Origin of the sequence: Pseudomonas algeriensis, assembly GCF_048847255.1 — a bacterium.
GTDB lineage: Bacteria > Pseudomonadota > Gammaproteobacteria > Pseudomonadales > Pseudomonadaceae > Aquipseudomonas.
Genome location: NZ_JBKKRK010000003.1, coordinates 168,772 through 224,622, shown reverse-complemented (window position 1 = coordinate 224,622; position 55,851 = coordinate 168,772). Strand labels below are relative to the sequence as shown.

Below are 55,851 nucleotides of genomic sequence, written 5' to 3'. Positions count from 1 at the left end.
ACATCGCGCAAAAGCTGGATGCACAGGATGTGGATGAGACCCGCTTCTATATCCAGCGTGCCCTCGATAATCGCATCACAGCCACGAAAAACTACATCACCAGCTACGCCTACTGGACCACTGCCTACGAGCACCTAAGCGGCGAGGTCGATGTGCAGTGGGCCTATGCCGACCAGAACATGGGCAAGACCCTGTTCACCAACGATGAACTAGAAGGTGTGTTTGTCATTGACCGTGAGCGCACCAAATATGCCGTGGTGCGGGGCCAGCAGGTCCAGGCAGACGCGGCGGCGTTCATGAATATGCCGCTGAAGGACCTCGTGGATGAGCTCCAGGCACAACCTGACCTGACCAGGCCGATGATCCGCTACACCTTGTTCGAAGGCTGGCCGGCCGTCGTCACGGCTTCGGTGATTGTGCCCAACGACGAACGTCCCCAGGTCAACGCCAGGGAGACGTCGATCCTCCTGTTCGTCGACCAACTGACGCCGGTGAAACTGCGCAAGGTGGGCATGGGTTACGGCCTGACCGACCTGAACCTGGTGAAAGACACCACATTGGAGCCCGGCCAGCCCGCGGTGCCGTTGGACAGTACCGGCTACAGCTTGATATCGCAGCTGCAGCGGCCGGGCCAGCATTTGCTGTGGTCACTGGCTCCGCCGTTGGGAGGCGCATTGCTGATCCTGGCGTTGCTCACTGCCTATTTTTTCCGGTATGCCATGCGCACGGCTCGACAGGTGGACGCCAGCTACGACAGCCTTGAAAAATCGAAACAAGCGCTCGAGGCCAGCGAAGAACGTTTTCGCGCCGTGGCCGAGGCGGCGTCCGACTGGATATGGGAGATCGACAGCCAGCAACGCATCACCTATCTATCGGCTCGCTTTAATGTCGTCACGGGTTTTTCCGACCAGCAGTGGCTGGGCCAGGAGATCGAGCAGTTGCTGTTCTGCGACACCCTGCCCATTGCTTCCTGGCTGGGCAACCTGGTCGAAGAACAGAACGCCAGCAACCTGCGCTGCTCTTACCGCGATCATTCCGGGCAATTGCGATTCTGTCGGGTCTCGGCGCGACCGATCCAGGACAAGGCAACCGTGACGGGCTATCGCGGCACGGCCAGCGACATCACCGATGAGGTGGCCGCCCACGCTCAAGTCCAGCATCTGTCGCTGCATGATGCGCTGACCGGACTGCCGAATCGCAACAAGTTGGCGCGACACCTGGACGACGCGTTGATCGCCAAGGAGCATTCCGCGCCGTTGGCCCTGCTGATGGTGGACCTGGACAACTTCAAGCCGATCAACGATTCCCTGGGCCATGCGGCGGGCGATGCTGTGTTGCTGGAAGTCGCCCAGCGCCTGCGCGACAGCACGCGTGAGCAGGACCTGGTGGCGCGCCTGGGAGGGGATGAGTTCGTGATAGTGCTCAGTGGCGTGGAGCACTCCACTGAAATCGACCGATTCTGTACGCGGCTCATCGACAGCCTGCAGCAACCGATCCACTACGAGTCCCATTCCCTGCACATTGGTGCGAGCATCGGCGTTGCCGTGAGCCGACGCCAAGGCTACGTACCAGGCGAGTTGATCCGCTGCGCCGACATAGCCCTGTACCAGGCCAAGTCCGAGGGTAAAAAGACCTGGTGCTATTTCGCCTCGCACATGAACGATCAGATCCAGCATCGTCGTCAGTTGGAAAACGACCTGCGCCAAGCGGTGAAGAACAACGAATTCATCCTGCATTTCCAGCCTCGCTACACGGTCGACGGCCAGGAGATCGTCGCGGTGGAATCGCTGGTGCGCTGGCAACATCCAACCCAGGGTCTGTTGAGCCCCGATGCCTTCATTCCGCTGGCCGAGCAAACCGACCTGATCGTCCCGCTGTCGCGCTGGGTACTGCGCGAGGCGTGCGAAACCGCGCTCACCTGGCCGGGATCGCTGATGGTTTCGGTCAACCTGTCACCGGCGCAATTCGAACGCAGCGATGTGGTCGAGGATGTCCGCCAGGTATTGATCGAAACCCACTTCCCGGCGAGTCGCCTGGAGCTCGAGATCACCGAAAACGTCATGCTGAACGACGTGGATGGCGCGCTCCAGGTGATGAATGCGCTCAAGGAATTGGGGGTGCGCTTGAACATGGACGATTTTGGTACTGGCTACTCATCCCTCGGCTACCTGCGAACCTACCCGTTCGACGGCATCAAGATCGACAAGCGCTTTATTGCCTCGATGAGCAACAGCAGCAACGACCGCGCCGTGGTCCAGGCGATTATCAACCTGGGCAAGGCGATGGGCTTGACCGTCACGGCGGAGGGCGTGGAGACCCTGGCCCAATTGGGTTCATTGGGCACCGATGAATGCCACGAAGTGCAGGGCTATTTCCTTAGCCGGCCAATCGACAAGCAGGCATTTGCTGCCTTGCTTGAAAGCAGCCAGTCCGTGTCAAGAACCGGTTCCTGAGCAACGGTTGCAACCCCCAGGGCCTGTCGCCGGTCACAACTATGTCTTGGCATTCAGGAATTATTCGCCCATGAAGAACCTGCGGATCGCGACATTCAACATCAACGGCATTCGGGCGCGGTTGCCTAACCTGCTGGAATGGCTGGAGCGGGAAAAACCCGATATTGCCTGCCTGCAAGAGCTCAAGGCTGCGGACAAGGACTTTCCCGCCGCCGAGTTGGAGTCGGTGGGATATGGATCGATCTGGCATGGCCAGGCTTCATGGAACGGTGTGGCGATCCTGGCCCGTGATGCGCAACCCCTGGAGAGTAGACGCGGGCTGCCAGGAGGAGAGGAAGACAGTCACAGTCGTTATCTGGAGGCGGCGGTGCATGGAGTGCTGGTGGGCTGCCTCTATTTGCCCAATGGCAATCCCCAGCCCGGTCCGAAGTTCGACTACAAGCTGGCATGGTTCGAGCGCCTGATCGACTATGCGCAGGCACTCCAGGCGAGTGATCATCCGGTGGTGTTGGCTGGGGACTACAACGTGGTGCCAACCGACATGGATATCTACAACCCACGCTCCTGGCTCAAGGACGCGTTGTTGCAGCCCGAAAGCCGGGAGTGCTACCAACGACTGCTGGACCAGGGGTGGACGGACTCCCTGCGTCACCTCTACCCAGAAGAGCGGATCTATACGTTCTGGGACTATTTTCGCCAGCATTGGCAAAAGAACTCCGGGCTGCGCATCGATCACCTGCTGCTCAACCCCGTGGCCAGTGCATACCTGAGCGACGCGGGCGTGGATGCCTGGGTCAGGAACCAGGAGCATCCCAGTGACCATGCGCCTACATGGATTCGCTTGTCTTCGCGCAAGCGACGCTGAAGGGGCGAGCGGATCAGACATTCGTGGGATTTGTCCGTAGGAAGGAAATGCCTTATACCTGCCCAATCGCAGCGCGCTAACCCAAAGCCCTGCCTTGACAGGAAAGGACATCCCCATGAGCCAACCTCGACTGAGCGACACCGGTCGCTATCTACGACGCCTGGGCTTCGACACGGCGCCGCCTCCAACGCTGGAAACGCTGCGTCAGCTTCAAGGGCGCCATACGGCCGAGTTTCCCTTCGAAACCCTCTCGACACTGTTGCGCCAGCCGGTCGCCATCGACCTTGAATCCGTCGAGCGGAAGGTTTTCGAACAGGGCCGTGGCGGTTATTGCTATGAACTCAACCAGTTGTTCCTGGCGCTGTTGCAAACCCTGGGCTTTGATGCCCAGGGCATCACTGGACGCGTTGTGATGAACGCCGCCGAGGGCGCCTGGACAGCGCGCACCCATCGCTTGAGCGTGGTGACGCTCAGTGGCGTGCGCTATATCACCGACGTCGGTTTCGGCGGTATGGTGCCCACCGCGCCGCTTTTGCTGGATAGCCGCGATATCCAGCACACGCCCCATGAGCCGTATCGCATCGACGTCAACCCGGATGGCTACCTGCTGCGCGCCCAGGTCGGCGATGAATGGCGCCCGATGTACCTTTTCGACCTGCAACGCCAGGAGGAAATCGACTATACCGTGGGCAATTGGTACGTCTGCTCCCATCCCGAATCACCGTTCATGGGAAGGCTGATGGTCGCCCGTACCGGTGAGGGACTCCGTAGGACGCTCAACGGCAACAGCTATGCCGTGCACCGGATCGGGCACGAAAGTGAACGACGCACCATCAACGACGCGGATGAGCTGATCACGTTGCTGGAAAATGAATTCAGTCTCACGGTGCCGCCCCGGGAACTGCTGCGACCCGCAATCGAAGGGCTGTTGGTGTGATGCCTTGAGCGTTTTGGTTTAGCAATTGCATTCCCTGTCAGCGACGGATGCGCAACAAGTTGTATACAACTCTATGGACATTTGTCCTGACTTTTGAATACAGTGTGCGCATAACAAAAAACAGGGAACCCCCGAACCATGAAAACGCCCCATGTTTCACTCCCACGGCCCGAGGACGAAAACCTCGGGGTCGGCGCGAATATGGCTTACGGCCTGCAACATGTCCTGACCATGTACGGTGGCATCGTCGCGGTGCCGTTGATCATCGGCCAGGCGGCCGGGTTGTCCCCGGCCGACATCGGTCTGCTGATCGCGGCTTCGTTGTTTGCAGGGGGGCTGGCGACGTTGTTGCAGACCCTGGGCCTGCCGTTTTTTGGTTGCCAACTGCCGCTGGTCCAAGGCGTTTCGTTCTCCGGCGTCGCAACCATGGTTGCAATTGTCGGCACCGGTGGGGAGGGCGGCTTCCAGGCCATCCTCGGCGCGGTGATTGCCGCCTCCTTGATCGGCCTGCTTATCACGCCGGTGTTTTCCCGCATCACGCGTTTTTTCCCACCTCTGGTGACCGGCATCGTCATCACCACCATTGGCCTGACGTTGATGCCGGTGGCGGCACGCTGGGCAATGGGCGGCAACAGCCATGCGCCGGATTTTGGCAGCATGGCCAACATTGGCCTGGCCGCGGTGACCCTGGTATTGGTACTGGTGCTGAGCAAGATGGGCAGCGCGACGATTTCGCGGTTATCGATCCTGCTGGCGATGGTCATCGGTACGGTTATCGCGGTGTTCCTCGGCATGGCCGATTTTTCGTCAGTGGGTGAGGGGCCAATGTTCGGCTTCCCGACACCTTTTCACTTCGGCATGCCGACCTTTCATATCGCCGCGATTCTGTCGATGTGCATCGTGATCATGGTGACGCTGGTGGAAACCTCGGCCGATATCCTGGCAGTGGGCGAGATTATCGACACCAAGGTCGATTCCCGGCGTCTGGGCAACGGCCTGCGAGCAGATATGTTGTCGAGCATGATCGCGCCGATCTTCGGATCGTTCACCCAGAGCGCCTTTGCCCAGAACGTCGGCCTGGTGGCAGTGACTGGAATCAAGAGTCGTTTCGTGGTGGCGACAGGGGGTGTGTTCCTGGTGGTGCTTGGGCTGTTGCCCTTCATGGGCCGGGTAATCGCCGCCGTGCCGACCTCCGTGCTCGGAGGCGCTGGTATCGTGTTGTTCGGTACCGTTGCCGCCAGCGGAATCCGGACGCTGTCGAAGGTCGATTACCGCAACAACGTCAACCTGATCATTGTCGCCACGTCCATTGGCTTCGGCATGATTCCCATCGCCGCACCGAACTTCTACGATCATTTCCCGAGCTGGTTCGCGACGATCTTTCACTCCGGCATCAGCTCATCGGCCATCATGGCCATCATGTTGAACCTGGCCTTCAACCACTTCACCACCGGCAACTCCGATCAACAATCGGTATTCGCCGCCGGCACCGAGCGGGTGCTGCGTTATCAGGACCTGGCGGCGCTACGGGAGGGTGACTATTTCAGCGACGGCAAGTTGCACGACTGCGACGGTAACGAAATCCCCGTCGTAGCCGCACCTGAGCATCCCACTGGGGATCATGGCCCGGTGCGATTGAAAAGCGGTGAGCACGTCTAGCCTTGGCGAAACCCCAGCCCAACAAAAAGCAGCCTGTGATGATCAATCACAGGCTGCTTTTTTTGTTTCGCTTTAGAGGGGCCGTTTACCAGCGCCCGTAGTGCCCACGTGGCGGACCGTAGTAATAGCCCCTCGGTGGCCCGTAATACACCGGGGCCGGGCGATAATAGATCGGCTGCTCGATATACACCGGCTGTGGCTGGTAGTAGACCGGTGGAGGTTGCTGCACGTAGACCGGCTGTGGCTGAACGTAGACGGGCTGTTGTACGTAAACCGGCCGGTCTCGGTTGATGAGCGCGGAGCCGACAATGGCAGAGCCGACGATGGCGCCGAACACTGCGGGCCCCTCCCAACCACCGCGACCATGGGCGGATGCCTGGCCGGTGACCGCGAGTGCCCCCACGAGCAGGGCGATGATAGGGAGTTTGCGTTTCATGGCGTTTCCTCGTTCCGACCCCGGCGCCTGTGGCCTGCTACAGACCCGAATAAGGGCGCGGGGATACTTGCTATGACAGCGATTTTCCCAGGATTTGCGGCGCTGTTGGGTAAAGGTTGTGTAAGGTCTGCGACAGATTTTTTTTACGAACACCGAGTCGGTTCGCTGCGCACGGTGTCTGATCATCGATGAACCGGTCGGGACGACACTCCCGTCCATCCGAAAGTGGCTTGAAGGAGACGCACATGCAGATGAACCCCAACAAAGACACCCAGCTATGCATGTCGCTATCGGGGCGCCCGGGCAATTTCGGCCTGCGTTTTCACAATCACCTGTATGAGCAGTTGGGGCTCAACTTCTACTACAAGGCGTTCACCAGCCAGGACCTGGCCGGGGCCGTGGGCGGTATCCGTGCCTTGGGTATCCGCGGGTGCGGTGTGTCGATGCCATTCAAGGAGGCCTGCATTGCCTTGGTCGATGAGCTGGATCCTTCCGCCGCTGCCATCCAGTCGATCAACACCATCGTCAATACCAATGGTCATTTGAAGGCCTACAACACGGACTACATCGCCATCGCGCAACTGTTGCAAAGCCATGCCGTGCCCAAGGAGTCAACGTTTGCCTTGCGCGGCAGCGGTGGCATGGCCAAGGCAGTCGCCAGCGCCTTGCGCGACGGCGGCTATACAAACGGCTTGATCGTTGCCCGCAACGAAACCACCGGCCGCGCGCTGGCCGACACGCTGGGTTACGAATGGCAAGCCGAGTTGGGTGACCGACGGCCGCAGATGCTCATCAACGTCACGCCGATCGGCATGACCGGCGGGGCGGAAGCGGACCTGTTGGCATTCGAGCCCGCCGCCATCGCTGCCGCCGACACTGTGTTCGATGTCGTGGCGATTCCATCGGAAACGCCGTTGATCGTGCATGCCAGAGCGGAAGGCAAACGGGTGATCACTGGCCTTGAGGTCATTGCGATCCAGGCGTTGGAGCAGTTTGTCCTGTACACCGGCGTTCGGCCCAACCTGGAACAATTCGACAAGGCCGTGGCGTTTGCCCGAGCGGTGTAGGCCCTGTCATTCCAATCGTGCCAGCCGTTCTTCCAGCGCCGCGATTCGCGCTTCTAGCTCTTCGATACGCTCCAGCGATACGCCGCCGGCCGCGCTGCGTTCGGTCGGCTGGTGACGCGCGGCGAGGATCGCCTCGATGTCTGCCGGGTCGCCCATGGCATGCATGTAACGGTCTTCCCGTTGGCCGGCCTGGCGCGGCACCAGCAACGCCAGGCCACGAGCGATCAAGCGCTCCAGCTGATGCACCACCTGCTCGGTGTCCTCGAAATCATGCATACGGCCGCTGCGGGTCAGCAGCTCATTGACGGTTTGCGGGCCGCGCAGGAACAGCAATCCCATCAGGATCACCTGGGCCGGCACCAGTTCCAGCGCCTTGTCGACCCGGTGCTCCCAGCGGTCGGCGCGACTGCCCATCACCAACCGGGTGAAACCACGTCCTTCCAGGGCTCGCAGGCTTTGGCCGACTGGCCCCGGGTTGAGGTTCATCACCGGTTCGCGGCTGGTTTTCTGGTTGCAAGCCAACACCAGCGCGTTGAGGGTGAGGGGGTAAGTCTCGGGATTGGTGGCCTGCTTTTCGATCAGGGCGCCAAGAATGCGGATTTCCGTGCTGTTGAGCCGCGGTTCTTCGGCCGGGCTTTGTTCTTCGATGCTCATCGCGCGTTCCCTATGCTGTGGAAGCCGCCTAGCCTAATCCTTGCGCAATAAAAGACAAGGTGCGCAACAAGCCGTGGCTATAATCGCCCACGTTTGATTCGTTTCCTTCCATTACTCCATGAGATCGCCATGACTATTTCCCTGTACGCTGCCTCCGTCCCGGTTTTCAAGCAAATGCTCAATGCCCTGAGCGATGTTTTGAACAAGGCCGAGGCCCACGCCACCTCCAAGAACATCGATCCGAACGCGCTCTTGCAAGCGCGCCTGTTCCCGGACATGTTCCCGTTGGTACGCCAGGTGCAGATTGCCGTGGACTTCGCCAAGGGCGTGTCCGCGCGCCTGGCCGAGATCGAAGTGCCGAAGTATGACGACAGCGAGACCACCTTCGCTGATCTGCAGGCATTGATCGCCAAGGTGCTGGCTTTCATCGATGGCATCAATGCCCAGCAGATCGACGGCAAGGAAGGCATCGAAATCGTGACCCGTCCGGGCACGCCGAAGGAAAAACGCTTCACTGGCCAGAATTATCTGCTGACCTACGGCTTGCCGCAGTTCTTCTTCCACGTGACCACCGCATATGCATTGTTGCGTCACAATGGCGTGGAAGTAGGCAAGCGCGATTACATGGGCGCGTTCTAACTCCCGCAGGCATGAAAAAGCCCGGGGCGGTGGAGCCGTCCCGGGCTTTTTATGGCTGGCTGTCAGGCCACCAAGCGTTTACGCCGCGCCCCGCGCCCGCTCTTCTTCACCCAGGCAAGCCGCCGCCGTGAACAAGACATCGGTGGACGAATTCAACGCCGTTTCAGCCGAATCCTGCAGCACGCCGATGATGAACCCTACGGCGACCACCTGCATGGCGATTTCGCTGGGAATGCCAAACAGGCTGCACGCCAGGGGAATCAACAACAGCGACCCGCCCGCGACCCCGGAAGCACCGCAAGCGCAGACGGCGGCAACGACACTGAGCAGCACGGCGGTGGGGATATCCACCACGATACCCAGGGTATGCACGGCGGCCAGTGTCAGGACCGTGATGGTAATGGCGGCGCCCGCCATGTTGATGGTCGCACCCAGTGGGATCGAAACCGAGTACGTATCCTCATGCAGGCCGAGGCGTCTGCTCAGCTCCAGGTTCACAGGGATGTTCGCCGCGGAGCTGCGGGTGAAGAACGCGGTGATGCCGCTTTCACGCAGGCAGGTAAACACCAGCGGGTAAGGGTTGCGACGCAGTTTCCAGAACACGATGAGTGGGTTGACCACCAGCGCCACGAACAGCATGCAACCGATCAGTACGATCAGCAGATGCAGGTAGCCGAGCAGGGCGCTGAAGCCAGAAGTGGCGAGCGTCGAGGCCACCAGCCCGAAAATCCCCAGCGGGGCGAAGCGGATGACCAGGCGCACGATCACGGTCACGCCGTTGGACAGGTCTTCGAGCACAGTGCGCGTGGTTTGGCCGGCATGGCGAATGGCGATGCCCATGCCGATGGCCCAGGCCAGGATGCCGATGAAGTTTCCGGTCATCAATGCACGGACCGGGTTGTCAACGACGCTCAACGCCAGGCTTTGCAGCACTTCGCTGATGCCACCCGGTGCGGTGACCGCAACGTCCTGGGTGCTCAGCACAAGGCTGGAGGGAAACAGCGTGCTGGCGATGACCGCGACCACCGCGGCCGCGAAAGTACCCAACAGATAAAGGAACAGGATCGGCCGGATATGGGTCTCCTGGCCGTGCTTATGGTTGGCGATCGAGGCCATGACCAGCACGAACACCAGGATCGGTGCCACCGCCTTGAGCGCGGACACAAAAACCTTGCCGATGAATTCAGTGGATTTCGCCAGGTCCGGCGCCAGCCATGCCAGGACAATACCGGCGATCAGGCCAATAATGATCTGCGTGACCAGGCCAGTGCTTTTGAGGCGGTGCAATGGAGAAGGGGAGACAGCTGTCATAACGGTATCTCTGATTTTTTTATGTGTAACGGTCAGCCGAACGGGGCTATAAGCCGGCAGGCCACATGGACGGGACCGAAAGAAGGTAGAGCGTTTGCAGGTCGCGGACTTTATCACAGCCCGACGAAAAATCTGACGGACCCGTGACGATCCGTCACCCCCATGTTTGAGCACGTTTTTCTGACGGGCACATTCTGGTAGGCTTTGTCCTTCTCACTTTTCAATACCGCCAGCGGGCCTATGGCTATCGCTGGTGTCGTCGTTTTCCCCGGAGTCGCCCATGCTGTTACCCATTTTCCTGTTGTCCGCCGCCGGTTTTACGGTGTTGACCACGGAATTCATCATCGTCGGCCTGCTGCCTTCCATTGCCCGCGACCTGCACGTCACCATTCCCCAGGCGGGGCTGTTAGTGACGTTGTTTGCGTTTACTGTCGCGGCGTTCGGGCCGTTCCTCACCGCCTGGTTCGCCCGGGTTGAACGGCGCAAATTGTTTATCAGCGTGCTGGTGATGTTCGCGTTGGCCAACACCCTGGCGGCGCTGGCGCCCAACATCTGGGTCATGGCAGTTGCCCGATTGATCCCGGCCCTAGGCTTGCCTGTGTTCTGGGCATTGGCCAGCGAAACGGCAGTGGACATAGTCGGGCCGCAGTTCGCCGGGAGGGCCATCGCCCGGATCGGCTTCGGTATCGTCTGCGCCACGGTGTTTGGTATCCCGGTGGGTACACTGATCAGCGATGCATTCGGCTGGCGAAGCGCCTTTGCGATCCTGGCCGTCATTGCGTTCGCCAAGGCGCTGCTGCTGTTCATCTACTTGCCTAGGACAAATCTGCATCAACACCAGGTGAGCTTTCGCTCGCAATTCAAGATCCTGCACAGCCCGTTGATGCAAGGGCATGTGTTGTTGTCGATCCTGGTGTTCAGCGGCATGTTCACCGCCTACACCTACCTCGCGGATATCCTTGAACGCCTGGCCGGCTTCGATGGCACGCTGGTGGGCTGGTGCCTGATGGGTTTCGGCGCGGTAGGCCTGCTCGGCAATTCCCTGGGCGGTCGCGCGGTGGACCGGCATCCCTTGATCGCCTCGATGGTGTTCTGCCTGTTCATGATCGGCGGCATGGTCGCGCTGGTGCCGAGAATCCATTCGACTCTTGGGCTGGCCGCCGCCCTTGGCATATGGGGCGTGACCCAGGCGGCGCTGTTTTTGGTCAGCCATGTCCGGCTGATGAAGGCCGCACCAGAAGCTCCGGCCTTTGCCGCGTCGCTGAATATCGCGGGGGCGAACCTGGGTATAGGCCTGGGCGCGATGGTTGGCGGTCGGGTCATCGATACCCTTGGGCTGGGCAAGGTCGGTTTCGCCGCGGCCGGGTTCATTCTGGTGTCGATCCTGCTGGCGTTGTTGCTGATGACGTTCAAGCCCCGCGCCGCCTGTGTGCAGCACTAAGCGCTGAACAGCTCGCGCCGCGCCCCCTCGGCGATCGCGACGATGCCCGGGTGGCTGACCTTGCGCTCCACGGAGATGGCGTAGAAAGACTCGCTCACCGCATCGGTCTGGCCGATCACCTGTACCCCGTATTGCTGTTGGACTTCTTCAGCGATCACGCTGGGACCGATGAAGATCCCGCTGCCCGATTGCCCAAACGCCTGCATCAATGCGCTGTCATCGAATTCACCGACGATGCGCGGTTGGATCTGCTGTTCAGCGAACCAGCGTTGCAGCCGGCTGCGCACGACTGTCTCCGGCCCGGGGATCAGCAGCGGGGCGTCATGCAGGCCGTGGGGGAAGTCCTGCCCATGATGTTCGGCCAACGCCGGGGTGGCGAAAAAGCTGATTCCGCATTCCCCCAGTTTCTGGCTGTAGCCCTTGATATCCAGATGACTTGGCATCGGACTGTCGGAAATCACCAGATCCAGGCGCTGGATCGCCAGGTCAGCCAATAGCCGTTCGAGCTTGTCTTCCCGGCAGGTAATGCGCAGCGGCTCGCTCAATTCCATGGTAGGTGCCAACAGCCGATAAACGATGGATTTGGGCACGACGTCCGCCACCCCGACCCGGAACAGCGTTTGCTGCTCGTTGGGTTGAGCCCGCAGCATCAGCTCCAGTTCGCCGCCCAGTTGGAACATGTGCTCGGCGTAAGGCAGCGTCTGGCGGCCGGCCTCGGTCAGTTCCAACTGGCGTCCGACTCGGCGGAACAGCTTGATGTTGTAGGTCTGTTCAAACAATGAGATTTGCCCGCTGATGGTTTGCGGCGTCAGGTTCAGTTGCTCGCAGGCCCGCACGATGCTGCCGGTTTTCGCCACGACCCAGAAATAATGCAGCTGTCGATAATTGAGCATGATTCTCGCCGCTTCGCAAAAACCGAAGTATAGCCGCTGAAAATACGAATTTTCCTGAAGTATTTCCCTCTCTAGAATTCCGGGCCATCGGTGAGCCATCTTTCGTGCTCCGTCTATTCTCTGAGAGGCAATGTGCATGACGTATAGAACCCTGGGGCTTGCAGCCTTGCTGGCATTTTCCTCGATGGCCCTGGTGGGCTGCGAACAAGCGGAAAAAAGCGCCCAACAATTGGCCGAGCAGTTGAAGGAGCAAGCTGTCGAAACGGCCAAGCAGGCCATCGACGATACGCACAAGGCCGCCGAGCAAGCCCTCAGTGACGCCACCGGCGGGCTGATCAGCCCCAAGAAAGCGCCGGAGAAGGACGCTGAAGAATCCGAACCCGCTACCCACACCCTCTAACCCGTCAAATCGAGTCAGGACTGACCCATGGATTATCTGTTACAGCTCGCCGCCAGCCCCACCGCCTGGATTGCTCTGGCAACCCTCGTCGTCATGGAAATCGTGCTCGGCATCGATAACCTGATCTTCATTTCGATCCTGACCAACAAGTTGCCCGAGCAACACCGTGCCAAGGCGCGGCGGATTGGCATCGGCATGGCGTTGATCCTGCGCCTGGGTCTGCTGAGCACCATCGCCTTCATCGTGCAATTGACGGAGCCTGTCATCGAGATTCTCGGCCAGGCGTTTTCCTGGAAGGACATGATCCTGATCGCCGGCGGCCTGTTCCTGTTATGGAAGGCGACCACCGAGATCCATCACAGCATGGACCCGGCGCCCAATGATCCGAAGTCGGCCACTTCCGGCGTGACCCTGGGGTTTGCCGCTGCGATCGGTCAGATCCTGATGCTTGACCTGGTGTTCTCCATCGACAGCATCATCACGGCGGTGGGCATGACCGAGCACTTGCCGATCATGATTATTGCCGTCGTGGTCTCGGTATTGGTGATGCTGCTGGCCGCCGAGCCGCTGGCGAAATTCATCAACGACAACCCCACCGTGGTCATGTTGGCTCTGGGCTTCTTGATCATGATCGGCATGACGCTGATCGCGGAAGGCTTCGGTGCCCACGTGCCCAAGGGCTATATCTACGCGGCCATGGCCTTCTCGGCGGCTATCGAGGTGTTGAACATGATGTCCCGTCGCGCCAAGCAGAAGGTCTTGGTCGACGAAGCCTGATCCAAGGCAGACAAAAGCCGCCCGGGTTAACGCCCGGGCGGCTTTTTTCATGGTGACCCTCTAGGCCCTATACGAAACGTATCCGCACTCGCCCGGACTGCGTTGAACGAGGTTCGGAATGCTCATGTACTTCAGGACACTGCGCTTCCTCGCCCCGTTTCGCGTTGTCTGGCCTTCGCGAACACATTTCTGCAGGCCCTAGTGCGCGGTGGCGTGGCGCCTGGAAGATTTAGTGGTCTGCTGCATTTCTCGTCTTGGCGCGGGATGGTGGCGACGGGCGATTCGCAACACCCCCCACAACATGGCTGCCGCTACGCTCAACCAGCCGAAAACCAGCATCAGAATAGTCGTCATCAGGCTCATCTGTGCCTCCTTCTGCCCAGACCGGGCAATGCACTCTTACAATGGACAGTCTAGTCGCTCAAGTGTTACGGGCAGTCGATATCTTGCATGTGCAAAGAATCGGTTGGTTCTATCACGGTGTCGAAACTGTCGCTTATGGCTATACCCGGGCCGGCACGCGTCTTATCATCGTCGGCCCAAGCCCGGCCTTGATGCCGGGGCTGTCTGAATAAGAGAGTCATCATGTTGCCAGTAATTTCATCTTTTCGATCACTGGTATTCGCGACGGCGTGTCTCGCCGCTCTGGCGGGATGCGCGGGAAGTGTGTCGCCGCAAGTAAAGCGACTGCCTGAACGGGTAGAACTCAACAGCGTGCCGTTCTTTCGTGGCGAAATGTTCCAGGGCGCGCCGCAATCCCTGGCGGCCCTATTGACGTTGCAAGGCACAGTGACTACCCCTGGGTTGTTGGAGAAGCCGCTGCACCTGCCCGGCGGCGAGGGCCGTTTACAGCAGAACCTGCAAACCTTGGCACGTGAACATGGGCTGGTGGTGTATCCCCTGGAGGCTGAGCTTGGCGCGTTGCTCGAACAGGTGGCTGCCGGTTATCCGGTGTTGCTGCGCTATACCGACGGCTCGGCGTTCTGGGCTGAGCCGCGCTACGCAATCCTCGTGGGTTATAACCGGCACAAGCGCACGGTACTGCTGCGTTCAGGGATGAATCGGCGCTCCTCGATGAGTTTCGGTGCGTTCGAATCGGCTTTCAAAGGCGCTGGCGGTTGGGCAGTCTTGGTCCAGCAACCGGGGCAGTTGCCGGCCAATGTCGATTCGAAGCGCTGGTTGAAGGCCGCCGATGAGTTGGCCGGAGCAGGGCAGGAACAGGCAGCCGCGCGCGCCACCAAGGCTTTGGGCACCGCCCGCTGAGCGCTGCCCCGTTCGTCACCTGGCGGGCACGACCCGGCGTGCCTCGGGTTCTTACCGTCAAGGCCTGGAGTTTCCAGGCCATGATCCAAGGAGGCAGCAATGGCACAATCGAAAACACCTTCGGGACCGCATTCTTCCGAACATTCGTCCGGTGACGATGACTTGGGATTCGATCCCGACTCTCCGGACCTCGACGATCCCCAGGTCGATCCGATAGGGCCGGCCAAGGCACCCCAGGATGAGGACGACGAGGAACCGCCTTCTTCCCGGCCTTATGATCCGCTGGGTGATTTGAAGCCCTGAATGCAAATAGCCCCGACGAGTCGGGGCTATTCATGTGTGATGTATCGCGCCTTATTTAGACGCTTCCACCACACCGCTCTGGCGACTCTTGAGGTTCTTAGCGGCTTTGTATTGCAAGGCCACAGCCGGGACGCTGGCGCTTTTTCCGGTCTCGACCCAGCTACGGATGCGGCTTGCGTCGGCGAAGTGGGTGTATTTGCCAAACGCATCGAGGATGACCAGTGCCATCGGACGATTGCCCATCTTGGTCACCAATACGAGGCAGTGACCCGCCTGATTGGTGAAGCCGGTCTTGGTCAGTTGAATATCCCAATTGGCCTTGTGCACCAGGTGATCGGTGTTGCGAAAGCCCAAGCTGTAGACCGGTTTGCGGAACGTTACAGTCTTTTCCTTGGTGGTGCTCAGCTCACTCAGCAAGGGGTATTTGCGCGCGGCGATCAGCAGCTTCGTCAGGTCCCGGGCCGTCGACACGTTGTGGATTGACAGGCCGGTGGGTTCAACGTAATGGGTGCTGGTCATGCCCAGGGCCTTGGCTTTGGCGTTCATCGCCGCGATGAACGCCGCATAACCGCCTGGGTAATGATGGGCAAGGCTGGCGGCGGCTCGATTCTCCGACGACATCAATGCGATCAGCAACGTATCCCGGCGGGACAGTTCGCTGTTGAGCTTGACCCTGGAAAACACGCCTTTCATTTCCGGTGTGTTCGCGATGGTCATGGAAATGTATTCATCCAGGTTCTGCTTGGCGTCCAGCACGATCAGGCCGGTCATCAACTTGGTTACCGATGCAATCGGCACCACGACATCCGGACTGCTGGAATACACCACCTTGTCGGTCTGCAAGTCCAACAGGATGGCGCTGCCGGATGCGACTTGCAGTTTGGAAGTGTCCCGTGGAGCAGCGATGGTTTCCTGGGCACTGACGTTGTGCGCGATGAAAGTCCCTGTAAAGGCGAAAAACAGACTGATGATCGAAAGACGGATTTTCACGCGAGTAGACTCGATTGAGTTAAGGGTGCCGTTGAGCGGGGCGTGTTGAAAAAGCGCCGCATTTTATGAGTATGGGCGATGACAGCGCCAGATGCCGCTGCCACCGGGACGCTTGAATAAATAAAGTTTAATGGACGGGGATTCTGGCGAATCGAATCTGAAAAAAATGTAATTCGAGCGTCACGGGTTGGATCGGATGTTGGCAGCTGAAAACACTGTGGGAGCGAGCTTGCTCGCGATAGGTAGGTTTCAGTCAACGGATATGCTGGCTGGTCCACCGCTATCACGAGCGAGCTCGCTCCCACAGGTTGCGTCGAGGCCTTTATCAGCTATGCAGCGTCTCGGCCGCGTACAGCGTGTTTTCCAACAGGCAGGCACGGGTCATCGGGCCGACGCCACCGGGAACCGGTGTGATCCAACCGGCGCGGGGCAGGGCGGTCTCGTAGGTCACATCGCCTACCAGTTTGCCGTCGTCCTGGCGGTTGATGCCCACGTCGATCACGATGGCGCCTTCCTTGATCCATTCGCCTTTGACCAGGCCAGGCTTGCCGGCGGCAACCACCACCAGATCGGCACGGCCGACGTGGCCGGCCAGGTCCTTGGTGAAGCGGTGGGTCACGGTGACGGTGCAGCCAGCCAACAGTAATTCCATCGCCATGGGGCGACCGACGATGTTGGAGGCGCCCACGACCACGGCATCGAGCCCGTAAAGATCCACCCCGGTGCTTTCCAGCAAGGTCATGATGCCCTTGGGCGTGCAGGGGCGCAGCAATGGAATGCGTTGGGCGAGGCGGCCGACGTTATAAGGGTGGAAACCGTCGACGTCTTTGTCCGGACGGATACGTTCCAAAAGCTTGGAGGCGTCCAGGTGTTCAGGCAGCGGCAACTGGAGCAGAACACCGTCGATGTTCGGATCGTCGTTCAGGCGGTCGATCAGATCGGCCAGCGCTTGCTGAGTGGTTTCGGAAGGCAGGTCGTAGGCCTGGGAAAGGAAGCCGACCTCTTCACAGTCTTTACGCTTGTGCGAGACATAAACCTGAGAGGCAGGATCGCTGCCGACCAGGATCACCGCAAGGCCGGGCGTGCGCAGGCCTTGCTGGCGGCGCTCGGTGACTCGTTGGGCGATCTGCTGGCGCAGGCTGGCGGCGATCGATTTGCCGTCGATAAGTTGTGCAGTCATTGCGCGTGGTTAACCATCGAGAGGGGAAAAAAAGAGAGCGCATTCTCGCATGCCGAGGCGTGAGGGCAAAGGCGCTTGGTCTGTAAATTCCCCTAACCCCTTTAATTAAATGAATTTTTTTTAAAAAAGAGTTGACGACCTATCGGGCCGTCTATAACATTCGTCGCACTTGTCGGGCACAGCCTAGCACTGGTTAAGAAGGTGGAGCGGAGTTGGATGTTTCAACTCGGTAAAACTGAAAGCACTTAGTTTGTAATCGTCCAAGAATACAGATTAAAAAGGCGCCCGTAGCTCAGCTGGATAGAGCATCCGCCTTCTAAGCGGATGGTCGCAGGTTCGAGTCCTGCCGGGTGCGCCATTAGGCAGCTTTGGCACAAGTAAGGCAACAAGGCAATATGGTGGGCGTAGCTCAGTTGGTAGAGCACGGGATTGTGACTCCCGTTGTCGTGGGTTCGATCCCCATCGTCCACCCCATATTCTAGAAAGGCGCCAGATTTAACAGTCTGGCGCCTTTGCTTTAAAAGCTTGATACGCGGATGTGGTGGAATTGGTAGACACACTGGATTTAGGTTCCAGCGCCGCAAGGTGTGAGAGTTCGAGTCTCTCCGTCCGCACCATACAAGTCGCTATTTAATTAGCAGAGAACGGCGCAGAACCTGAAAAGGGCTGCGCCGTTTTTGTTTTATTCGCGGACTCATGTCCGGTTTTTTTTCATGCGGGCACAGGGCGATTCGTCGCGATTGTGTTTCGTGATGATGCTTGGCATGTCCGTCGGTCTTTTCGTGGAGGCCTTACGCCAAGTGCTCGAGGGCGGCGCTTCTATATATAGAAGCGCCGTGCAGAGCCCTGGCGAGGATCGACTTTATTTGCAAACCGGGCGGGGCATGACTGATTGCTCCGCTTCTAAACCCGGCGCCTGTTTCCCGCGCGTTTTCAGTAGGGTGACTTCTTGAGTTTGACCTACTAGAATGCATGCCCTTGATTCTGGGGTCGGAAACGCCCGGCCAACGTCTGTGCAACGAGGAATATCCATGCAAGTTTCTGTTGAAAATACTTCTGCTCTTGAGCGCCGCATGAGCATCACCGTGCCAGCTGAGCGTATCGAGACTCAGGTCAACAAGCGTCTGCAGCAGACTGCCCAAAAGGCCAAAATCCCAGGTTTCCGCCCAGGCAAAGTGCCAATGAGCGTGATCCGTCAGCGTTACGAAGCTGATGCGCGCCAGGAAGCCGTGGGCGACGTGATCCAGTCTTCTTTCTACGAAGCAGTGGTCGAGCAGAAGCTGAACCCGGCTGGCGCTCCTTCCGTCGAGCCTAAAGTGCTGGAAAAAGGCAAGGACCTCGAGTTCGTCGCCACGTTCGAAGTGTTCCCTGAGTTCACCGTTGCCGGTTTCGAATCCATTGCCGTTGAGCGCCTGAGCGCCGACGTTTCGGACGCCGACCTGGACAAGATGCTGGATATCCTGCGCAAGCAGAACACCCGCTTCGAAGCGACCGACCGTGCCGCCCAGAACGAAGACCAGCTGAACATCGATTTCGTCGGCAAGGTCGACGGCGAAGTATTCGCTGGCGGTTCCGCCAAGGCTACCCAGCTGGTGCTGGGCTCGGGTCGCATGATCCCAGGCTTCGAAGACGGCCTGGTTGGCGCCAAGGCCGGTGAAGAGCGCGTCCTGAACGTGACCTTCCCCGAGGACTACCAGAACCTGGACCTGGCTGGCAAAGCCGCCGAGTTCACCGTGACCGTCAACAGTGTTTCCGAGCCGAAGCTGCCTGAGCTGAACGAAGAATTCTTCGCTCAATTCGGCATCAAGGAAACCGGCCTGGAAGGTTTCCGCGCCGAAGTTCGCAAGAACATGGAGCGTGAGCTGCGCCAGGCCATCAAGTCCAAGGTCAAGAACCAGGTCATGGACGGTCTGCTGGCTTCCAACCCGATCGAAGTGCCAAAGGCCCTGCTGGACAACGAAGTGAACCGTCTGCGCGTACAGGCCGTTCAACAGTTCGGCGGCAACATCAAGCCAGACCAACTGCCGGCCGAGCTGTTCGAAGAGCAGGCCAAGCGCCGCGTGGTACTGGGCCTGATCGTCGCCGAAGTGGTCAAGCAATTCGAACTCAAGCCTGACGAAGCCCGCGTGCGCGAGCTGATCCAGGAAATGGCCTCGGCCTACCAAGAGCCTGAGCAAGTGGTGTCCTGGTACTACAAGAACGAGCAGCAGCTGAACGAAGTCCGTTCGGTTGTGCTGGAAGAACAAGTTGTGGATACTGTTCTGCAGAAAGCTAGCGTGACCGACAAAGCGGTCTCTTACGAAGAAGCGGTCAAGCCGGTGGAAGCTCCACAAGCCGATTGATGGTTCTGCGGTAAGAAATACACACCATAAGCCAGCCTTCGCGCTGGCTTATGCGTATTCAAGACATAACTATTTGGGAGTGACTGCGAGACATGTCCCGCAATTCTTTTTATCAGCAGAGCTCTGACATCCAGGCCGCAGGCGGCCTGGTCCCTATGGTTATCGAGCAGTCCGCCCGTGGCGAACGTGCCTATGACATCTATTCGCGCCTGCTCAAGGAGCGCGTCATCTTCCTGATCGGCCCCGTCGAAGACTACATGGCCAACCTGGTTGCGGCGCAGTTGCTGTTCCTTGAGGCGGAAAACCCGGACAAGGATATCCATCTGTACATCAACTCTCCCGGCGGTTCGGTGACTGCGGGCATGTCGATCTACGACACCATGCAGTTCATCAAGCCTGACGTGTCCACCATCTGCATCGGCCAAGCCTGCAGCATGGGTGCGTTCCTGCTCGCCGGCGGCGCAGCGGGCAAGCGCCACTGCCTGCCTAACTCGCGCATGATGATCCACCAGCCATTGGGCGGCTTCCAGGGCCAGGCGTCGGACATCGATATCCATGCCAAGGAAATTCTGCATATTCGCTCGCGCCTGAATTCGTTGCTGGCCCATCACACCGGCCAAAGCCTCGAAACCATTGAGCGTGACACCGAGCGTGACAACTTCATGAGCGCTGAGCGTGCGGCCGAATACGGTCTGATCGACTCTGTGATCAACAAGCGTCAAATGCCTGCCTAAGCCGCTCAAAATGCAGGTGGTTGGGATGACCGGCCGCCTGCGGGCTTGAAAAAGCCCGCAATTGCCTTCATCTTGTGTTGCAAGCCTATCGGATTTGGATCGATCGAATGACTGACACCCGCAACGGCGAGGACAACGGCAAACTGCTTTATTGCTCCTTCTGTGGCAAAAGCCAGCATGAAGTACGCAAATTGATTGCCGGTCCCTCGGTCTTCATTTGCGACGAGTGCGTCGACCTGTGCAATGACATCATCCGCGAGGAGGTGCAGGAAGCCCAGGCCGAAAGCAGCGCGCATAAGTTGCCTTCGCCTAAAGAAATCAGCGGCATCCTTGACCAGTATGTTATCGGTCAGGAGCGCGCGAAAAAGGTACTGGCCGTAGCGGTGTACAACCACTACAAGCGCCTGAACCAGCGTGACAAAAAGAATGACGAGGTCGAACTCGGCAAGAGCAACATCCTGCTGATCGGCCCTACGGGCTCGGGTAAGACCCTGCTTGCAGAAACCCTGGCCCGCTTGCTGAACGTTCCGTTCACCATCGCCGACGCAACCACCCTCACCGAGGCGGGTTATGTGGGTGAGGACGTCGAGAACATCATTCAGAAGTTGTTGCAGAAGTGCGACTACGACGTGGAAAAGGCCCAGATGGGCATTGTCTACATCGATGAAATCGACAAGATTTCCCGCAAGTCAGATAACCCGTCCATTACCCGGGATGTTTCCGGCGAGGGCGTGCAACAGGCCTTGCTCAAGTTGATCGAAGGCACGGTCGCTTCCGTACCGCCCCAGGGTGGTCGCAAGCATCCGCAGCAGGAGTTCCTGCAGGTCGACACCCGTAACATCCTGTTCATCTGCGGTGGTGCGTTCTCTGGCCTCGAAAAGGTCATCCAGAACCGTTCGACCCGTGGTGGCATCGGTTTCAACGCCGAAGTCCGCAGCAAGGAAGAGGGCAAGAAGGTCGGTGAATCCCTGCGTGAAGTCGAGCCTGACGATCTGGTCAAGTTCGGCCTGATCCCTGAATTCGTCGGTCGTCTGCCGGTCCTGGCGACCCTGGACGAGTTGGATGAAGCCGCATTGATGCAGATTCTGACCGAGCCGAAAAACGCCCTGACCAAGCAATACGCCAAGCTGTTCGAAATGGAAGGCGTAGACCTTGAGTTCCGTTCGGACGCGCTGAAGTCGGTTGCCAAACGAGCCCTGGAACGCAAGACCGGTGCCCGTGGGTTGCGCTCGATTCTTGAAGGTGTGCTGCTCGATACGATGTATGAAATCCCCTCGCAATCCGAGGTGAGCAAAGTCGTGATCGACGAAAGTGTCATCGAAGGCAAGTCCAAGCCACTGTATATCTACGAAAACAGTGAGCCGGCTGCCAAGGCTGCGCCGGACGCGTGAGTGTCCCGCAGTTGAAATAAAAGAAGGGGCCTTCGGGCCCCTTTGCTATTAGCGCGTTTTAGACGTGTTAGCGCTTGTTTTTTTTGAAGGCTGCCCCCATCTTGGTTTCAAGCTTACTTCCATCTGTTTACGGCCTTATGGCCGCCGTAGAGGCGAAATCATGAAGACAACCATCGAATTGCCTCTCCTGCCATTGCGCGATGTCGTGGTATATCCGCACATGGTTATCCCGCTGTTCGTGGGGCGCGAGAAGTCCATCGAAGCCCTCGAGGCCGCGATGACGGGTGATAAGCAGATTCTTCTGATCGCTCAGAGAAATCCTGCCGACGATGATCCCGGCGAAGACGCACTTTATCGCGTAGGTACGATTGCAACGGTCCTGCAGTTGCTCAAGCTTCCCGATGGCACGGTAAAAGTGCTGGTTGAAGGCGAGCAGCGAGGGGCGGTCGAGCGTTTCAGCGAGGTGGATGGTCACTGCCGTGCCGAAGTCTCGCTCATCGATGAAGTCGATGCACCAGAGCGTGAGTCCGAAGTGTTTGTCCGCAGCCTGCTGTCGCAGTTCGAACAGTACGTTCAGCTGGGCAAGAAGGTGCCTGCCGAGGTGCTGTCGTCGCTTAACAGCATCGACGAGCCAGGACGCCTGGTCGACACGATGGCGGCTCACATGGCCCTCAAGATCGAGCAGAAGCAGGAAATCCTCGAGATCATCGATCTCTCAGCCCGTGTCGAGCATGTATTGGCATTGCTCGATGGCGAGATCGACCTGCTGCAGGTTGAGAAGCGCATTCGTGGTCGCGTCAAGAAACAGATGGAGCGCAGCCAGCGCGAGTACTACCTGAACGAGCAGATGAAGGCCATTCAGAAAGAGCTCGGCGATGGTGACGAAGGTCACAACGAAATCGAAGAGCTGAAGAAGCGCATCGATGCCGCCGGCCTGCCGAAGGATGCCCTTGCCAAGGCCCAGGCCGAACTGAACAAGCTCAAGCAGATGTCGCCGATGTCGGCGGAAGCCACCGTGGTGCGCTCCTACATTGATTGGCTGGTCCAGGTGCCATGGAAAGCCCAGAGCAAGGTACGTCTGGACCTGGCGCGTGCCGAGGATATCCTCGATGCCGACCACTACGGTCTGGAAGAGGTCAAGGAACGCATCCTCGAATACCTCGCTGTGCAAAAGCGCGTGAAGAAGATTCGTGGTCCGGTGTTGTGCCTGGTCGGCCCTCCTGGGGTGGGTAAAACCTCTCTGGCAGAGTCGATCGCCCACGCCACTAACCGTAAGTTCGTACGCATGGCCCTTGGCGGCGTGCGCGACGAGGCGGAAATCCGTGGTCATCGCCGTACCTACATCGGTTCGATGCCAGGAAGATTGATTCAAAAAATGACAAAGGTCGGCGTGCGCAACCCGCTGTTCCTCTTGGACGAAATCGACAAGATGGGCAGCGACATGCGCGGCGACCCAGCTTCTGCGTTGCTGGAGGTCCTCGATCCCGAGCAGAATCACAACTTCAACGATCATTACCTTGAAGTCGACTACGACTTGTCGGACGTGATGTTCCTCTGCACCTCCAACTCCATGAACATCCCGCCAGCGTTGCTGGACCGGATGGAGGTGATCCGTCTGCCGGGCTACACCGAGGACGAGAAGATCAACATCGCCGTCAAATACCTTTCGCCCAAGCAGATCCAGGCCAACGGCCTGAAGAAGGGCGAGCTGGAATTCGACGAAGAAGCAATCCGCGACATCATCCGCTACTACACTCGCGAAGCGGGTGTGCGGGGCCTTGAGCGGCAGATTGCCAAGGTTTGCCGCAAGGCCGTGAAGGAACACGCCCTGGAAAAACGCTTCGCGGTCAAGGTCACTTCGGACCTGCTGGAGCACTTCCTGGGCGTGCGTAAATTCCGCTACGGCCTTGCCGAACAGCAGGACCAGATTGGCCAGGTGACCGGCCTTGCGTGGACGCAGGTGGGTGGCGAATTGCTGACGATCGAAGCCGCCGTGGTGCCCGGAAAAGGCCAGTTGATCAAGACCGGTTCCCTGGGCGATGTGATGGTGGAATCGATCACGGCTGCGCTGACGGTTGTCCGCAGCCGTGCGCGGAGCCTGGGCATCCCGCTGGATTTCCATGAGAAACGCGACACCCACATCCACATGCCGGAGGGGGCAACGCCCAAGGACGGACCGAGTGCCGGCGTGGGCATGTGCACCGCCTTGGTTTCCGCGCTAACCGGCATTCCGGTGCGTGCCGATGTTGCGATGACGGGTGAAATCACCCTGCGCGGTCAGGTCCTGGCAATTGGCGGCTTGAAGGAAAAACTGCTGGCGGCTCACCGGGGTGGGATCAAGATTGTGATCATTCCCGAAGAGAACGTGCGCGATCTGAAGGAAATTCCTGACAACATTAAGCAGGATCTTCAGATCAAACCGGTTAAATGGATTGACGAAGTCCTGCAAATTGCGCTGCAATACGCGCCGGAGCCCTTGCCGGATGTGGCTCCGGAGATTGTCGCGAAGGAAGAAAAGCGAGAGTCTGACTCTAAGGAAAGAATTAGCACGCATTAATACGCATTTGCCTGGGGGGCTTCCTTGACAGTTTTTTAGAGCCCTTGTTATAAAGCGGCTCTTAAGTGTCTGCAGGCCATTCAGCACTCGTTTTTGCTTTCACCAAAAAAACTTAGAATCATCTCAAATAGATATAAGGGGACTTAGAGTGAACAAGTCGGAACTGATTGATGCTATCGCTGCATCCGCTGATATCCCGAAAGCTGCTGCTGGCCGTGCGCTGGACGCTGTAATCGAATCCGTCACTGGCGCTCTCAAGGCCGGCGACTCCGTTGTTCTGGTTGGTTTCGGTACCTTCTCCGTGACTGATCGTCCAGCTCGCACCGGTCGCAACCCGCAGACCGGCAAGACCCTGGAGATCCCGGCTGCCAAAAAGCCTGGCTTCAAGGCTGGTAAAGCGCTGAAAGAAGCCGTTAACTAAGGTTTCACTGAGTTTATCCGGGTCGGGGTCATGCCTGGCTTGGCAGCGGAGCGGTAATGCGTCCGGTAACATCCGGGCTGTCACGCCGAGGCTCGCGGGTTCGAGCCCGGTCCGCTCCGCCAGTTACGAGAAGGCGCATCCTCGGATGCGCCTTTCTTCTATCCGGATTCTACCCACGCTCCACGGTTGCCTAAATTTGAAGTTCAACCGTTTCTGGGGGACGCATGCTGCAGAATATCAGGGACAATTCACAAGGCTGGATTGCCAAGACCATCATCGGGATCATCGTCGCATTGATGGCGTTGACCGGTTTCGAAGCCATTTTTCAGGCCACCTCGAACACTAATGAAGCGGCCAAGGTCAACGGCGAGGAGATCAGCCAGAACGAGCTGAGCCAAGCGGTCGACATGCAACGCCGTCAGCTGATGCAACAGTTGGGCAAGGATTTCGATGCTTCCTTGCTGGACGAAAAGATGTTGCGCGACTCGGCTCTCAAGGGCCTGATCGATCGCAAGTTGTTGCTACAAGGCGCCCATGATGCGGATTTCGCTTTTTCCGAAGCCGCGCTGGATCAAGTGATCCTGCAAACGCCTGAGTTCCAGGTCGATGGCAAGTTCAGCCCCGAGCGTTTCGACCAGGTCATACGCCAGTTGGGTTACGGTCGCCTGCAGTTCCGCCAGATGCTGGCGCAGGAAATGCTGATCGGCCAGCTGCGCGCCGGCCTGGCTGGCAGCGGATTTGTCACCGATGCCCAGGTGCTGGCGTTTGCCCGTCTGGAAAAGCAGACCCGTGACTTCGCTACCCTTACCATCAAGGCAGATCCATCGACCGTGAAGCTGACCGATGACGAGGTCAAGGCCTACTATGATCAGCACGCCAAGGAATTCATGACACCCGACCAGGTGGTCATTGACTACGTTGAGCTGAAGAAAGCCTCTTTCTTCGACCAGGTCAGCGTCAAGGATGAGGACCTGCAAGCGGCGTATCAGAAAGAAATCGCCAACTTGTCCGAACAGCGTCGCGCGGCGCACATCCTTATCGAAGTCAACGATAAGGTCACCGAAGCCCAGGCCAAGGCGAAGATCGAGGAAGTCCAGGCGCGCCTGGCCAAAGGCGAGTCGTTTGAAGCCTTGGCGAAGGAATATTCCCAGGATCCAGGCTCGGCGAACAATGGCGGCGATCTGGGCTTTGCGGGGCCAGGGGTCTACGATCCGGAGTTCGAAAAGGCGCTGTACGCCCTGAACAAGGACCAGGTTTCGGCACCGGTGCGAACCGACTTTGGCCTGCATCTGATCAAGCTGCTGGGTGTTGAAGCCCCTGAGGTGCCGACCTTTGCGAGCCTGAAGGACAAGCTGACTCGCGAACTGAAGGCTCAGCAGGTCGAGCAGCGTTTCGTCGAGGCGACCAAGCAATTGGAAGACGCTTCGTTCGAAGCCTCTGACTTGGCGCAGCCTGCCCAGGACCTCAAGCTGACCGTGCACACCTCGGCACCGTTCGGTCGCGAAGGCGGTGAAGGAATTGCGGCCAACCGCGCCGTGATCACTGCTGCGTTCAGCCCGGAAGTGCTGGAAGAGGGTGCCAACAGCACGGCCATCGAGCTGGACCCGGAAACGGTCGTAGTGCTGCGTGCCAAGGAACACCGCAAGCCTGCGCAAATGCCGCTGGAAAGCGTGGCCGGTCCGATACGCGCCCAATTGTCCAAGGAACATGCCAGCGCAGGTGCCAAGACCCAGGCCGATGAGCTGATCGCCAGCCTGCGCGATGGCAAGGTTGCCCTGGACAAGCCGGTCAATGGCCAGGCGTGGAAAGCTGTAGAAGCGGCGACTCGCAGCCAGGAAGGCATCGATCCTGCCGTGCTGCAGGCGCTGTTCCGCATGTCCAAGCCGCAGACCAAGGACAAGCCGACGTTCGCCAGCGTGACCCTGCCTGACGGCAGCGTGACGGTCTTGCGCCTGAACGGCGTCAACGAAGGTGCGGCACCGACCGAGGAAGAAAAGGCCGAGTACCGTCGCTACCTGGCGTCCCGTGTCGGCCAGCAGGATTTTGCGGCTTACCGCAAACAGTTGGAAAGCGAGGCGGACATCAAGCGCTTCTGAGTGCATTGATGCGTTAGCCATGGACCCCGGCCGAAAAGCCGGGGTCTTTTTGTATCTGTGTATTGCTGTTGACGGGGATGTTCGTCGATTCGTCGAACTTGGTCTTTTTCCTGCCCGCAAGCCCCCGTAGACTTGTACCGCCTTTGAGACACGATTACCCAAGCTGCCTGGTCGCGTTCTGTTGCACAATACGCGCCGGATTGTTTTACCCAGGATGCTCAATGTTCAAATCATTTCACATGCGCACCGTTGGGCTGGCATTGCTGCTGGCTGTCGCGGCCGGCTGCTCCTCCAAGAAGGCCGCCATCTACGAGCACGAGAACTTTGATGATTCGGGCACGTTCTCGCGTACCTATCCGGTGACTGATGTGGCGACCTGCGAAGCAGGGCGCCGGGCGTTGCTCAGCCAGGGCTACATCATCACCAGCAGCGATCCGAAGCTGATCAGCGGCCACAAGAGTTTCCAGCAGACTGGCGATACCCACATGGAGATCAGCTTCAACCTGGTCTGCGCCGAGGATGGCGGTCCCGGCCATCGCGCCACCATGTTCGCCAACGCCTTGCAGGACCGCTACGCCCTGAAGAAAATCAACAACTCCGCCAGCCTGGGCGTGGGCGTGTTGGGATCGGTCTCGATGCCGATCGGTTCTTCGGATGATTCGATGGTCAAGGTCGCCAGTGAAACCGTATCGGCGGCCAAGTTCTATGAGCGCTTCTTCGCGCTGGTGGAGGTGTTCCTGCCACCGGAAGCCAAGAAAGCCGTGGAGAATGCTGATAAGCCAAAAGCGGAGCTTGGCGTTCCGGAACCCAAGGCCGAACCGGCAGCCTTGGCTCCCGCGTCGGCTCCCGCACCCGCCCCTGGGGCCTTGCAAGCGCCTGCAGCGGAACCAGCGCCGGCCCCGGCACCCATCACGCCGGTCGAGCCGGCCCCCGCCGCATCGGAGCCGGTCGCGCCGCCAGTCGAGCCCGCGCCGATCGCACCCAGCGAGCCGGAGTCCTACGCGCCTTCTTCGTCGGACACCATCACACCGCCGCCGGCCAGCTCCTTGCCTGCACCGACCGAGCCAATCCAACCTCTGCCGGCCTCCTGAGCAGCTGTAGCAAGGGCTGTCATTCCTTGCTACATGTCTTGGCTTTAAATCCCCAACGCTGTGCTACGTTTAATTCATGAGGCTGTGGCTTCATGTTTTATTCACAAAGCAGCTTTATGCTGATTCCAAGCCATCAGGCTTCGGTTCAACGATTGGGAAGGACGCGCAATGGATGATTATCAGGAAGAGCTGCTGGAATATCAGGCCTATGAGCTGGACCCGCTGGAGCCAGCCGAGGATGCGACTGAGCTTTAGGGGCATGTCCGCTGGACGCTAGAGGCCAGTTAGAGGCGACGAGACACGACGGAGCCTGGGCGCTGGGTATCGGGTTCATGTCCCCTTGCGGCTGCGACGAAAGTCTCCGGGCGTTTGGTTGTTCCAGCGCTTGAAGGCACGTTGAAAGGCTTCCGCCGAGGCGAACCCCAGCAAGTAGGCGATCTCGCCGAACGCCAGCTCCGTGTCGCGAATGTACGTCATGGCCAAGTCTCGACGGGTCTCGTTGAGGATCGCCCTGAACTGCGTACCTTCCTCCGCCAGTTTGCGGCGCAACGTCCAGGTAGGCAGTTTCAGGCGCATCGCCACTTCTTCTAGATCCGGCTCCCGCCCACCACTGAGCAGCGGTCCCAGCAGCTGGATGATACGTTCACGCAAGGTTCGCGTGCGTGTCAGTTGCTCCAGTTCCCGTTCGCATAATTGGACCAGGTGCCGCCAGGTACTGGGACAGTGTTGAGGATTGCGCTGTGCGAGGCTATCCAGGCCCAGGCGCAGCTGGTTCTGCTCGGCGCCGAACTGCATCGGGCAGTCGCCAAGTATCTGATAGGCCTGCCCATACTCCGGCTCCTCGAATTCGATGTCGATTCGTTCGGCTTGCAGCCCGATTTCGCTCACACTGGACAACTGCTTGAGCCAGCCGGCAATGATCGAATCCACGACGAAGCGGTTATAGGCGTTATAGGGGCTGATGGAATAGAACCGCAGCCAGGCGCCTCGGGCGTCCTCGTGGAAGCTTGATTGTCCGCGATAATTGGAACCGTACAGCGGCTCGAAGCGGATCATGCAGCGGGCAGCTTCCCGTACGGTGGGCGCCTGGGCGGCAGTCACGCCGGCGAGCCCGGCCTGGCTCAAGCGGCTGAGCTGACCCATGCGCAAGCCCAGTGCCGGATCCTCTGTCAATTGGATCGCGGCGTGGCCCAGGCGCATGTAGCGCGGAATCGACAGCCGCGCCCTGGGTTCGGCCAGGCGTGCAGGATCAAGGCCGTATTGTTCGAGCAACGGCAGCGGATCCCTCCCGTGGCTGGCAATTGCGTCGGCAAGGCTATGGACGAAACCTACGGACAAGTCGCCCAGGCGCATCGGCTGTGGCTTCATGCTCACAACCAGAGGTTCAACAGGCGAGCGCCACGGGCTTCGCCATCGGGGAACTGCTGGCCGCCATGGCTGATGAAACTCTGGCCGGCACTGCCGTTGTCCCAGAACTGGCCGCGTAGAAACACGCTGACGCCCCCCAGGGCCTGGCTGACCGGCAACTGGCTGGTCAATGTCAGGCGACGCCATGCCTGGCCTTCGGTTATCTCGCCGGGCTTGAGGCTCACTTCGCTTGGCGTGGACAGGCCTTTGTAGCCTGCCCAGGGTTCATTCCACGAATCGCGGCCAACCACAAAGGCGGGTACGGCAATCAATTGCACGTCCTGCTCGTCGAGTTGCCGATAATGGAGCGGATACCAACTGTCACTGCCGATTAGTACGCCGAGGCGACCGGCCGGCGTGTCGATGACCGGGGTAGCCTGGGTTTCTTCTGCCCCGAGCACGTCTTGTTGGTCGAATATCGGATGACGTTGACGCAGGGGTTGGCCGATCGGACGACCATCGGGGCCGAAAACCAGGCTGGTGTTGTACAGCGCGCCGCCACTGATCTTCAGCTCGCCTTCGCTGACACTGGGTTCGGGCAGCACGATGGAGCCGGCCACCAGGGTCACGCCGAATTCCTTGGCCAGGCCCCCAAACAACGTCTGGTAATCCCGGGCCATGGTGTCCGCTTTCATCCGCAGGTAGGCATCGTCCAGGCGGCTGCTGCCCTTGGCGCTTGCCAGGGCGCGAATAAAAGCCAGCGGATTGCTGGCGGCGAGCCAATGCATGGCTTGCTTCAATGTACTGGCTTGATACACCTCGTCCTTTTCGCCGCTGACCATCAGCCAAGTGCCGATGTGCTCGGGCAGGACCACGATGGTTTTGTCGTTGAGAAACCCTTGGTCGCGCGCCGCTTGCAGATAGGCGGCCAGCTTGCGACGCAGGCGCTGGGGGCTCTGGTAGTCGGTGGGGAAAAGCTCGGGCTGGATGCCGAGCAAGTTGCCGCGATCAGAGGGCGTGCCCTGGTCGACCGCCAGGTTGATGCGCAGGTCTGAAAGGTAATGGCCGACTGGACGGTCCGCTGTCCACAGTGCGTAAGTGATAACGGCGGCCATCAAGGCCAGTGAGAACAGCAGGTACAGAAATTTGCGCATGGGGACAGTCAATGGTCGCTTACAGGTTCGTGATTTTTCACCAGGACACCTGGCAGGGTACGGTAAAACAAAGGATTAGCGAAAGGGCGCACAGCGGTGTGAGGAGGATGTGGGAAGTCTAGGCGAGCCGATTGTCCTGTGCATTTGGATCATCAACTTGTCAGTTTCGGTCATTGAGCGTCCCCATCCCGACTCTTAGGCTGTTACCCATGACTGACGGAAGCCATAGAGCTTCCGCATTTTCCGTGATCGCCCGTAGTGGAGTAACCGATGACCGCCCCTCATTACCCGCATTTGCTGGCCCCGCTGGACCTTGGCTTTACCACGCTGCGCAACCGTACCCTGATGGGGTCGATGCACACCGGTCTTGAAGAAAAGCCCGGTGGCTTCGAGCGCATGGCGGCCTATTTTGCCGAGCGCGCCCGTGGCGGCGTGGGCCTGATGGTCACCGGGGGAATCGGTCCTAACGATGAGGGTGGCGTTTACTCCGGTGCGGCCAAGCTGACCACCGAGGAGGAAGCCCTCAAGCACCAGATCGTCACCCGGGCGGTGCATGAAGCCGGCGGCAAGATCTGCATGCAGATCCTCCATGCCGGACGCTATGCCTATAGCCCCAAGCAGGTGGCACCGAGCGCGATCCAAGCGCCGATCAACCCGTTCAAGCCCAAGGAACTGGACGAAGAGGGCATCGAGAAACAGATCAGCGATTTTGTGACTTGTTCGTTGCTGGCCCAGAAGGCCGAGTACGACGGTGTCGAAATCATGGGCTCGGAAGGCTATTTCATTAACCAGTTCCTGGCGGCCCACACCAACCACCGTACCGACCGTTGGGGGGGCAGTTACGAAAACCGCATGCGCCTACCGGTGGACATCGTGCGTCGGGTGCGCGAGGCGGTCGGCCCGAATTTCATCATCATCTTCCGTCTGTCGATGCTCGACCTGGTGGAAGGGGGCAGCACCTGGGAAGAGATCGTCCAACTGGCCAAGGCCATCGAGCAGGCCGGTGCGACGATCATCAACACGGGTATCGGTTGGCATGAAGCGCGTATTCCCACCATCGCCACCAAGGTTCCAAGGGCAGCGTTCAGTAAAGTCACCGCCAAGCTGCGCGGTTCGGTGAGCATTCCGTTGATCACCACCAACCGCATCAATACGCCTGAGGTCGCTGAGCAGATCCTGGCCGAGGGCGACGCCGACATGGTGTCCATGGCTCGGCCTTTCCTCGCTGACCCGGAGTTCGTCAATAAGGCAGCCGCTGGCCGGGCGGATGAAATCAATACCTGTATCGGCTGCAACCAGGCCTGCCTGGACCATACGTTCGGTGGCAAGCTCACCAGTTGCCTGGTGAATCCGCGAGCGTGCCATGAGACCGAGCTCAACTACCTGCCAGTGACCCAGGTGAAAAAAATCGCCGTGGTGGGCGCCGGTCCTGCCGGGTTGTCCGCCGCCACCGTGGCGGCCGAGCGCGGCCATCAGGTGACGCTGTTCGATTCGGCCAGTGAAATCGGCGGGCAGTTCAACATCGCCAAGCGTGTGCCTGGCAAGGAAGAGTTTTTCGAAACATTGCGTTATTTCAAGCGCAAGTTGCAGACGAGCCACGTCGAGCTGTGCCTCGATACCCGGGTGGACGTCGCGCAGTTGGTGGCCGGCGGTTTCGATGAAATTATCCTGGCGACCGGCATCGCACCGCGAGTGCCGGCCATCCCGGGCGTGGATCATCCCAAGGTGCTGAGTTACCTGGACGTGATTCTCGAGCGTAAGCCGGTAGGACGTAGCGTCGCGGTGATCGGTGCAGGTGGGATCGGCTTTGACGTGTCGGAATTCCTCGTACACCAGGGGGTTGCCACCAGCCAGGACCGCGAAGCGTTCTGGAAGGAGTGGGGGATCGATACCCACCTCGAGGCGCGCGGCGGCGTGGCCGGGGTCAAGGCGCAACCTCATGCGCCGGCGCGGCAGGTGTTCCTGTTGCAGCGCAAGAAGTCCAAGGTCGGCGACGGTCTGGGCAAGACCACCGGCTGGATTCATCGCACAGGCTTGAAAAACAAGCAGGTGCAGATGCTCAACAGCGTCGAGTACCTGAAGATCGACGATCAGGGCCTGCACATTCGCATCGGCGAAACGGGCGAGCCGCAAGTGCTGGCGGTGGACAACGTGGTTATCTGCGCCGGCCAGGATCCGCTGCGTGAGTTGCAGGAGGGCTTGGAAGCGGCCGGCCAGACCGTCCACCTTATCGGCGGCGCCGACGTGGCGGCGGAGTTGGATGCCAAGCGCGCGATCAACCAAGGCTCGCGGCTGGCGGCGCAGTTGTAAGGCGCAAGTCCTCTGTGGGAGCGAGCCTGCTCGCGATGGCGGTCAGTCAGTTTCAGAAGTGTTGGCTGACCCACCGTTATCGCGAGCAAGCTCGCCCCCACCGTTTTTCCGATGTCAGGACGTTTGCAACCAGCTGTTAATATGCCGGCCTGTTTTCCACCCGACTCGCCGCCATGCTACTTCCCGCTCTCGACTGGCACCCTCAACCTCGCCTCGAACCCCTTCATCTGGACTGGCTCGCCCGGTCCGGCGTCGAGGTGGCAGTGCTGCGCCTGGACCGGATCGATCCGCTGATCAGCGGGAACAAATGGTTCAAGTTGCTTCACCACCTGCGCGCAGCCCATCGGGGCGGTGCTGCAGGTGTGATGAGCCTGGGCGGCGCTCATTCCAACCACCTGCACGCACTGGCCGCAGCGGGCCGGCGCTTTGGGTTCGCGACGGTCGGGCTGCTGCGCGGCCACCCCCTGGATACGCCCACGGTGCTCGACTTGAAAGCGTTCGGCATGACGCTGCACTGGTTGGGTTACGAGGGATACCGCAGGCGTCATGACGAAGGTTTCTGGACACCCTGGCGGTCGCAATACCCTGAACTCTGGGCGGTGCCGGAAGGGGGTGCAGGCCTGCCCGGCGCGCAAGGTTGCATGAGCTGGGTCGCCTGTGCCCGTGATCAACTGGCGGCGTTGGGCTGGGCGGACTATCACGGCTGGTGGCTGGCCTGCGGCACCGGAACGTCGCTGGCGGGCCTGGTGCTGGCTGAAGCCGGCCAGCGCAAGGTGCATGGCGTCCTGGCGGTGCCCCAAGGCCATGGCGTCAGCCAGAACGTGGAAAACATCGTGAGGGCGGCAGGGCTTGCCGACCCGCTCTACGAGCTGCTCGACGGCAGCCGTGGTGGTTTCGGCCAGGTTGATGCTGATCTCTCCACGTTCATAGAAACCACCCAGGCCATCGAGCTGGAACCGCTCTACACCGGCAAGGCGTTGATGTTGCTAAAGGCTCAGGTCGAGGCCGGCGCCTTTGAGCCGGGTACTCGGTTGATCTTCGTTCATACGGGTGGCTTGCAGGGGCGTCGGGGGTTTCAGTGAGCCATCAATAAGATCATGTATAGCAATCAATCCTCGCTCTTTCCTACGATCTCCAACATTGTTGTTCAGTTCTGGTTGAAGTTTGCAGGTCTGCTGTTGTGCGGTCGAGATTCTGAAATACTTGCCCGGTCATATTTATATGATCTTTTTCGTTTGTACGGTCTTTTCAAGTTCTCTATCGTTGCCTCAATGTTTTTGGATTTATAAATAAGCGAGCCTGGATCGGCCGGGCCGTATTTATAAAACGAGGGGTAGAACATGGATACGTTCAATGGCAACAACGCACAACACGCTGTCATTAACCGGCAGATGGCGAAACCGCCGCGCCCGAGGCCGACGGCCAAGCCTGGCCTTGTTTCAAAACCGGCGGCCAAGCCTGGCCCGGCGCTCAAACCCGCACCCAAGCCAATACCAAAGCCCACCCCAAAGCCGGCACCCAAACCAGCGCCCAAGCCAACACCTAAACCAACGCCAAAACCCAATCCGACACCAGCGACGACACCCGGTCCGTCCACTAAACCCACCCCGGCGTGGGCATCCATTCCGTGGCCCACCTTGAACGTGGGTATCGATCCCCTGGCGTTCTTAAACCTGGCAAAATCACCCGGGAGTACTACGAATAACGATGGGACAGTCTCGCTGGCCGATGGCAGTGTGGTGGATGTCGAAGGTGAATCGGTCACGCGTCCCGATGGAACCATTCAATATGGCGACGGCACGTTGGTATACCTTGATGGGCGTGTAGTATTTGCCGATGGACAGACTCAATTTTCGGATGGGAGTGTGCTATTTCCCGATGGCGAATGGTTTGACATGGACGGGAACAAAAAGAACTGAAGATTTGTATTGTTCAGTTGTTAATGTATGAAACGTTCGATTGGAAATACCGTGAACTATTGCCGCAATCTCCATGGAGTTGCGGCATTTTTTATCGGAAAGAAAACTTTGAATGGAAAGTGCGCATCGACGAGCCGCAATTGGGTTAGGAAAGGATCATGGTGAGATGTCCGGCGGGTTCAAGAGCCAGTTGAACAGCAGCCCGACATCTTTGTCGCCTGGCTCAGGCGGGGGGGCAGACGGAGGGCCATCGCTGTCCACGGCCGGGCCCACCAATCCTGCACACAATACTGGACGGTCTGGGTCGCCCTCGATGAAGCTGACCAGCACTTCGTTGCCGGCAATCAATGGGGGACGGTCATCGGGCATCGGCCAAGACAGGGGCAACGTGATCGGTTCCTCGTCCGGGCTCCAGAGGCTGACCTCGACTTTACCCTGCTCGTTAGGCCTGGCTTGCTGGCCGGGCGGGCCGAACACGTAGGCGACGTGGTAACCGGCGATACATGGCTTGGGATGCTTGAGCGCCGGGCGGAACACCGTGGACCAAGGGATGGCGCAAAACCGGTTGCGATAATGCCGCGGTTGCGGCGTGGCCGGCGGGTTCGCTTCTAGTATGGAAAATTGCCTTCCTCGGTGCTGGACCTCGGTGATCAGCCATTGATCATTGAAGGACGACACCGGGTGATTGCAGATCTGCGCGATGTGACCGCTGCGCAGGGCTGGTTCTGTGGCGTGGCCATGGATTTCCCGATGCCGATAGCGCAACCGTTCAAGGCTGCGGCGACCCGCCTGGTAGCGGTAAGCCTGTGCCGGATCTTCACGCATTTTTTCTGGGGCCGCGCTTCCAGGCGGGAGTGTCGCCCCTCGGTCGTTGTGGCCCACGGGTGGTCTGGCGATGATCGAATGATGGCGCTGGTATAGCCGCCTGATAGTCGGGTGTCTGTCCGCATCCTGGCGCATGACCAGTTCGACCGGCTGTGCCGGGAAGCTCTTTGGGTCTTCCGCGAATACGGCGACGTGGCCCTGGGGCGCGTGTTCGAAGTGATAGTGAATGCCTTCCTCTTCGCATAACCGCTGCAACAGATCCAGGTCGCTTTCTTCATATTGAATGCAGAACGGGCGAGTCGGATACTGCCCGTGCGGCAGCTCGAAACGATAGCTGTCGGAAGGCACGGCGTTACCTTCCAGCAGGCACTGCAGGATCTGGACAACGTTGAGCCGATGAAAAACCCGCCGTCGTGGCCCTTGTTCCAATTGCTGCAGATGAGGGACCAGCGTCAAGCGATAGCCCACGCGGCGCATGGTGTCGGCGGTCAGGCTGACATAATGCACAACCCCATGTACGCCCGACTCGCCATCAAGGCGTAGGAAAGCTGCCTGCCCCAGCAGACTGTCGGGGCTGACCGGCGGCGCCAGGCCGATCAGGTCAAGATCGAAGCGGTAAGGCTGGTTCAGGGCCTCACGGCCATTGAGCCGCAGCACTTGCAGGCGCAGATCGCTTTGAAGGATCGTCAGGCTGAAAGGGTGTTCCGAATCGTTGCGCATTGCGGCCCATGCTGGCTGAAGGATAAGAGTGCAAGGGTACGAAACCCCGGCGCGCAGCGCTGTGCCCGAATCGCTATTTCGGAAACCCCCTACAACACGTTGTGAAAATGTCGATTGGAGGCAGCGATTTTTTGGTCGATCAGCCGGTTTAGGCCGTATAAACTTGCGCCACAGCGCCGGCCAGGTGTCTCGGCGCGTCAGACAAGAGAGTGAGTAATGGGCGCACAGTGGAAGGTTAAACACAAAGAAGCGGCTGCCAACGCCAAGGGCAAGATCTTCGGCAAATTGGTGAAGGAAATCACCATTGCCGCGCGCAACGGTGCTGATGTCGCCACCAACGCGCACCTGCGGCTGGTGGTCGAGCAGGCAAAAAAAGCTTCGATGCCCCGCGAGACCCTGGAGCGCGCGATCAAGAAGGGCTCCGGCCAGCTCGGCGAAACCGTGCAATACCATCGTGTCACCTACGAAGGGTTCGCACCCCATCAGGTGCCGCTGATCGTTGAGTGCGTGACCGACAACATCAACCGTACCGTCGCGGAGATTCGCGTTGCGTTCCGCAAGGGCCAACTGGGTGCCTCGGGTTCGGTGGCCTGGGATTTCAACCACGTGGGCATGATCGAAGCCGCCCCGGACAGCCCCGACGCTGATCCGGAAATGGCCGCCATCGAGGCCGGGGCCCAGGATTTCGAACCGGGCGAGGACGGTGCGACGCTGTTCATCACCGAGCCTGGCGACCTGGACGCCGTGCAAAAGGCGTTGCCGGAGCAAGGCTTCACGGTGTTGTCCGCCAAATTGGGCTATCAGCCGAAAAACCCGGTCAGCGGCCTGACCGATGAGCAGATGGCGGAAGTCGAGGCGTTCCTCGAAGGCCTCGACAACCACGACGACGTGCAGGATATGTTTGTCGGTCTGGCGGGCTAAGCCAAAGTCACTGTGGTGAGGGAGCGAGCTCCTTCACCACTCGCAGCAATTCTTCAATCTCGTCAAACCCCGGCCGCGCCAGTACATCCGGCTGGCAGCACCGCGCCCCGAGGTCTTTCAGTCGTGAAAGATCCTCGTTACCGAGCGCCGGTTCGATCCGCGCCAGCAATTCCCCCAACAGAATCCCGAAGGCCCGCACCTCGATGCGCTGCAACGCCCGTGTTTGCCTGTCTTTTTCGACCGTGGCGTGGAAAGACGCCGCGCCAAAATCCCCCAGCAGGCAATCGCCTTGGTCATTGAAGAGGATGTTGTGGCCGTACAGGTCTCCATGGGTAAGGCCTTGGCGGTGCAAGTGGCACGCCACGCCGGCAATACCCCGGGCGATGCGCAAGGCCACATCGGCGCTCAGGCGCAGTTCATCGGCATACACGTCGCGGGTACAGGATTCCAGGCTCGGTAGCCCGGCCAGGTTGCGGTAATCGGGCCCGATCAGGGCCATCACCAGCCCGGCCTGTTGCTCTGGGTGGCCGTTGACCTGACCCAGTACCTCGATCAGGTTCGGATGCGTGCCGGCGGTGATGCACGCGTGCATTTCATGCAATGGCGAGCCATCGCTGGTCATCTGGCCTTTGTAGAGCTTGACCGCGACGTCGCGCCTGGCCTTGCCGGGCGGTTGCCAAAGTGCATGGTGGATCACGCCCGAAGCCCCTTCGCCCAATGAACGCTGCAAGCTCAACTGCGACCAAGCGATCGGCGTGGCGGCATGCAGCGCCTGGGTATCGCCTTGCGCTTGCAATGGATTGCCGGCGTAGGCCAGCCAACTGAGGCTCGGTATTTCCAGCAGCCAGGAGGGCAGTTCGGTCAGTTGATTGGCGCAAACACGCAGCAATTCGAGGCGATGACACCGGGCCAGGCTCGGCGGCAATTGCCGCAGGCGATTACCGGCCAGCATCAATTTCTGCAGGTGGGGACGCCGGCCCAGCTCATCCGGCAGCTGGCTGACGCAATTGTCGGTCAAGATCAACCAGCGCAGCAGCGGCGGCAAGGCTGCGCCCGTGACGCGCTCGATGCGGTTGGCCTTGAAGCCGACCATGGTCAATGCGCTGCAACGGCCCAGGCATTCAGGCAGTTCGGTGAAGCGGTTGTCCGAACAGAACAGTATCCGCAGGCGAGTAAGCCGATGGAGATCCGCTGGCAGCGTTTCGAGTTGATTGCCGCTCAGGTCGAGGATTTCGAGCGAGTCCGCCAGGTCGTAAATTTCCTGAGGAAACTCCGTCAGGCCGCACGACAGCTTCAGTCGGGTAATGCCCGATAGCTGGCCGGTTTGGAGTTGGGTGAGGGTCTGCATAGGGGAAGTCGCTGCTATCTAGGGGCCGAGCGCAATGGTGAAACCCGCGCAGGCCCGCATGATAAACAAAAAGGTTGCGCCAGTGCTTCTAGCGCTCGATGCTGCGGTTCCACCGCGCATTCCACGCCGGACGTTGTTCATTGACCTGATCCCAATCCACCGCGATCGCGGTTTCCAGGTACTGCTTCATCGCTTCCACTTGGCCTCGCGTCTTTTCGGTGGTCGGCGTGTTGGGGTTGGACGGGATCTGGTCGCCTTCTTCAAGGGCGATGGCCTGGGCTTCGGGCGTCAGCAGGAAGGCAGCGAGTTTTTGCGCGAGTTCGGGTTCGCTGTTCTGGGCGACGGCACATTCGGCGACGTTCAGCACCACCGCGCCTTCCTTCGGTTGTGCATACTCGACCGGCATGCCCTTGAGTTTTAACGCGGTGACCTGGGTCGGCGTCAACGGGAACAGCGCCGCTTCGTCCGTCTGCAACATTTCGGAGATTTTCGCCGAGCTGGGGATGTACTCCAGCACGTTGCGCCCGACGGTGTTCGGCCACGCCTTGAAGCCTGGCTCGACGTCAGTTTCGCTGCCGCCCTGGATCCGGTTGAACATCAGAAAACCGTGCAGGCCGAAGGTTGAGGAGGCCATCGATTGAAACACCACCTTGTCCTTGAATCGAGGGTCCGCCAGATCCATCCAGGACGTCGGCGTGTTCCAGCCTTTTTCCTTGAATAGCCGCGTGTTGTAGGCCAGTCCGGTGACGCCGAGGCTGACGGCGACGGCCTGGTCCTTGATGCGGCCCTTGGCCGGAATCTGTGCCAGGGGGGCGCTGTCCTGCAGCTTGTCGCACAGCCCCATGGCGATGGCGCGGTACATGATGCCATCGTCCAGGAACATCACGTGCATCTGCGGGTTGCCCTTGCTGGCCTGGACCTTGGCCAGGATGTCGGCCGAAGTGCCCGGCACGATCACCACCTTGACATTGTTGGCCTTCTCGAAGGCCGGCAAGACCTTGTCGGCATAAAGCCGCTCCATGGTGCCGCCGTTCATGCCCAGGTAAAGCGTCGGCTCGGCCAACGCCTGGGTGACGGGGAGCAGGGCGCCCAGGCAAGCGGAACCCAGCGAGCAGAAGCCGAACAGTGCACTGCGTTTGACGTTATTCATTAGCGCGACCTTCCTCTATCAAGCAACGGAGATGGAGTGGAACCGGGTGATGGAAAACGCATCCAGCGGCGTGGACGAAGCCCCGCTGCAGATGATCTCGGTGAGCGCCTGGCCCACCGCCGGGCCGATCTGGAAGCCCGCGCCGGCGAAGCCGAACGCATGCAAGAGACCGGGTTGGGTGCTGCTGGGGCCGATCACCGGTTGGCGATCGGGCAGGTAGCCTTCGGTGCCGCTCCAGGTGCGGATCGCCTGGGCACCCTCCAGAAAAGGGTAGAGTTCGACGGCCTGGCGCAGGATCTCGATGACCGCGTGCTGGCCGGGCCTGGCGCGGGCGTCGTCCAGTGCGAAGCCCTGGCCCCCTCCCAGCACGCAATTGCCCCGGGCGACCTGGCGCGCATAGATGCCGCCGCCTTCGACGCCCGTGCTGGCGTCCATCACCACGGGCAGCGGCTCGGTCACCAGCATCGCTGGGTGCCCGGCGTGCATCGGCACTGCTTCGCCGAACTGCGCGGCGAAACGGCTCGCCCAGGCGCCAGCGCAATTCAGTAGCCACGGCGCGCGACATTCGAGGCCGGTTTCGGTGTGCACGGCAAAGCGTTGGCCGTCGTGAGTGACGTGGCTGACCGGGCATTGTTCGTGAACCTGTGCGCCATGCCTGCGGGCCGCCTGGGCAAATGCCGGCGAGACCAGCCGCGGGTTGGCGTGACCATCGTCCGGGCACAGCGAGGCGCCGACCGCGACGGTGCCGACCCAGGGAAACCGTCTGCGTAATTCGTCGCGATCCAGCAGTTGCAAATCGAGGCCAAAGCCCTGACTGCTGGCGGCGTAGTTCTGCAATGAACGCAGGTCATCGAGGCTGCGTGCCAACTTCAGATGGCCGCTGCGCTGATACTCGCCGTCGATGCCAATCAACTGCGGCAATTGACCCCAGATTTCATGGGCACGTTGCGACAGCGGCAACTGAGACAAGGGCCGGCCCTGGCGCCGCACGCCGCCGTAGTTCACGCCGCTGGAATGCGAGCCGCAGAAGTCTCGTTCCAACAGCACCACGCGGCGTCCGGCCTTACTCAAAAACAGTGCGGCCGAGGCGCCGACGATGCCGCCACCAACGATTACTGCATCGACCTCGATCATGGCTCGACCTCCAGGCCAAACGGCACGGGCTTGACTGGTGCCTGTGCCCGCAGGCGCCCGATGTCCCGGATGTCGCGGCCACTTGCGCAAGCGATGATTTCCGCGGCGGCGGCACCGCACATCCGCCCCTGGCAACGGCCCATGCCGACCCGGCAGTGGGCCTTGACCCGGTTGATTTCCCAGTGACCTTCGCCCACGACCTGGCGGATATCGCCGACGCTGACTTCTTCGCAGCGGCAAATCATCAAGTTGTCTTGAGCGAGGCTCGCCCACTCATCAGGGAAGGCAAAGGCCTGCTCCAGGCCTTGGCGGAAATTACCGATGCGTTCGAGAGACTGTTCCAACTGGGCGCAACGTTGCGGGTCGACTCGGTAGCCGAGGTCTTCGAGCAGTGCCAGGGCGGCGCGCTCGCCGGCCATTTCGGCGGCGTCGGCGCCCATGATCCCAGCGCCGTCACCGGCCAGGTAGACCCCGGCCGAACTGCTGCGACCGGCGCTGTCGCGTTGCGGTAGCCAGGCGCGATTGAGCGGGTTCCAGGCAAACTCGCAGCCCAGCAGATCGGCCAGTTGGGTTTCACTGCGCAAGCCGTGGGCGAAGGCGACCGCATCACAATCGAGCGTGTGCTCGCCCTTTTTGTTTCGCCACTTCAACGACTGTACCCGGCGTTTCCCGTCGATGTGCGCCAGGGTGGCGCCTTGATGCACCGGGATACCATGTGTCGTCAGCCAGGCGCGGTAATAGAGGCCCTTGGCGAGCGTGGCCGGTTGTGCGAGCAGGCCGGGCAGAGCGCGGGTCTGCGCGCTCAAGGGCGAACTGTCGAGTACCGCGGCGACGTTCGCGCCGGCATTGGCGTATTGGTACGCCACCAGATAAAGCAATGGCCCGCTGCCCGCGAATACCACCCGTTCACCAATGGCGCAGCCTTGGAATTTAAGGGCGATCTGCGCCGCGCCCAGGCTGTAGACGCCCGGCAGGGTCCAGCCGGGGACCGGCAGAATCCTGTCGGTGGCCCCCGTTGCGACGATCACGTTGGCGTAACCCAGGCGATCGGCGCGGCCCTCATGCAAGCTATCCAACTGACCGGCTTCAGCGTTCCAGACCAGCGTGTCGGGGCGGTAGTCGAGCTGCTCGCGCAACGCATCGAGGGTCTGGTGGATGGCGTTGGCCTTTGTTGCTTCGAAGCCATAAAGCTTGCCCGCAGACCGGCTGAAATTGACGGGCTGGCGTCGGTAGATCTGCCCGCCACCGCGGGCGGCTTCGTCCAGCAGGATCGGGTAGATGCCATGGGCGACCAAGGTTTGCGCGGCGCGGATACCGGCGGGGCCGGCGCCGATGATGACGATGGGTTTCATGGCAACCCCACCGGCAGCGGATTTTCGCTGCTGTCGAGGCCGCCTTCGCGAGCAGCCTCGCTCCCGCATGGGATCTGTCGTGGATGCCGATCTTGCGTACGCCGCAGGTTCCCAGTGGGAGCGAGCCTGCTCGCGATGAGGCCATCCCGGTCAACGCCATTCATACCTGGCGCCCCGGCTCGCGGCTGACCTGCTGCCCAGCTTCGAGCATCGTCGAACAGGCGCGCACGCGGCGGCCGTCGCCCAGTCGGACCCAGCAATCCTGGCAGGCGCCCATCAGACAGAAGCCGGCACGGGGCTCGGCGCTGAAATCGCTGCCGCGCAGGTGTTCGCCGCAGGTCAGTACCGCGGTGAGCACGGTATCGCCGAGCAAGCCGCTGGCGGGTTCGCCGTCGAGCAGGAAATCCAGGGCCGGTCGGTCGTTTTCGGCCAGTCGTTTCAGCAGAGCCATGGTGCCCTCATTGTTTGCCTACCAGGACTCGATCCAGGCCATACACCCGGTCGAGCAGAATCATGGTCAGCGCCGTCAGCGCGATCACCAGCGCCGACACCGCCGCCATCATCGGATCGATGGATTCGGTGGCGTAGACGTACATGCGCACCGGCAAGGTTTGCGTCGCCGGCGAGGTGACGAAAATCGACAGCGTGACTTCATCGAAACTGTTGATGAACGCCAGCAACCAGCCTCCGGCGACGCCGGGCAAAATCATCGGCAAGGTGATCTGGCGGAACAGGGTGAAACGACCGGCGCCCAATGACTGCGCGGCTTGCTCGGCGCTGCGATCCAGGCCGATGGCCGAGGCCAATACCAGGCGCAGCACATATGGCGTGATCACCAGCACATGGGCGAAGATCAGCCAGCTGAAGTTGCCGTTCACGCCCATCAGTGCAAACAGCCGCAGCAACGCGACGCCCAGCACCAAATGCGGAATGATGATCGGCGACAGGAACAGGCCGTTGAAAAAATCCCTGCCAGGAAACTCCAACCGGGTGATCGCCAAGGCCGCCGGCACCGCGATCAGTGTCGCCAGCGAGGCCGCGCTGAACGCCAGGATGAGGCTGTTGTAGAACGCATCGACAAAATCCGCGCGCTCGAACACGGCACGAAACCAGCGCAGGGAAAATTCCGTGGTGGGCAAGCTCAGGGTGTTTTCCGGCGTGAAGGCGACCAGGCAGACCACCACCAGCGGCGCCAGCATGAACACCACTACCAAGGCATGAAACAACAGCGCGAAAGGACCGTTCCTGGACATGAAGAATTACCCCAGTGACTTCTTGTAGCGGCCTTCGATCATGCGGTTCCACGACAGCATGATCAGAAGATTGAGCAGCAACAGCGCGACGGCAATGGCCGCGCCCATCGGCCAGTTCAGTTCCGACAGGTATTGGTCGTAGATCAGCGTGGCGACCATTTTCAGGCGGCGCCCGCCGAGCAGGCCGGGGATGGCGAACGAACTGGCGGCGAGGCCGAACACGATCAGCGTGCCGGACAACACGCCCGGCATGATCTGTGGCAGCACCACCTTGCGGATCACCGTGAATTGGCTCGCGCCCAGGGATAGGGCGGCCTGTTCGGCGGCGGGATCAAGTTTTTGCAGCGAGGTCCACACCGGAATGATCATGAACGGCAGCATCACGTGCACCAGGGCGATGACCACCGCGAACGGTGTGTAGAGCAGCTTCATGGGTGAACCGCCGAGGGCTTGCAGCGTCTGGTTGATCAGGCCATCGGCGCCGAGCAGCAGGCTCCAGCCGAACGCTCGCACCACCACCGAAATCAGTAGCGGCGTAAGGATCAGGATCAGAAAGATCGAACGCCACGGCGCGCCCATGCGGCTGAGGATGTACGCCTCGGGTACGCCGATCACCACGCACAGCAACGTGGTCAGGGCGCTGATCCAGAACGTGCGCAGGAAGATTTCGTAGAAGTAGGGGTCGCCCAGAAGGCTGGTGTAGTGCTCGAAGGTGTAGGCGTCGCTGTCGATACCCGAGCCGTAGTCGAAAACGTTGAACGACAGCACGAGCGTCAGACCAAGGGGAATCACCAGCAGGCCCAGGTACAAGGCCAGGGCCGGGGCTGACATCCAATAGCCTTGGCGGCCGCGCTTCATGGCATCGATCAGCTTCATGCCGACACCTCATCCACGCTCAACACACGCAGCAGCGCCGGATCCCAGTCCAGACCCACGGCGGTGCCTTCGGCCAGGGGCGCCGAGCCGTCGTTGCGCCGTACCACGCTGAGTTCGCCCAGAGGGGTGCAGACGCCATACAGCCATTGGCTACCGAGGAAAAAACGCTGGGTGACGGTGCCTTGCAGTCGTCCCGAGCCGGGGGCGCACAGGTCGATTTTTTCGGGACGCAGGCTCAGGGTCAGCTCACCTTTACCGGTGCTGCTGGCTTGCACGACGCCGGCGCTGTCACGTTCGCCGGGCAGCAGATTGGCCTTGCCGACGAAGCCGGAAATGAACTCGGTGCGCGGGTGCTCGTACAGGGTGTAGGGCGCGTCGATCTGGGTGATGCGGCCGGCCTGCATGACCACCACTCGATCGCTTATCGAAAGCGCCTCGGATTGGTCATGCGTGACCATCAATGTGGTGATGCCGACTTCGCGCTGGATGCGGCGGATTTCGAACTGCATTTCCTCACGCAGGTTGGCGTCGAGGTTGGACAAGGGTTCGTCGAGCAGCAGCACCGGCGGTTCGATCACCAGCGCCCGGGCCAATGCCACGCGCTGACGCTGGCCGCCCGAGAGTTCTCGCGGGTAACGCTCGGCATGCCGGTCCAGGCGCACCAGCTTGAGCACTCGATCTACCCGGGGCTGCAATTCTGCGCTGGGCACCTTGCGCATGCGCAAGCCGAAGGCGACGTTGTCTTTGACGGTCATGTGGGGAAACAGCGCGTAACTCTGGAACACCACGCCCAGGCCGCGGCTGGCGGGCTTGGCATGAGTGATGTCGCGCCCGTCCAGCAGGATCCGGCCGCTGCTGGCCTCAACGAAGCCGGCGATCATTTGCAGGGTGGTGGTCTTGCCGCAACCGGACGGCCCTAGCAGAGAGACGAATTCGCCTTTCTCCACACAGAGGTTGGTGGCGACCACGGCGTCCAGGTCGCCATACCGTTTGCTCAAGTCTTGAAGTTGCACGAAAGCCATGACTGCGCTCCACCTGAGATTGTTATGCGTCGCCGCGAGGCGCGCTTTTTTGTATGGGCAGATACGAAAGGATGTCGCGGGGTGCGTTGGCGCTCGACTTACGTCGGCTGCCGCTGTTGTTCGAATCGCCCCTGTATGGACGCAGAGTAGGACGAAGAATAGGATGGGCTCAATGGACTATTTCACTGAAGCGATGACTATTTTCAGTTTCTTTCGGTGAATAAATAACTGAGTAAAAAATCGTATGTCTGATTCCATTGAGCGGAATACCAAAAAGATTGAAGTAGGGGTTGGCTCGGTTTCTCGGTTGTTTGCCGTTTTGCGCAGCCTGGGCGAGACCGCAGAGGGCGGCGAGCGAGTCACGCAACTGGCCCAGCGCATTGGCCTGTCCCAGCCCACAACGCACCGCTTGCTGCGCAACCTGATGGACGAAGGCATGGTCGAGCAGGATGCGCGCAGCAAACGCTACCGCTTGAGCCTGGACTTTTTTGCCCTGGCGGCCCGCGCAGGTAACACCGGCAACCTGCGGGAACTGGCCAGGCCCGCGATGTTGCGGTTGTCGGCGTCGTTGGGGGATTCGCTATTTCTGCTGGCACGCTGTGGCTTCGATGCGATCTGCCTGGACCGCAGCGAAGGGCCGTTTCCGATCCGCACATTCACCGGCGACATCGGTGGCCGCGTGGCCTTGGGCGTGGGACAGGGCAGCCTGGCGATCCTGGCGTTCCTCCCGGAGGAAGAGCGCGACACGGTGATCCATTACAACCTGCCGCGGCTCAAGGATTTTCATCTCTACGATGAAGTCTTCCTGCGCACGGAAGTGGAGAACGTCCGCATGCTGGGCTACGCCGGGCGCAACACCGGGGTGTTGCAGGGCATGGCCGGCGTGGCGGTGCCGATTCTCGATCGTGAGGGACGGGCCGTGGCGGCCTTGAGCGTGGCAACCATCAGCGACCGGCTCGGGCCGGATAGGCTGCCAACGGTGGTGGAAATGCTCAAGCGCGAAGCCGCGATGATCGGCCCGCGAATCAACCCGTTCGATCCGCTGCTGCGCAGGCCTTCGCAGGTGTTCAGGCAGGGATGAATACCGATTTTTGGCCTGTCACAAGACCTCTGTGGGAGCGAGCCTGCTCGCGAAGGCGGTATCTCAGTCGACATCATTTCTAACTGTGCGACCGATTTCGCGAGCAGGCTCGCTCCCACAGGGGAAGGTGGTGGTCAGAAATTCAAGGTCTGCTTGAGCTTCTGCGCCGTCGGCGTATCGCTCGGGATGACCATCGCATAGTTGTACCCAGGCCCGGACCAATACTCGGCCTGCAGTTCGCCATCGCGCCGGCTGCCACGGGGCAGCAGGAAATTTTTCGGACCTGGTGGGCGGATATAGAAGCTGATCTTCAGGCCGCTCGAATCCTGGTAAACCACCATCGCCGCCGCGCCTTGGTCAGTGCTGAGCAATCGCCCGCTGACCGGCGTGAAGCCCGCCGCCGAGAGATCCGGCAAGCGGTCGGCTTGGCTGAAGTAACGGTCGAGCCAGCCTTGCATGCTGTGCTCGTCGCCAGTCTGGTAATCGGCCGGGAGCACGCCCTGCTGGGCAATCAACCGGTACGCCTGCAATGCGTCAGCCATGGGCGCTGCTGCGCTGAGCAGGGTTATCTGTCGGGCCTGCCAGCCGCCCACCCCACCGATACCGACGGCCAGCGTCAAGACCGCTGCGCTGGCGAGAAGGCGGCGAGTACGGTGTTTCATGCGTTGACGGATGACAGTCGGGTCGAGGCTGGGATTGGGTGGGAGTTGCAAGGTTGCGCTCAGGGTTGCGCGAAGATGCTGCGCGTCCTGTTGCCAGGCCCGTACGCGTTTGGCAACGGCGGGGTGGCTGGCCAGGTAGGTTTCAACCTGTCGTCGGTCGGCTTCGCTCAGTTGATGATCGACGTAGGCGTGCAGGTCTTTGTCGCTGGGGGGCAGGGTGATCATTTGAGTATTCGCAGGGCAGGGCGGGCGATTTCGCCGTCGCTGAGTTGGCGCAAGGCCTGGCGGGCCCGTGACAGGCGCGACATCACGGTGCCGGTCGGCACGCCCAGGATGTCGGCGACTTGCTGGTAGCTCAAGCCTTCTACTGACACCCACAGCAATAACGCGCGCTGTTCGGTGGGCAACTGGTCAAAAGCCTGGAGCGACGATTGGGCGATGACGCTGCGCTCGGCGGAAGGGTGTGCATCGTCGCGCCCGGTGAAGAATTCCAGCATGCGTGCGTACCGTCGGGAACGACGATGGGCATCGAGGAACTGCCGGTAAAGGATGGAGAACAGCCAGGCCCGCAAATCACCGTCCGGGCGCTTGTCGTTCCATTTCGACAGGGCCCTTTCCAGGCACGCCTGGACCAGGTCGTCGGCGTTGCTGGGGTTGCGTGTCAGCGACACGGCAAAACGTCTCAGCCGTGGAATGAGCAGGCGCAACTGGTCGTCGAGTTCGTTCATGAGGATGCGTGGCTTCGTGGGCAATCACTGCGTTGGAAAGAAAGACGATCCAGGCACAAGATTATTCCAGTGAACGAAAAATAAATATGAAGCGTGGGAATAAACACGTTGGGCTTTCGTCTGACGGGTCCTTTCCACTAACGGCCTTGTGCCTTGGAGTCTCCAGATGGTTGACCCTTCTTCCGAACGTCGGCCGCCGTTGAGCGCCGCCAGCCTGACATTGCGCCTGACGGCCATTGCCGTGGTCGTTGCTGCGCTGGCCGGGGCGTTTGCCTACGTCAATGGCACACTCGACCCACAACGCCTGACGCCCAAGGCCTTGGTCAATGTGCTGGAAACGAACAACGGGGTCCATGCGGGTTTCCGGCGCAATCACTCCAAGGGTGTCTGCGTTGCCGGTTATTTTGAAAGCAGTGGCGAAGCCCGCGCCTACTCCAGCGCCCAGGTATTCAATGAGCCACGCACGCCTGTGGTCGGTCGTTTTGCGCTGCCCAGCGGCAACCCCTACGCACCGGATGGCAGTGTGCCGATCCGAAGCCTGGCGCTGCGTTTTACCCAGGCTGACGGCCAGCAATGGCGCACCGGTATGAACAGTATGCCGGTGTTCCCGGTGGGTACACCGCAGGCTTTCTTTGAACTGCAACAGGCCCAGTCGCCGGACCCGGCCACGGGCAAACCAAACCCTGGCGCCGTGCCGGCGTTTTTTGCAGCGCATCCCGAGGCAGTGCCGTTCCTGCAATGGATCAAGACGGCCAAGCCATCGGCCAGCTATGCCACTGAAACCTACAACGGCATCAATGCGTTCTACCTGGTGGGCCCTGCCGGACAACGCCAGGCCGTGCGTTGGGGGGTGGTGCCGATAAGCAAGGACGCGGTGGATGCGAGCCCACCCCAAGGCGCCGACTTCCTGGAACAGGACCTGACCAAACGCCTGGCTGGCGGACCACTGCGCTGGCAGTTGAACATCACCTTGGCCAACCCGGGCGATCCGGTCAACGACGCCAGCAAGGCCTGGCCCGCCGATCGCAAGGTGCTCAACGCCGGCACCCTGGTGCTGGAGCGCGCCCAGGCGCAGGACAACGGCGATTGCCGCGATATCAACTATGACCCGCTGATCCTGCCCAGTGGGATCGAAGGTTCTGATGATCCGCTGTTGGCCGCTCGTTCGGCGGCCTATGCCAGTTCGTACCTGCGCCGTACCAGCGAAGTCAGCCAGTTGCCCGCCACCCAGGAGTCTCGTCCATGAACGCCCCCCGACATTTCGCGCCGCTGGCTCGGCTGCTGCACTGGATGATGGCCTTGATGATCATCGCCATGTTGTTTATCGGCGCGGGCATGGTCGCCTCCGTGTCCGAGCGCCATGAGTGGCTGCTTCAACTGCACAAACCCCTGGGCATCGCTATTTTGTTGTTGGTGATTGTCCGCCTGGTGGTGCGCTTCACCACGCAGATACCGCCGTTGCCGGCCGACCTGCCGAGCTGGCAGGCCTTGTCGGCCAAGGCTTCGCATGTCTTGTTGTATGCCTTGATGCTGGCGTTGCCACTGTTGGGCTGGGGGATGATATCGGCGGCGGGGGACCCGGTGATGCTCAGCGAGTCGCTTCGGTTGCCTTCCATCCTACCCGCGGATGCCCAGACCTTCGCATGGCTGCGCAAGGCTCATGGTTACCTGGCCTATTTGTTATTCCTGACGGTGCTGGTGCATCTGGCGGCGGCGTTGTTTCACGGCTGGGTGCGCCGGGACGAGGTGTTGCACAGCATGTTGCGCGGCCGGGACTGACCGGGAGGCTCGTGGCGAGGGGCTTGCTCCCTCGCCACAGGGGAACGGCGCTAAAGGGACCTCAGCGCAACTCGTCGACCATGGACTCGAGGGTGCTCAGCACGTCCTTGCCCAGTTGCATGGAGCGTTTGCCGGACCAGCCGGTGTGCGGGTTCGGATGGTCGTCGTGGTCCTTGAAAGGCATCTCCAGGGTCAGCGACAGGCAGTCGTATTTCTGGCCGACCGCGTTGCAAGCCAGCGTCATGTTGGCCTGGCCGGGTTCGTCGCGGGTGTAACCGTGGGCGGTTTGGAAATCCTTGGTCTGGCGTTTGAGATGGCTGCGGAAACGTTCCTCGAGCCCGGCGATGCGCGGTGTGTAGCCGGGGTTACCTTCGCAGCCAGCGGTGAAGACGTGGGGGATTTCTTCGTCGCCATGGGCGTCTAGAAACAGATCAACGCCATACTTTTCCATTTGCTGTTGTACGAAAAATACCTCGGGGCTGATTTCCGGGCTGGCGTTCTGCCAAGCCCGATTCAAGTCCTGGCCCATCGCGTTGGTGCGCAGATGGCCGTGAAACGCGCCATCGGGGTTCATGTTGGGCACCAGGTACAGGTCGGCCTTGGCAAGCAGCCGGTTCAGTTGGGCATCGTCATGGTGCTGGAGGCGTTCGATGATGCCTTCCATGAACCACTCGGCCATGTGCTCACCGGGATGTTGCTGCGCAATGATCCAGATTTTGCGCCGTCCTTCGGCACCGCTGCCCTTGCGCAGCAATTGAATATCGCGACCCTCGACGCTCTTGCCGGTCGCCAGCAGTTCGGTGCCAGCCTTGTGCTGCGCTTGTTCGATCAGCCAATCGTGGCGGCCGCGGCTGTAAGGTTCGAAATAGGCGAACCAGGCGTGAGGTTGCTCGGCCTCCAGGTGGAAGCGCAGCGCATCGCCTTCAAATTGCGTAGGAATACGGAACCAGTTGACGTGGTCATAGGAAGCAACGGCTTGATAACCGGTCCACGCTTTGTTGTAGGAGGATTGGCTGGCATTGAGCAGGCGGAAGGAATATTCCTGGCCGACGTGCAACCCGCTGGCCTTGAAGTGAAACCACTGGAAATGGCCGCTACGGGTATCAGGTCTGATTTTCAGCAATGATTGCAACGGGTTGCCGATGTCCACCACTTCGATGTTGCCGCTGTCGAAATTGGCGTTGATATCAAAGGACGATTTAGCCACGGTCACGATTCCTGCCCAGGATTTTCATGGCCGTTACTTTACACGCAAAGAAGGAGAAAACCGGGCCGAATTGTTGTTGGGGAAGGGGGCGTCCTCCCTGGACGCATTTGCAGATTAGAGAGTCCCTGATCGATTCTCAAGTGCTGCCTGTCGATCATTCGAACCGGTGCAACCCAGGGGCTTTTGTAAACGAATGTGCATTTGCTATCATCGCCAGCACCGAATTAGCGACACCCAAAGACTTCATTAGCCTGAAGCCATAAGCCGAAAATCGGCAAAAAAAAGACCCGGCAAAAAGCCGGGTCAAAAACCGTGATTAGCCTGATGAGGAGATAATCCAGAAGTCCGACCTAAGGTCTTCTGGCCTATCGACTGATCTCGCGACCAGCTGATGCAATAATAATCATTATCATTTGCAAGTCAAATGTTTTTATTGCACCCATTGGAAATTATTTCCCATGTGGTTATGCAGCCGCCTTTTCCAGCGTTACGCCTAGCGAGTAGGGTAACCGTCCAGCGACCGGTCGATCATGACCTTGACCAAGTCGATCATGTGCACCACCGAAAATGCCAGGTCGCGGCTCGTGCCGCTGAGTCGAGTGGCGGATTCCTGGGCGGTAGCGGCCGCGCAGCGCAGCAGTTCGCAGGCATGAACCAGGGCTTCCTCACCGCTGATGTTGCGGTTCACGTCGAAGAAGCGATGTTCTGCTTGGGCGTGCGCAATACCTGGTTTCAAGTAATAGTCCAAGGCGCGCTTCGCCGCAGGGCAATCCTGAAGCGAGGGAAATGGGCTTTCTGAAAGGGTTGCGGGCTCGTCTTTGTTGGGCTTGTCCATGGTGTCGAGTTTCTCCGTGTTGGTGTGAAATCCTCGATCCAGCTTAGTACGCTTCGTAATTGTGACGACGATTTAAATACTACAATTTGTGTTTTGATGGGCGTGGTCATCCACGTATCGTGCCGTTCATGGATAAATGGATAGAGTTGGTCAAGGCCAAGATGAAGGAGCTGCACATCACGCAAGTGGTGCTCGCAGAGCGTTTGGGGATGTCCCAGGGTGGTGTCGGCCATTGGCTGACCAAGCGCCGGCAGCCCAGTCTTGAAGACATGAACCGGGTGCTTCAGGAGCTCGGACTCGAGTTCCTGGAAGTGGCAATGGTGATCCGCGAACCGGACACCTCCACTGACGAGGGCATGGCGCTGGCGCAGAAGTACAACCCGTACTTCCGCTACCCGGTCAATGACTGGCACGATATCGGCGCGGTTCACGAGGGTGATCTGGTCGGGTACGGGCAGCCGCGCTACGAGCTGACGGACTACCATGCCCAGGGAGACGCTTTCTGGTTGGTGGTGGTGGGCGACGCGATGACTGCGCCAAGCGGGCTGAGCATCCCTGAGGGCATGTCGATCCTGGTTGATCCGGCGATCGAGGCCGTGCCCGGCAAACTGGTGGTGGCGAAACTGCCCGGCAGCAGCGATGCGACCTTCCGCAAACTGATCGAAGAGAGCGGCCAGCGTTACCTGGTCCCGCTCAATCCCACTTACCCGAAAAATCCATACACAGAGCATTGCCGCATCATCGGCGTGGTCGTACAGGCAACCATCAGGTTCTGAACTGGATCGGCCCGGCAAACGGGCCGATACCTATTCTTCCAATGCCACCAGCGCGCTGCCCTCGCTGACCATCTCACCTTCCTGGCAATACATCGCCTTGATCACGCCCGCCTTGGGTGCACGGATGCTGTGCTCCATCTTCATGGCTTCCAGCACCACCAACTGCGCGCCGGCTTCCACTGGTTGCCCGACACTCACCAGCACCCGCACGATGCTGCCATTCATAGGTGCGACCAAGCCGCCCTGATGGCCGTGGCTGGCCTCGGCGGCGGCTAACGGGTCGTAGACATCGACGCGATGCAAATCGCCCGCCCATTGCAAATAAAGGCTGTCGCCCTGGCGAACAGCCCGATGGCTGCGACGCAGGCCGTTACGCTCGATGACCAGGTGCTCCCCCTTGAGCTCGGCGCTGCGGGCGGTAACGTCCACCGTTATCGCGCGATCCTGGCCACCACAGACCAGATGCAGGGTGGTTTCCCCTGGCAGCCCCAGGCGCAACCCGGTGCTCTCGGCCCAGGGGGAATTGAGGTCATCCACGCGGACGCGAGGCGTCATGCCCAAGGCAAAGGCAAGGGCCGCCGCGTACCAGAACTCGTCGTCCAATTCGCCAGGTTCGGGCATTAGTTGCGCTTGGTAGCGTGGGATAAATCCGGTATCGAGTTGCGCCGCTGCAAAGGCCGGGTGGCCGACGATGCGCCGCAGAAAACCGATGTTGGTTCTCAGGCCACCGATGGCGAACTCATCCAGCATCGCGAGCAACCGTAGACGGGCCTGCTCACGGTTTTCGCCCCAGGCGATCAGCTTGCCGAGCATCGGGTCGTAGAACGAAGAAATCTCGTCACCTTCTTCAACGCCGCTGTCGACCCGTCGACCTTCGCCTTCGGCAGACTCACGGTATAACGCCAGGCGTCCGGTGGCGGGGAGGAAATCATTGGCGGGGTCTTCGGCATAAAGCCGTACTTCGATGGCATGACCCCGCAACGGAACTTGTTCCTGGGTAATCGGCAGCGGTTCGCCTTGGGCCACGCGGATCTGCCAGGCCACCAGATCGAGGCCGGTAATCGCTTCGGTGACCGGATGCTCGACCTGCAGCCGGGTGTTCATCTCCATGAAGAAGAACTCGCCCCGCGAATCCAGCAGGAACTCCACCGTGCCCGCGCCGACATAACCGATGGCCTGGGCGGCGCGCACCGCGGCCTCGCCCATTGCCCGGCGCAGCTCCGGGCTCAGACCCGGAGCGGGAGCCTCTTCGACAACTTTTTGGTGCCGGCGCTGGATCGAGCAATCGCGCTCGTTGAGGTACAGGCAGTGACCGTGTTGGTCGGCGAATACCTGAATTTCCACGTGGCGCGGCTTGAGCAGGTATTTTTCCACCAGCATGCGCGCGTCGCCGAACGATGATTGCGCCTCGCGCTGCGCCGATGCCAGTGCTTCGGCCAGTTGGCTGACGTCTTCCACGACCTTCATGCCCTTGCCGCCGCCACCCGCCGTTGCTTTGAGCAGAACCGGGTAGCCGATGCGCTCGGCGGCGGCGCGGAAGGTTTCCAGATCCTGGGCTTCACCGTGATAGCCAGGCACCAGCGGCACGCCGGCGGTTTCCATCAAGGCCTTGGCGGCGGACTTGCTGCCCATGGCGTCGATGGCCGAGGCGGGTGGGCCCAGGAAGATCAGCCCGGCTTTTTCAATGGCCCTGGCGAAGCCGGCATTCTCAGAAAGAAAACCGTAGCCGGGATGGATGGCCTGGGCGCCGCTGGCAAGGGCTGCGGCGATCAGTTTGTCGATTTGCAGGTAGCTGTCGGCGGCCTTGCTACCGCCCAGGTCGACGCGGATATCGGCTTCACGGCAATGGCGCGCGTCACGGTCGGTGGCGCTGTGCACCGCGACGGTAGCCAGGCCCATGGCCTTGGCTGTGCGCATGACGCGGCAGGCGATTTCACCTCGATTGGCGACCAGTAGCGTATTGAGGATAGGGGCGCTCATTGACGCGGCTCCTTGTTGTTCGACTCGGCTTGCCAACTGGGCGGGCGTTTTTGCAGGAAAGCTCGCAAGCCCTCCTGACCTTCAGGGCTGACACGTATCCGGGCGATGGCGTTTTCGGTGTAGCGGCGCAGCGCCGGCGTGAGCGCACCGTTGCCGACTTCACGCAGCAGTTCCTTGCTGGCGCGCATGGCCGCTGGACTGTTGAGCAACAGGTTGTCGATCCATTGCCCGAGCTGATTGTCCAGCGTCTCGGCGGGGTAACTTTCCGACAGCAAGCCGATCTCTTTCGCACGTTGTCCGCCGAAGCGTTCGGCGGTCAGGGCGTAACGCCGCGCCGCCCGTTCGCCGATGGCTTGCACCACGAATGGACTGATCACTGCCGGTGCCAGGCCGATGCGCACCTCTGACAGACAAAATTGCGCTTCGTCGGCGCCGATGGCCATGTCGCAGGCGCTGATCAGACCCAGCGCGCCGCCAAACGCGGCACCCTGAACCACCGCCAACGTTGGAATCTTCAACTTGGCGAGGTTGTACATCAGCTCCGCCAGTTCCCGGGCGTCGTCCAGGTTGGTGTGGTAATCGAGTTCGGCGGACTGTTGCATCCAGGCCAGGTCCGCGCCGGCGCTGAAGTGTTTGCCCCGGCCACGGAGCAACAGGAAGCGCAGGTTCGGGTCGCTGCCGACCTGGTCCAGGGCGAGAATCAGCTCTCGGATCATCTCGGCGTTGAACGCGTTGTTTTTTGATTCGCGGCTGAGCCACAGGATGGCGAAGCCGCGCGGGTCGGTTTGCAATTCGAGCGTGCTGTACTGAGTCATGGGCGTTTTCCCGGTTACATCCTGAACACGCCGAAGCGGCTCGGTTCGATGGGCGCGTTCAGCGACGCGGACAGGGCCAGCCCCAGCACATCGCGGGTCTGCGCCGGGTCGATGACGCCGTCGTCCCACAGCCGCGCGCTGGAATAATAGGGGTGCCCCTGTTCTTCGTATTGATCGAGAATCGGTTGCTTGATCTCGGCTTCCTGGCTGGCGCTGAAGGGCTGGCCGCTGCGTTCGGCCTGTTCGCGCTTGACTTGCACGAGCACGCCGGCGGCTTGCTCGGCACCCATCACGCCGATCCGGGCATTGGGCCACATCCACAGGAACCGCGGGTCATAGGCGCGGCCGCACATGCCATAGTTCCCCGCGCCGAAACTTCCACCGATGATTACGGTGAACTTCGGTACCCGGGCGCAGGCCACGGCGGTCACCAGTTTCGCGCCGTGCTTGGCGATGCCGCCGGCTTCGTATTTCTGGCCGACCATAAAGCCCGTGATGTTTTGCAGGAACAACAGGGGAATCCCGCGCTGGCAGGCCAGTTCGATGAAATGCGCGCCTTTCTGCGCGGCCTCGGCGAACAGGATGCCGTTATTGGCGAGGATGGCGATTGGATAACCGTGCAAATGCGCGAAGCCGCACACCAGGGTCGTTCCGAACAGCGCCTTGAATTCGTCGAACACCGAACCATCGACAAGCCGCGCAATGACCTCCCGCACATCGAACGGCTGCTTGGCATCGGCCGAGACCACGCCATAAA

General features: G+C 60.3%; 53 protein-coding genes and 3 tRNA genes (2 of these 56 cut by a window edge). 30 read left to right on the top strand and 26 right to left on the bottom strand.

Annotated features, from left to right (window positions below):
- The 4 genes from ACLK1G_RS06325 to ACLK1G_RS06310 all read left to right on the top strand — a co-directional run.
- Positions 1–2,453 carry the 3' portion of a bifunctional diguanylate cyclase/phosphodiesterase gene (locus ACLK1G_RS06325; RefSeq protein WP_420764648.1) on the top strand. The gene continues 124 nt to the left of window position 1, outside the view, so only the last 2,453 of its 2,577 coding nucleotides appear in the window; its start codon lies beyond the left edge, outside the window; it ends in the stop codon at positions 2,451–2,453.
- A gap of 70 nt (positions 2,454–2,523) precedes the next feature.
- Positions 2,524–3,318, top strand: coding sequence for an exodeoxyribonuclease III (xth, locus tag ACLK1G_RS06320; protein WP_420764647.1), 795 nt, complete (start codon positions 2,524–2,526; stop codon positions 3,316–3,318).
- Positions 3,319–3,433: 115 nt separating this feature from the next.
- Complete coding sequence (locus ACLK1G_RS06315) at positions 3,434–4,255, top strand: arylamine N-acetyltransferase family protein (protein WP_420764646.1); 822 nt, start codon at positions 3,434–3,436, stop codon at positions 4,253–4,255.
- Between the two features lie 138 nt (positions 4,256–4,393).
- Positions 4,394–5,914: a nucleobase:cation symporter-2 family protein gene (locus tag ACLK1G_RS06310; protein ID WP_420764645.1), complete on the top strand. Its 1,521-nt coding sequence runs from the start codon at positions 4,394–4,396 to the stop codon at positions 5,912–5,914.
- Between the two features lie 85 nt (positions 5,915–5,999).
- Here ACLK1G_RS06310 and ACLK1G_RS06305 read toward each other — a convergent pair whose 3' ends face one another.
- Entirely contained in the window at positions 6,000–6,350 is a 351-nt protein-coding gene (locus ACLK1G_RS06305; RefSeq protein ID WP_039589121.1) for a hypothetical protein, read from the bottom strand.
- A gap of 245 nt (positions 6,351–6,595) precedes the next feature.
- On the opposite strand from ACLK1G_RS06305, the gene ACLK1G_RS06300 reads away from it, so the two are divergent.
- Positions 6,596–7,417: a shikimate 5-dehydrogenase gene (locus ACLK1G_RS06300; protein ID WP_420764644.1), complete on the top strand. Its 822-nt coding sequence runs from the start codon at positions 6,596–6,598 to the stop codon at positions 7,415–7,417.
- 6 nt (positions 7,418–7,423) lie between these two features.
- On the opposite strand, the gene ACLK1G_RS06295 is transcribed toward ACLK1G_RS06300, so the two are convergent.
- A complete protein-coding gene (locus tag ACLK1G_RS06295) occupies positions 7,424–8,071 on the bottom strand; it encodes a YceH family protein (RefSeq protein WP_420764643.1) in 648 nt (215 codons plus the stop codon).
- 129 nt (positions 8,072–8,200) lie between these two features.
- On the opposite strand from ACLK1G_RS06295, the gene ACLK1G_RS06290 reads away from it, so the two are divergent.
- Positions 8,201–8,710 (top strand): DUF1993 domain-containing protein, encoded by a 510-nt coding sequence (locus ACLK1G_RS06290; RefSeq protein WP_420764642.1) that lies wholly within the window; start codon positions 8,201–8,203, stop codon positions 8,708–8,710.
- Between the two features lie 78 nt (positions 8,711–8,788).
- Here ACLK1G_RS06290 and sstT read toward each other — a convergent pair whose 3' ends face one another.
- On the bottom strand, positions 8,789–10,021 hold the full coding sequence (sstT, locus tag ACLK1G_RS06285; RefSeq protein ID WP_420764641.1) for a serine/threonine transporter SstT: 1,233 nt from the start codon (positions 10,019–10,021) through the stop codon (positions 8,789–8,791).
- Between the two features lie 280 nt (positions 10,022–10,301).
- Here sstT and ACLK1G_RS06280 point away from each other — a divergent pair, with 280 nt between their 5' ends.
- Positions 10,302–11,462 carry an MFS transporter gene (locus tag ACLK1G_RS06280; protein ID WP_420764640.1) on the top strand — a complete coding sequence of 387 codons (1,161 nt, stop codon included), beginning with the start codon at positions 10,302–10,304 and terminating at the stop codon, positions 11,460–11,462.
- Here ACLK1G_RS06280 and nhaR read toward each other — a convergent pair.
- A complete protein-coding gene (gene nhaR / locus ACLK1G_RS06275; protein WP_420764639.1) occupies positions 11,459–12,355 on the bottom strand; it encodes a transcriptional activator NhaR in 897 nt (298 codons plus the stop codon). The two genes, ACLK1G_RS06280 and nhaR, sit on opposite strands and share 4 nt — an antisense overlap.
- A gap of 136 nt (positions 12,356–12,491) precedes the next feature.
- Here nhaR and ACLK1G_RS06270 point away from each other — a divergent pair, with 136 nt between their 5' ends.
- Positions 12,492–12,755: a hypothetical protein gene (locus ACLK1G_RS06270; protein ID WP_420764638.1), complete on the top strand. Its 264-nt coding sequence runs from the start codon at positions 12,492–12,494 to the stop codon at positions 12,753–12,755.
- A gap of 27 nt (positions 12,756–12,782) precedes the next feature.
- Positions 12,783–13,532, top strand: a complete 750-nt coding sequence (locus tag ACLK1G_RS06265; protein ID WP_420764637.1) for a TerC family protein — start codon at positions 12,783–12,785, stop codon at positions 13,530–13,532.
- A 198-nt stretch (positions 13,533–13,730) separates the two neighbouring features.
- Here the strand turns inward: ACLK1G_RS06265 and ACLK1G_RS06260 are convergent, their stop codons facing one another.
- Entirely contained in the window at positions 13,731–13,895 is a 165-nt protein-coding gene (locus ACLK1G_RS06260; RefSeq protein WP_420764636.1) for a hypothetical protein, read from the bottom strand.
- Positions 13,896–13,936: 41 nt separating this feature from the next.
- Between ACLK1G_RS06260 and ACLK1G_RS06255 the strand changes: the two genes are divergently transcribed.
- The 3 genes from ACLK1G_RS06255 (at position 13,937) to ACLK1G_RS06245 (ending at position 15,098) form a co-directional block, all read left to right on the top strand.
- A complete protein-coding gene (locus ACLK1G_RS06255) occupies positions 13,937–14,107 on the top strand; it encodes a hypothetical protein (protein ID WP_420764635.1) in 171 nt (56 codons plus the stop codon).
- Between the two features lie 10 nt (positions 14,108–14,117).
- A complete protein-coding gene (locus ACLK1G_RS06250) occupies positions 14,118–14,795 on the top strand; it encodes a peptidase C39 family protein (protein WP_420764634.1) in 678 nt (225 codons plus the stop codon).
- 99 nt (positions 14,796–14,894) lie between these two features.
- Positions 14,895–15,098: a DUF6021 family protein gene (locus ACLK1G_RS06245; protein WP_420764633.1), complete on the top strand. Its 204-nt coding sequence runs from the start codon at positions 14,895–14,897 to the stop codon at positions 15,096–15,098.
- A 51-nt stretch (positions 15,099–15,149) separates the two neighbouring features.
- On the opposite strand, the gene pbpG is transcribed toward ACLK1G_RS06245, so the two are convergent.
- Both pbpG and folD read right to left on the bottom strand, forming a co-directional pair.
- Positions 15,150–16,088, bottom strand: coding sequence for a D-alanyl-D-alanine endopeptidase (pbpG, locus tag ACLK1G_RS06240; protein WP_420764632.1), 939 nt, complete (start codon positions 16,086–16,088; stop codon positions 15,150–15,152).
- A gap of 325 nt (positions 16,089–16,413) precedes the next feature.
- On the bottom strand, positions 16,414–17,268 hold the full coding sequence (folD, locus tag ACLK1G_RS06235; protein WP_420764631.1) for a bifunctional methylenetetrahydrofolate dehydrogenase/methenyltetrahydrofolate cyclohydrolase FolD: 855 nt from the start codon (positions 17,266–17,268) through the stop codon (positions 16,414–16,416).
- Positions 17,269–17,549: 281 nt separating this feature from the next.
- On the opposite strand from folD, the gene ACLK1G_RS06230 reads away from it, so the two are divergent.
- The 10 genes from ACLK1G_RS06230 to ACLK1G_RS06185 all read left to right on the top strand — a co-directional run bounded on the left by ACLK1G_RS06230 (position 17,550) and on the right by ACLK1G_RS06185 (position 27,900).
- Positions 17,550–17,626 (top strand) — tRNA-Arg (locus ACLK1G_RS06230).
- A 40-nt stretch (positions 17,627–17,666) separates the two neighbouring features.
- Positions 17,667–17,742: transfer RNA gene (locus ACLK1G_RS06225), tRNA-His, on the top strand.
- Between the two features lie 58 nt (positions 17,743–17,800).
- A tRNA-Leu gene (locus ACLK1G_RS06220) sits at positions 17,801–17,885 on the top strand.
- Positions 17,886–18,299: 414 nt separating this feature from the next.
- Positions 18,300–19,610: a trigger factor gene (gene tig / locus ACLK1G_RS06215; protein WP_420764630.1), complete on the top strand. Its 1,311-nt coding sequence runs from the start codon at positions 18,300–18,302 to the stop codon at positions 19,608–19,610.
- 92 nt (positions 19,611–19,702) lie between these two features.
- Complete coding sequence (clpP, locus tag ACLK1G_RS06210) at positions 19,703–20,344, top strand: ATP-dependent Clp endopeptidase proteolytic subunit ClpP (RefSeq protein ID WP_003183177.1); 642 nt, start codon at positions 19,703–19,705, stop codon at positions 20,342–20,344.
- 107 nt (positions 20,345–20,451) lie between these two features.
- The gene (gene clpX, locus ACLK1G_RS06205) at positions 20,452–21,735 is read left to right on the top strand and encodes an ATP-dependent Clp protease ATP-binding subunit ClpX (protein WP_024778305.1); all 1,284 of its coding nucleotides are present in this window, start codon (positions 20,452–20,454) and stop codon (positions 21,733–21,735) included.
- Between the two features lie 160 nt (positions 21,736–21,895).
- Positions 21,896–24,292 (top strand): endopeptidase La, encoded by a 2,397-nt coding sequence (gene lon, locus ACLK1G_RS06200; RefSeq protein ID WP_039589135.1) that lies wholly within the window; start codon positions 21,896–21,898, stop codon positions 24,290–24,292.
- A gap of 148 nt (positions 24,293–24,440) precedes the next feature.
- Positions 24,441–24,713 (top strand): HU family DNA-binding protein, encoded by a 273-nt coding sequence (locus ACLK1G_RS06195; protein WP_003183171.1) that lies wholly within the window; start codon positions 24,441–24,443, stop codon positions 24,711–24,713.
- 224 nt (positions 24,714–24,937) lie between these two features.
- Entirely contained in the window at positions 24,938–26,809 is a 1,872-nt protein-coding gene (locus ACLK1G_RS06190; protein WP_420764629.1) for a SurA N-terminal domain-containing protein, read from the top strand.
- 221 nt (positions 26,810–27,030) lie between these two features.
- Positions 27,031–27,900 (top strand): DUF2242 domain-containing protein, encoded by an 870-nt coding sequence (locus tag ACLK1G_RS06185; RefSeq protein ID WP_420764628.1) that lies wholly within the window; start codon positions 27,031–27,033, stop codon positions 27,898–27,900.
- 330 nt (positions 27,901–28,230) lie between these two features.
- Here ACLK1G_RS06185 and ACLK1G_RS06180 read toward each other — a convergent pair whose 3' ends face one another.
- Entirely contained in the window at positions 28,231–29,268 is a 1,038-nt protein-coding gene (locus ACLK1G_RS06180; protein WP_420764627.1) for an AraC family transcriptional regulator, read from the bottom strand.
- 2 nt (positions 29,269–29,270) lie between these two features.
- Entirely contained in the window at positions 29,271–30,401 is a 1,131-nt protein-coding gene (locus tag ACLK1G_RS06175; protein ID WP_420764626.1) for a nitrilase-related carbon-nitrogen hydrolase, read from the bottom strand.
- Between the two features lie 270 nt (positions 30,402–30,671).
- Here ACLK1G_RS06175 and ACLK1G_RS06170 point away from each other — a divergent pair, with 270 nt between their 5' ends.
- Together ACLK1G_RS06170 and ACLK1G_RS06165 are read left to right on the top strand one after the other, a co-directional pair.
- Positions 30,672–32,711, top strand: coding sequence for an oxidoreductase (locus ACLK1G_RS06170; protein WP_420764625.1), 2,040 nt, complete (start codon positions 30,672–30,674; stop codon positions 32,709–32,711).
- Positions 32,712–32,884: 173 nt separating this feature from the next.
- Complete coding sequence (locus tag ACLK1G_RS06165; RefSeq protein ID WP_420764624.1) at positions 32,885–33,793, top strand: 1-aminocyclopropane-1-carboxylate deaminase/D-cysteine desulfhydrase; 909 nt, start codon at positions 32,885–32,887, stop codon at positions 33,791–33,793.
- A 65-nt stretch (positions 33,794–33,858) separates the two neighbouring features.
- Here the strand turns inward: ACLK1G_RS06165 and ACLK1G_RS06160 are convergent, their stop codons facing one another.
- Complete coding sequence (locus tag ACLK1G_RS06160; RefSeq protein WP_420764623.1) at positions 33,859–34,335, bottom strand: hypothetical protein; 477 nt, start codon at positions 34,333–34,335, stop codon at positions 33,859–33,861.
- Between the two features lie 13 nt (positions 34,336–34,348).
- Here ACLK1G_RS06160 and ACLK1G_RS06155 point away from each other — a divergent pair, with 13 nt between their 5' ends.
- The gene (locus ACLK1G_RS06155; RefSeq protein ID WP_420764622.1) at positions 34,349–34,630 is read left to right on the top strand and encodes a hypothetical protein; all 282 of its coding nucleotides are present in this window, start codon (positions 34,349–34,351) and stop codon (positions 34,628–34,630) included.
- A gap of 156 nt (positions 34,631–34,786) precedes the next feature.
- On the opposite strand, the gene ACLK1G_RS06150 is transcribed toward ACLK1G_RS06155, so the two are convergent.
- The gene (locus tag ACLK1G_RS06150) at positions 34,787–36,175 is read right to left on the bottom strand and encodes a type VI secretion system Vgr family protein (protein WP_420764621.1); all 1,389 of its coding nucleotides are present in this window, start codon (positions 36,173–36,175) and stop codon (positions 34,787–34,789) included.
- Between the two features lie 216 nt (positions 36,176–36,391).
- Here ACLK1G_RS06150 and ACLK1G_RS06145 point away from each other — a divergent pair, with 216 nt between their 5' ends.
- Positions 36,392–37,096 (top strand): YebC/PmpR family DNA-binding transcriptional regulator, encoded by a 705-nt coding sequence (locus ACLK1G_RS06145; protein WP_420764620.1) that lies wholly within the window; start codon positions 36,392–36,394, stop codon positions 37,094–37,096.
- A 7-nt stretch (positions 37,097–37,103) separates the two neighbouring features.
- Here the strand turns inward: ACLK1G_RS06145 and ACLK1G_RS06140 are convergent, their stop codons facing one another.
- The 8 genes from ACLK1G_RS06140 to ACLK1G_RS06105 form a co-directional block, all read right to left on the bottom strand.
- Positions 37,104–38,444, bottom strand: coding sequence for a leucine-rich repeat-containing protein kinase family protein (locus tag ACLK1G_RS06140; protein ID WP_420764619.1), 1,341 nt, complete (start codon positions 38,442–38,444; stop codon positions 37,104–37,106).
- A gap of 88 nt (positions 38,445–38,532) precedes the next feature.
- Complete coding sequence (locus ACLK1G_RS06135) at positions 38,533–39,594, bottom strand: ABC transporter substrate-binding protein (protein ID WP_420764618.1); 1,062 nt, start codon at positions 39,592–39,594, stop codon at positions 38,533–38,535.
- 18 nt (positions 39,595–39,612) lie between these two features.
- Positions 39,613–40,728, bottom strand: coding sequence for an NAD(P)/FAD-dependent oxidoreductase (locus ACLK1G_RS06130; protein ID WP_420764617.1), 1,116 nt, complete (start codon positions 40,726–40,728; stop codon positions 39,613–39,615).
- On the bottom strand, positions 40,725–42,080 hold the full coding sequence (locus ACLK1G_RS06125) for an FAD/NAD(P)-dependent oxidoreductase (protein ID WP_420764616.1): 1,356 nt from the start codon (positions 42,078–42,080) through the stop codon (positions 40,725–40,727). The genes ACLK1G_RS06130 and ACLK1G_RS06125 overlap by 4 nt, the downstream gene beginning before the upstream one ends.
- 160 nt (positions 42,081–42,240) lie before the next feature.
- Positions 42,241–42,531 (bottom strand): (2Fe-2S)-binding protein, encoded by a 291-nt coding sequence (locus ACLK1G_RS06120; protein ID WP_420764615.1) that lies wholly within the window; start codon positions 42,529–42,531, stop codon positions 42,241–42,243.
- Positions 42,532–42,538: 7 nt separating this feature from the next.
- Positions 42,539–43,333 (bottom strand): ABC transporter permease, encoded by a 795-nt coding sequence (locus ACLK1G_RS06115; protein WP_030140057.1) that lies wholly within the window; start codon positions 43,331–43,333, stop codon positions 42,539–42,541.
- Positions 43,334–43,339: 6 nt separating this feature from the next.
- The gene (locus ACLK1G_RS06110; RefSeq protein WP_420764614.1) at positions 43,340–44,209 is read right to left on the bottom strand and encodes an ABC transporter permease; all 870 of its coding nucleotides are present in this window, start codon (positions 44,207–44,209) and stop codon (positions 43,340–43,342) included.
- Positions 44,206–45,231 (bottom strand): ABC transporter ATP-binding protein, encoded by a 1,026-nt coding sequence (locus ACLK1G_RS06105; RefSeq protein ID WP_420764613.1) that lies wholly within the window; start codon positions 45,229–45,231, stop codon positions 44,206–44,208. The genes ACLK1G_RS06110 and ACLK1G_RS06105 overlap by 4 nt, the downstream gene beginning before the upstream one ends.
- Before the next feature lie 244 nt (positions 45,232–45,475).
- Here ACLK1G_RS06105 and ACLK1G_RS06100 point away from each other — a divergent pair, with 244 nt between their 5' ends.
- Positions 45,476–46,312 (top strand): IclR family transcriptional regulator, encoded by an 837-nt coding sequence (locus tag ACLK1G_RS06100; RefSeq protein WP_420764612.1) that lies wholly within the window; start codon positions 45,476–45,478, stop codon positions 46,310–46,312.
- 134 nt (positions 46,313–46,446) lie between these two features.
- On the opposite strand, the gene ACLK1G_RS06095 is transcribed toward ACLK1G_RS06100, so the two are convergent.
- Both ACLK1G_RS06095 and ACLK1G_RS06090 read right to left on the bottom strand, forming a co-directional pair.
- Positions 46,447–47,199 (bottom strand): anti-sigma factor family protein, encoded by a 753-nt coding sequence (locus tag ACLK1G_RS06095; protein ID WP_420764611.1) that lies wholly within the window; start codon positions 47,197–47,199, stop codon positions 46,447–46,449.
- Positions 47,196–47,702 carry a sigma-70 family RNA polymerase sigma factor gene (locus ACLK1G_RS06090; RefSeq protein ID WP_420764610.1) on the bottom strand — a complete coding sequence of 169 codons (507 nt, stop codon included), beginning with the start codon at positions 47,700–47,702 and terminating at the stop codon, positions 47,196–47,198. The genes ACLK1G_RS06095 and ACLK1G_RS06090 overlap by 4 nt, the downstream gene beginning before the upstream one ends.
- Before the next feature lie 166 nt (positions 47,703–47,868).
- Here ACLK1G_RS06090 and ACLK1G_RS06085 point away from each other — a divergent pair, with 166 nt between their 5' ends.
- Positions 47,869–48,948: a catalase family peroxidase gene (locus tag ACLK1G_RS06085; RefSeq protein WP_420764609.1), complete on the top strand. Its 1,080-nt coding sequence runs from the start codon at positions 47,869–47,871 to the stop codon at positions 48,946–48,948.
- Entirely contained in the window at positions 48,945–49,481 is a 537-nt protein-coding gene (locus tag ACLK1G_RS06080; RefSeq protein WP_420764608.1) for a cytochrome b, read from the top strand. The genes ACLK1G_RS06085 and ACLK1G_RS06080 overlap by 4 nt, the downstream gene beginning before the upstream one ends.
- Positions 49,482–49,542: 61 nt before the next feature.
- Here ACLK1G_RS06080 and ACLK1G_RS06075 read toward each other — a convergent pair whose 3' ends face one another.
- Both ACLK1G_RS06075 and ACLK1G_RS06070 read right to left on the bottom strand, forming a co-directional pair.
- On the bottom strand, positions 49,543–50,694 hold the full coding sequence (locus ACLK1G_RS06075; RefSeq protein WP_420764607.1) for a M14 family metallopeptidase: 1,152 nt from the start codon (positions 50,692–50,694) through the stop codon (positions 49,543–49,545).
- A 487-nt stretch (positions 50,695–51,181) separates the two neighbouring features.
- On the bottom strand, positions 51,182–51,523 hold the full coding sequence (locus tag ACLK1G_RS06070) for a DUF6124 family protein (RefSeq protein ID WP_420764606.1): 342 nt from the start codon (positions 51,521–51,523) through the stop codon (positions 51,182–51,184).
- A 128-nt stretch (positions 51,524–51,651) separates the two neighbouring features.
- Between ACLK1G_RS06070 and ACLK1G_RS06065 the strand changes: the two genes are divergently transcribed.
- Positions 51,652–52,299: a LexA family protein gene (locus tag ACLK1G_RS06065; protein ID WP_420764605.1), complete on the top strand. Its 648-nt coding sequence runs from the start codon at positions 51,652–51,654 to the stop codon at positions 52,297–52,299.
- A gap of 30 nt (positions 52,300–52,329) precedes the next feature.
- Here the strand turns inward: ACLK1G_RS06065 and ACLK1G_RS06060 are convergent, their stop codons facing one another.
- The 3 genes in view from ACLK1G_RS06060 to ACLK1G_RS06050 are tightly spaced (at most 14 nt apart) and all read right to left on the bottom strand, a layout consistent with a single transcriptional unit that may run on beyond the window.
- The gene (locus ACLK1G_RS06060; RefSeq protein ID WP_420764604.1) at positions 52,330–54,279 is read right to left on the bottom strand and encodes an acetyl/propionyl/methylcrotonyl-CoA carboxylase subunit alpha; all 1,950 of its coding nucleotides are present in this window, start codon (positions 54,277–54,279) and stop codon (positions 52,330–52,332) included.
- On the bottom strand, positions 54,276–55,094 hold the full coding sequence (locus ACLK1G_RS06055) for a gamma-carboxygeranoyl-CoA hydratase (RefSeq protein WP_420764603.1): 819 nt from the start codon (positions 55,092–55,094) through the stop codon (positions 54,276–54,278). The genes ACLK1G_RS06060 and ACLK1G_RS06055 overlap by 4 nt, the downstream gene beginning before the upstream one ends.
- A 14-nt stretch (positions 55,095–55,108) precedes the next feature.
- A protein-coding gene (locus ACLK1G_RS06050) for a carboxyl transferase domain-containing protein (protein WP_420764602.1) crosses the window boundary here: on the bottom strand, positions 55,109–55,851 show its final stretch. Its footprint extends 865 nt past the window's final position; the window shows 743 of its 1,608 coding nt (coding positions 866–1,608); the start codon falls outside the window, past its right edge; it ends in the stop codon at positions 55,109–55,111.

Coding starts and splice junctions, on each gene's coding strand:
- ACLK1G_RS06245 (WP_420764633.1), top strand. CDS start 14,895: ATGGCACAATCGAAAACACCTTCGGGACCGCATTCTTCCGAACATTCG.
- nhaR (WP_420764639.1), bottom strand. CDS start 12,355: ATGCTCAATTATCGACAGCTGCATTATTTCTGGGTCGTGGCGAAAACC.
- ACLK1G_RS06175 (WP_420764626.1), bottom strand. CDS start 30,401: ATGCGCAAATTTCTGTACCTGCTGTTCTCACTGGCCTTGATGGCCGCC.
- ACLK1G_RS06130 (WP_420764617.1), bottom strand. CDS start 40,728: ATGATCGAGGTCGATGCAGTAATCGTTGGTGGCGGCATCGTCGGCGCC.
- ACLK1G_RS06055 (WP_420764603.1), bottom strand. CDS start 55,094: ATGACTCAGTACAGCACGCTCGAATTGCAAACCGACCCGCGCGGCTTC.
- ACLK1G_RS06315 (WP_420764646.1), top strand. CDS start 3,434: ATGAGCCAACCTCGACTGAGCGACACCGGTCGCTATCTACGACGCCTG.
- ACLK1G_RS06120 (WP_420764615.1), bottom strand. CDS start 42,531: ATGGCTCTGCTGAAACGACTGGCCGAAAACGACCGACCGGCCCTGGAT.
- ACLK1G_RS06185 (WP_420764628.1), top strand. CDS start 27,031: ATGTTCAAATCATTTCACATGCGCACCGTTGGGCTGGCATTGCTGCTG.
- ACLK1G_RS06065 (WP_420764605.1), top strand. CDS start 51,652: ATGGATAAATGGATAGAGTTGGTCAAGGCCAAGATGAAGGAGCTGCAC.
- ACLK1G_RS06145 (WP_420764620.1), top strand. CDS start 36,392: ATGGGCGCACAGTGGAAGGTTAAACACAAAGAAGCGGCTGCCAACGCC.
- lon (WP_039589135.1), top strand. CDS start 21,896: ATGAAGACAACCATCGAATTGCCTCTCCTGCCATTGCGCGATGTCGTG.
- ACLK1G_RS06110 (WP_420764614.1), bottom strand. CDS start 44,209: ATGAAGCTGATCGATGCCATGAAGCGCGGCCGCCAAGGCTATTGGATG.
- ACLK1G_RS06160 (WP_420764623.1), bottom strand. CDS start 34,335: ATGGATGCCCACGCCGGGGTGGGTTTAGTGGACGGACCGGGTGTCGTC.
- ACLK1G_RS06255 (WP_420764635.1), top strand. CDS start 13,937: ATGGACAGTCTAGTCGCTCAAGTGTTACGGGCAGTCGATATCTTGCAT.
- ACLK1G_RS06280 (WP_420764640.1), top strand. CDS start 10,302: ATGCTGTTACCCATTTTCCTGTTGTCCGCCGCCGGTTTTACGGTGTTG.
- ACLK1G_RS06080 (WP_420764608.1), top strand. CDS start 48,945: ATGAACGCCCCCCGACATTTCGCGCCGCTGGCTCGGCTGCTGCACTGG.
- ACLK1G_RS06295 (WP_420764643.1), bottom strand. CDS start 8,071: ATGAGCATCGAAGAACAAAGCCCGGCCGAAGAACCGCGGCTCAACAGC.
- tig (WP_420764630.1), top strand. CDS start 18,300: ATGCAAGTTTCTGTTGAAAATACTTCTGCTCTTGAGCGCCGCATGAGC.
- ACLK1G_RS06180 (WP_420764627.1), bottom strand. CDS start 29,268: ATGAAGCCACAGCCGATGCGCCTGGGCGACTTGTCCGTAGGTTTCGTC.
- folD (WP_420764631.1), bottom strand. CDS start 17,268: ATGACTGCACAACTTATCGACGGCAAATCGATCGCCGCCAGCCTGCGC.
- ACLK1G_RS06290 (WP_420764642.1), top strand. CDS start 8,201: ATGACTATTTCCCTGTACGCTGCCTCCGTCCCGGTTTTCAAGCAAATG.
- ACLK1G_RS06165 (WP_420764624.1), top strand. CDS start 32,885: ATGCTACTTCCCGCTCTCGACTGGCACCCTCAACCTCGCCTCGAACCC.
- ACLK1G_RS06250 (WP_420764634.1), top strand. CDS start 14,118: ATGTTGCCAGTAATTTCATCTTTTCGATCACTGGTATTCGCGACGGCG.
- ACLK1G_RS06270 (WP_420764638.1), top strand. CDS start 12,492: ATGACGTATAGAACCCTGGGGCTTGCAGCCTTGCTGGCATTTTCCTCG.
- xth (WP_420764647.1), top strand. CDS start 2,524: ATGAAGAACCTGCGGATCGCGACATTCAACATCAACGGCATTCGGGCG.
- ACLK1G_RS06115 (WP_030140057.1), bottom strand. CDS start 43,333: ATGTCCAGGAACGGTCCTTTCGCGCTGTTGTTTCATGCCTTGGTAGTG.
- ACLK1G_RS06150 (WP_420764621.1), bottom strand. CDS start 36,175: ATGCGCAACGATTCGGAACACCCTTTCAGCCTGACGATCCTTCAAAGC.
- clpP (WP_003183177.1), top strand. CDS start 19,703: ATGTCCCGCAATTCTTTTTATCAGCAGAGCTCTGACATCCAGGCCGCA.
- ACLK1G_RS06260 (WP_420764636.1), bottom strand. CDS start 13,895: ATGAGCCTGATGACGACTATTCTGATGCTGGTTTTCGGCTGGTTGAGC.
- ACLK1G_RS06300 (WP_420764644.1), top strand. CDS start 6,596: ATGCAGATGAACCCCAACAAAGACACCCAGCTATGCATGTCGCTATCG.
- ACLK1G_RS06095 (WP_420764611.1), bottom strand. CDS start 47,199: ATGATCACCCTGCCCCCCAGCGACAAAGACCTGCACGCCTACGTCGAT.
- ACLK1G_RS06305 (WP_039589121.1), bottom strand. CDS start 6,350: ATGAAACGCAAACTCCCTATCATCGCCCTGCTCGTGGGGGCACTCGCG.
- ACLK1G_RS06070 (WP_420764606.1), bottom strand. CDS start 51,523: ATGGACAAGCCCAACAAAGACGAGCCCGCAACCCTTTCAGAAAGCCCA.
- ACLK1G_RS06105 (WP_420764613.1), bottom strand. CDS start 45,231: ATGGCTTTCGTGCAACTTCAAGACTTGAGCAAACGGTATGGCGACCTG.
- ACLK1G_RS06140 (WP_420764619.1), bottom strand. CDS start 38,444: ATGCAGACCCTCACCCAACTCCAAACCGGCCAGCTATCGGGCATTACC.
- clpX (WP_024778305.1), top strand. CDS start 20,452: ATGACTGACACCCGCAACGGCGAGGACAACGGCAAACTGCTTTATTGC.
- ACLK1G_RS06125 (WP_420764616.1), bottom strand. CDS start 42,080: ATGAAACCCATCGTCATCATCGGCGCCGGCCCCGCCGGTATCCGCGCC.
- ACLK1G_RS06135 (WP_420764618.1), bottom strand. CDS start 39,594: ATGAATAACGTCAAACGCAGTGCACTGTTCGGCTTCTGCTCGCTGGGT.
- sstT (WP_420764641.1), bottom strand. CDS start 10,021: ATGACAGCTGTCTCCCCTTCTCCATTGCACCGCCTCAAAAGCACTGGC.
- ACLK1G_RS06090 (WP_420764610.1), bottom strand. CDS start 47,702: ATGAACGAACTCGACGACCAGTTGCGCCTGCTCATTCCACGGCTGAGA.
- ACLK1G_RS06100 (WP_420764612.1), top strand. CDS start 45,476: ATGTCTGATTCCATTGAGCGGAATACCAAAAAGATTGAAGTAGGGGTT.
- ACLK1G_RS06265 (WP_420764637.1), top strand. CDS start 12,783: ATGGATTATCTGTTACAGCTCGCCGCCAGCCCCACCGCCTGGATTGCT.
- ACLK1G_RS06310 (WP_420764645.1), top strand. CDS start 4,394: ATGAAAACGCCCCATGTTTCACTCCCACGGCCCGAGGACGAAAACCTC.
- ACLK1G_RS06170 (WP_420764625.1), top strand. CDS start 30,672: ATGACCGCCCCTCATTACCCGCATTTGCTGGCCCCGCTGGACCTTGGC.
- ACLK1G_RS06190 (WP_420764629.1), top strand. CDS start 24,938: ATGCTGCAGAATATCAGGGACAATTCACAAGGCTGGATTGCCAAGACC.
- ACLK1G_RS06060 (WP_420764604.1), bottom strand. CDS start 54,279: ATGAGCGCCCCTATCCTCAATACGCTACTGGTCGCCAATCGAGGTGAA.
- ACLK1G_RS06085 (WP_420764609.1), top strand. CDS start 47,869: ATGGTTGACCCTTCTTCCGAACGTCGGCCGCCGTTGAGCGCCGCCAGC.